At 72.6% G+C, this 57,671-nt stretch carries 44 protein-coding genes and 2 pseudogenes (1 of these 46 running past the window's edge); 27 read left to right on the forward strand and 19 right to left on the reverse strand.

The window, feature by feature from the left end:
• Positions 1 to 219: 219 nt before the first annotated feature.
• The gene (locus ACFV57_RS34055) at positions 220 to 891 is read right to left on the reverse strand and encodes a TetR/AcrR family transcriptional regulator (RefSeq protein ID WP_385240142.1); all 672 of its coding nucleotides are present in this window, start codon (positions 889 to 891) and stop codon (positions 220 to 222) included.
• A 110-nt stretch (positions 892 to 1,001) separates the two neighbouring features.
• On the opposite strand from ACFV57_RS34055, the gene ACFV57_RS34060 reads away from it, so the two are divergent.
• From ACFV57_RS34060 to ACFV57_RS34075, 4 genes are all read left to right on the forward strand, one after another.
• Positions 1,002 to 1,736 (forward strand): SDR family NAD(P)-dependent oxidoreductase, encoded by a 735-nt coding sequence (locus ACFV57_RS34060; protein ID WP_385240144.1) that lies wholly within the window; start codon positions 1,002 to 1,004, stop codon positions 1,734 to 1,736.
• A 134-nt stretch (positions 1,737 to 1,870) separates the two neighbouring features.
• Positions 1,871 to 2,719: an oxidoreductase gene (locus tag ACFV57_RS34065; RefSeq protein ID WP_385240146.1), complete on the forward strand. Its 849-nt coding sequence runs from the start codon at positions 1,871 to 1,873 to the stop codon at positions 2,717 to 2,719.
• Positions 2,719 to 3,333, forward strand: coding sequence for a TetR/AcrR family transcriptional regulator (locus ACFV57_RS34070; RefSeq protein WP_385240148.1), 615 nt, complete (start codon positions 2,719 to 2,721; stop codon positions 3,331 to 3,333). Before ACFV57_RS34065 ends, ACFV57_RS34070 begins: the two co-directional genes overlap by 1 nt.
• A 478-nt stretch (positions 3,334 to 3,811) precedes the next feature.
• Positions 3,812 to 4,570 (forward strand): MerR family transcriptional regulator, encoded by a 759-nt coding sequence (locus tag ACFV57_RS34075; RefSeq protein ID WP_385240150.1) that lies wholly within the window; start codon positions 3,812 to 3,814, stop codon positions 4,568 to 4,570.
• A gap of 565 nt (positions 4,571 to 5,135) precedes the next feature.
• On the opposite strand, the gene ACFV57_RS34080 is transcribed toward ACFV57_RS34075, so the two are convergent.
• The 3 genes from ACFV57_RS34080 to ACFV57_RS34090 form a co-directional block, all read right to left on the reverse strand.
• Entirely contained in the window at positions 5,136 to 6,131 is a 996-nt protein-coding gene (locus tag ACFV57_RS34080) for an L-threonylcarbamoyladenylate synthase (RefSeq protein ID WP_385240152.1), read from the reverse strand.
• 130 nt (positions 6,132 to 6,261) lie between these two features.
• Entirely contained in the window at positions 6,262 to 6,903 is a 642-nt protein-coding gene (locus tag ACFV57_RS34085) for a carbonic anhydrase (RefSeq protein WP_385240154.1), read from the reverse strand.
• 443 nt (positions 6,904 to 7,346) lie between these two features.
• Complete coding sequence (locus tag ACFV57_RS34090) at positions 7,347 to 7,562, reverse strand: hypothetical protein (RefSeq protein ID WP_385240156.1); 216 nt, start codon at positions 7,560 to 7,562, stop codon at positions 7,347 to 7,349.
• Positions 7,563 to 7,803: 241 nt separating this feature from the next.
• Between ACFV57_RS34090 and ACFV57_RS34095 the strand changes: the two genes are divergently transcribed.
• On the forward strand, positions 7,804 to 8,172 hold the full coding sequence (locus tag ACFV57_RS34095) for an ANTAR domain-containing protein (protein ID WP_385240158.1): 369 nt from the start codon (positions 7,804 to 7,806) through the stop codon (positions 8,170 to 8,172).
• Positions 8,173 to 8,205: 33 nt separating this feature from the next.
• Here ACFV57_RS34095 and ACFV57_RS34100 read toward each other — a convergent pair whose 3' ends face one another.
• Complete coding sequence (locus tag ACFV57_RS34100) at positions 8,206 to 9,081, reverse strand: transporter substrate-binding domain-containing protein (RefSeq protein WP_385240160.1); 876 nt, start codon at positions 9,079 to 9,081, stop codon at positions 8,206 to 8,208.
• A 10-nt stretch (positions 9,082 to 9,091) separates the two neighbouring features.
• Entirely contained in the window at positions 9,092 to 9,922 is an 831-nt protein-coding gene (locus ACFV57_RS34105; RefSeq protein ID WP_385240162.1) for a hypothetical protein, read from the reverse strand.
• Positions 9,923 to 10,304: 382 nt separating this feature from the next.
• Here ACFV57_RS34105 and ACFV57_RS34110 point away from each other — a divergent pair, with 382 nt between their 5' ends.
• A complete protein-coding gene (locus ACFV57_RS34110) occupies positions 10,305 to 10,535 on the forward strand; it encodes a hypothetical protein (protein WP_385240270.1) in 231 nt (76 codons plus the stop codon).
• On the opposite strand, the pseudogene ACFV57_RS34115 reads toward ACFV57_RS34110, so the two are convergent.
• Positions 10,424 to 11,053 (reverse strand): annotated as a pseudogene (locus ACFV57_RS34115) (IS5 family transposase); the annotation flags it as partial. The gene ACFV57_RS34110 and the pseudogene ACFV57_RS34115 sit on opposite strands and share 112 nt — an antisense overlap.
• An 894-nt stretch (positions 11,054 to 11,947) precedes the next feature.
• Here ACFV57_RS34115 and ACFV57_RS34120 point away from each other — a divergent pair.
• The 4 genes from ACFV57_RS34120 to ACFV57_RS34135 all read left to right on the forward strand — a co-directional run bounded on the left by ACFV57_RS34120 (position 11,948) and on the right by ACFV57_RS34135 (position 21,296).
• Positions 11,948 to 12,151, forward strand: a complete 204-nt coding sequence (locus ACFV57_RS34120; RefSeq protein ID WP_385240164.1) for a DUF5988 family protein — start codon at positions 11,948 to 11,950, stop codon at positions 12,149 to 12,151.
• Between the two features lie 33 nt (positions 12,152 to 12,184).
• Positions 12,185 to 18,943 carry a beta-ketoacyl synthase N-terminal-like domain-containing protein gene (locus ACFV57_RS34125; protein WP_385240166.1) on the forward strand — a complete coding sequence of 2,253 codons (6,759 nt, stop codon included), beginning with the start codon at positions 12,185 to 12,187 and terminating at the stop codon, positions 18,941 to 18,943.
• 8 nt (positions 18,944 to 18,951) lie between these two features.
• The gene (locus ACFV57_RS34130; RefSeq protein WP_385240168.1) at positions 18,952 to 20,109 is read left to right on the forward strand and encodes an SDR family oxidoreductase; all 1,158 of its coding nucleotides are present in this window, start codon (positions 18,952 to 18,954) and stop codon (positions 20,107 to 20,109) included.
• A gap of 341 nt (positions 20,110 to 20,450) precedes the next feature.
• Positions 20,451 to 21,296, forward strand: coding sequence for an alpha/beta fold hydrolase (locus ACFV57_RS34135; RefSeq protein ID WP_385240170.1), 846 nt, complete (start codon positions 20,451 to 20,453; stop codon positions 21,294 to 21,296).
• A 29-nt stretch (positions 21,297 to 21,325) separates the two neighbouring features.
• Here ACFV57_RS34135 and ACFV57_RS34140 read toward each other — a convergent pair.
• Positions 21,326 to 21,475: pseudogene (locus tag ACFV57_RS34140) on the reverse strand (transcriptional regulator); the annotation flags it as partial.
• A gap of 535 nt (positions 21,476 to 22,010) precedes the next feature.
• Between ACFV57_RS34140 and ACFV57_RS34145 the strand changes: the two are divergent.
• The gene (locus ACFV57_RS34145) at positions 22,011 to 22,694 is read left to right on the forward strand and encodes a TetR/AcrR family transcriptional regulator (protein WP_385240172.1); all 684 of its coding nucleotides are present in this window, start codon (positions 22,011 to 22,013) and stop codon (positions 22,692 to 22,694) included.
• Between the two features lie 238 nt (positions 22,695 to 22,932).
• Entirely contained in the window at positions 22,933 to 24,321 is a 1,389-nt protein-coding gene (locus tag ACFV57_RS34150; protein WP_385240174.1) for an FAD-dependent oxidoreductase, read from the forward strand.
• 38 nt (positions 24,322 to 24,359) lie between these two features.
• On the opposite strand, the gene ACFV57_RS34155 is transcribed toward ACFV57_RS34150, so the two are convergent.
• Entirely contained in the window at positions 24,360 to 24,731 is a 372-nt protein-coding gene (locus tag ACFV57_RS34155; protein WP_385240176.1) for an ArsR/SmtB family transcription factor, read from the reverse strand.
• A gap of 443 nt (positions 24,732 to 25,174) precedes the next feature.
• On the opposite strand from ACFV57_RS34155, the gene ACFV57_RS34160 reads away from it, so the two are divergent.
• On the forward strand, positions 25,175 to 26,017 hold the full coding sequence (locus ACFV57_RS34160) for a hypothetical protein (protein ID WP_385240178.1): 843 nt from the start codon (positions 25,175 to 25,177) through the stop codon (positions 26,015 to 26,017).
• A 10-nt stretch (positions 26,018 to 26,027) separates the two neighbouring features.
• Positions 26,028 to 26,357: a DUF6233 domain-containing protein gene (locus tag ACFV57_RS34165; protein ID WP_385240180.1), complete on the forward strand. Its 330-nt coding sequence runs from the start codon at positions 26,028 to 26,030 to the stop codon at positions 26,355 to 26,357.
• A gap of 84 nt (positions 26,358 to 26,441) precedes the next feature.
• Here the strand turns inward: ACFV57_RS34165 and ACFV57_RS34170 are convergent, their stop codons facing one another.
• Together ACFV57_RS34170 and ACFV57_RS34175 are read right to left on the reverse strand one after the other, a co-directional pair.
• Positions 26,442 to 27,860: a cytochrome P450 gene (locus ACFV57_RS34170; protein WP_385240182.1), complete on the reverse strand. Its 1,419-nt coding sequence runs from the start codon at positions 27,858 to 27,860 to the stop codon at positions 26,442 to 26,444.
• A 257-nt stretch (positions 27,861 to 28,117) separates the two neighbouring features.
• Positions 28,118 to 28,942 carry an SDR family oxidoreductase gene (locus tag ACFV57_RS34175; RefSeq protein ID WP_385240184.1) on the reverse strand — a complete coding sequence of 275 codons (825 nt, stop codon included), beginning with the start codon at positions 28,940 to 28,942 and terminating at the stop codon, positions 28,118 to 28,120.
• A 99-nt stretch (positions 28,943 to 29,041) separates the two neighbouring features.
• Here ACFV57_RS34175 and ACFV57_RS34180 point away from each other — a divergent pair, with 99 nt between their 5' ends.
• Together ACFV57_RS34180 and ACFV57_RS34185 are read left to right on the forward strand one after the other, a co-directional pair.
• Positions 29,042 to 29,404, forward strand: coding sequence for a hypothetical protein (locus ACFV57_RS34180; protein ID WP_385240186.1), 363 nt, complete (start codon positions 29,042 to 29,044; stop codon positions 29,402 to 29,404).
• 71 nt (positions 29,405 to 29,475) lie between these two features.
• A complete protein-coding gene (locus ACFV57_RS34185) occupies positions 29,476 to 29,838 on the forward strand; it encodes a hypothetical protein (RefSeq protein ID WP_385240188.1) in 363 nt (120 codons plus the stop codon).
• A gap of 40 nt (positions 29,839 to 29,878) precedes the next feature.
• On the opposite strand, the gene ACFV57_RS34190 is transcribed toward ACFV57_RS34185, so the two are convergent.
• Both ACFV57_RS34190 and ACFV57_RS34195 read right to left on the reverse strand, forming a co-directional pair.
• On the reverse strand, positions 29,879 to 30,139 hold the full coding sequence (locus tag ACFV57_RS34190) for a DUF6479 family protein (RefSeq protein WP_385240190.1): 261 nt from the start codon (positions 30,137 to 30,139) through the stop codon (positions 29,879 to 29,881).
• Between the two features lie 245 nt (positions 30,140 to 30,384).
• Positions 30,385 to 30,864, reverse strand: a complete 480-nt coding sequence (locus ACFV57_RS34195; RefSeq protein WP_385240192.1) for a VOC family protein — start codon at positions 30,862 to 30,864, stop codon at positions 30,385 to 30,387.
• A gap of 125 nt (positions 30,865 to 30,989) precedes the next feature.
• Here ACFV57_RS34195 and ACFV57_RS34200 point away from each other — a divergent pair, with 125 nt between their 5' ends.
• On the forward strand, positions 30,990 to 33,419 hold the full coding sequence (locus tag ACFV57_RS34200; RefSeq protein WP_385240194.1) for a GMC oxidoreductase: 2,430 nt from the start codon (positions 30,990 to 30,992) through the stop codon (positions 33,417 to 33,419).
• 18 nt (positions 33,420 to 33,437) lie between these two features.
• Here ACFV57_RS34200 and ACFV57_RS34205 read toward each other — a convergent pair whose 3' ends face one another.
• The gene (locus ACFV57_RS34205; protein WP_385240196.1) at positions 33,438 to 34,550 is read right to left on the reverse strand and encodes an alpha/beta hydrolase; all 1,113 of its coding nucleotides are present in this window, start codon (positions 34,548 to 34,550) and stop codon (positions 33,438 to 33,440) included.
• Positions 34,551 to 34,715: 165 nt separating this feature from the next.
• Here ACFV57_RS34205 and ACFV57_RS34210 point away from each other — a divergent pair, with 165 nt between their 5' ends.
• The 8 genes from ACFV57_RS34210 to ACFV57_RS34245 all read left to right on the forward strand — a co-directional run bounded on the left by ACFV57_RS34210 (position 34,716) and on the right by ACFV57_RS34245 (position 48,947).
• Positions 34,716 to 37,688 (forward strand): AAA family ATPase, encoded by a 2,973-nt coding sequence (locus tag ACFV57_RS34210; protein ID WP_385240198.1) that lies wholly within the window; start codon positions 34,716 to 34,718, stop codon positions 37,686 to 37,688.
• Positions 37,689 to 37,920: 232 nt separating this feature from the next.
• Positions 37,921 to 39,891, forward strand: coding sequence for a multicopper oxidase family protein (locus ACFV57_RS34215; protein WP_385240200.1), 1,971 nt, complete (start codon positions 37,921 to 37,923; stop codon positions 39,889 to 39,891).
• 59 nt (positions 39,892 to 39,950) lie between these two features.
• Positions 39,951 to 41,135, forward strand: coding sequence for a 3-deoxy-7-phosphoheptulonate synthase (locus tag ACFV57_RS34220; RefSeq protein ID WP_385240202.1), 1,185 nt, complete (start codon positions 39,951 to 39,953; stop codon positions 41,133 to 41,135).
• A 3-nt stretch (positions 41,136 to 41,138) separates the two neighbouring features.
• Positions 41,139 to 42,602 (forward strand): 3-deoxy-7-phosphoheptulonate synthase, encoded by a 1,464-nt coding sequence (locus ACFV57_RS34225; RefSeq protein ID WP_385240204.1) that lies wholly within the window; start codon positions 41,139 to 41,141, stop codon positions 42,600 to 42,602.
• 86 nt (positions 42,603 to 42,688) lie between these two features.
• Entirely contained in the window at positions 42,689 to 44,032 is a 1,344-nt protein-coding gene (locus tag ACFV57_RS34230; protein ID WP_385240206.1) for a class I adenylate-forming enzyme family protein, read from the forward strand.
• A gap of 9 nt (positions 44,033 to 44,041) precedes the next feature.
• On the forward strand, positions 44,042 to 45,229 hold the full coding sequence (locus ACFV57_RS34235; protein ID WP_385240208.1) for an FAD-dependent monooxygenase: 1,188 nt from the start codon (positions 44,042 to 44,044) through the stop codon (positions 45,227 to 45,229).
• Between the two features lie 165 nt (positions 45,230 to 45,394).
• On the forward strand, positions 45,395 to 47,428 hold the full coding sequence (locus ACFV57_RS34240) for a hypothetical protein (RefSeq protein ID WP_385240210.1): 2,034 nt from the start codon (positions 45,395 to 45,397) through the stop codon (positions 47,426 to 47,428).
• A gap of 7 nt (positions 47,429 to 47,435) precedes the next feature.
• Complete coding sequence (locus tag ACFV57_RS34245; protein ID WP_385240212.1) at positions 47,436 to 48,947, forward strand: ABC transporter substrate-binding protein; 1,512 nt, start codon at positions 47,436 to 47,438, stop codon at positions 48,945 to 48,947.
• 12 nt (positions 48,948 to 48,959) lie between these two features.
• On the opposite strand, the gene ACFV57_RS34250 is transcribed toward ACFV57_RS34245, so the two are convergent.
• The 5 genes from ACFV57_RS34250 to ACFV57_RS34270 all read right to left on the reverse strand — a co-directional run bounded on the left by ACFV57_RS34250 (position 48,960) and on the right by ACFV57_RS34270 (position 54,898).
• Complete coding sequence (locus ACFV57_RS34250; RefSeq protein ID WP_385240214.1) at positions 48,960 to 50,357, reverse strand: MATE family efflux transporter; 1,398 nt, start codon at positions 50,355 to 50,357, stop codon at positions 48,960 to 48,962.
• Positions 50,358 to 50,365: 8 nt separating this feature from the next.
• A complete protein-coding gene (locus ACFV57_RS34255) occupies positions 50,366 to 51,394 on the reverse strand; it encodes a cysteine synthase family protein (RefSeq protein ID WP_385240216.1) in 1,029 nt (342 codons plus the stop codon).
• Positions 51,395 to 51,474: 80 nt separating this feature from the next.
• A complete protein-coding gene (locus ACFV57_RS34260; RefSeq protein ID WP_385240218.1) occupies positions 51,475 to 52,857 on the reverse strand; it encodes a Y4yA family PLP-dependent enzyme in 1,383 nt (460 codons plus the stop codon).
• The gene (locus tag ACFV57_RS34265; RefSeq protein WP_385240219.1) at positions 52,848 to 53,873 is read right to left on the reverse strand and encodes an ornithine cyclodeaminase family protein; all 1,026 of its coding nucleotides are present in this window, start codon (positions 53,871 to 53,873) and stop codon (positions 52,848 to 52,850) included. The genes ACFV57_RS34260 and ACFV57_RS34265 overlap by 10 nt, the downstream gene beginning before the upstream one ends.
• A gap of 26 nt (positions 53,874 to 53,899) precedes the next feature.
• Positions 53,900 to 54,898, reverse strand: a complete 999-nt coding sequence (locus ACFV57_RS34270) for a TauD/TfdA family dioxygenase (protein WP_385240221.1) — start codon at positions 54,896 to 54,898, stop codon at positions 53,900 to 53,902.
• 330 nt (positions 54,899 to 55,228) lie between these two features.
• Between ACFV57_RS34270 and ACFV57_RS34275 the strand changes: the two genes are divergently transcribed.
• The gene (locus ACFV57_RS34275; RefSeq protein ID WP_385240264.1) at positions 55,229 to 56,770 is read left to right on the forward strand and encodes an ABC transporter substrate-binding protein; all 1,542 of its coding nucleotides are present in this window, start codon (positions 55,229 to 55,231) and stop codon (positions 56,768 to 56,770) included.
• Positions 56,767 to 57,671, forward strand: partial view of an ABC transporter permease gene (locus ACFV57_RS34280; protein ID WP_385240223.1) — the 5' portion only. The gene runs 106 nt beyond the window's last position; only the first 905 of its 1,011 coding nucleotides appear in the window; its start codon is at positions 56,767 to 56,769; the stop codon falls past the right edge of the window. The genes ACFV57_RS34275 and ACFV57_RS34280 overlap by 4 nt, the downstream gene beginning before the upstream one ends.

The following is a 57,671-nucleotide window of genomic DNA, read 5'->3' on the forward strand; positions in this document are numbered from 1 at the left end:
GTCTCGGAGACGGTTCCACGAACGGCAGCGTCCTCTTCCTGATTGTGGAGGACTCCCGGGAGGTCCGGACCAGGAAGAACATCGGGCTCGTAGAACCACCACCGCACAACCCGCTACGACGTCGGGAAAACGAGCGGACGACCGGAGAGCATCACCGAGCGCGACAGCCTCGGTGGATGGAGTGAGACGCCCTTCCGCTCCCTGAGGCGTCCGACCCGGCTACGACGTACCGGCGAGCCTGCCCATCACTTCGTACGTCTGCTGCGGGGTCGGTGGGGCGACGGAAAGCGGTCCTTGCGCTGCTTGCGTGCTCAGTCCGTCGAGCAGGAAGGCGACTTGGCGCCGCCAGGCGTCGGGCACAGCGTCCGCGGCTGCGCGAGCGAGCAGGGCGCTGGTGCCGAAGAAGAGCAGGAGGTCCTCGCCGGTGAAGTCCGGGCGGATGGCACCGGCCAGCCGGGCCCGCTCGATGATCCGCACGGCGGCGTCCTGCGCCTGACCGCAGATGGTCATCAGGCACTCGGCGGCCGGAAAGCGTCCGCTGACGACGTCGGCGACCGCGGGGTCGGTGGCCTGCAGTTCACAGACCTTCTCGACGTAGTACGCGAACCCCGCCCAGGCCTCCTCGAAGGACAGGGCACGCTCGGCGGCTTCGCCGAGCCGGTCCGCGGCAAGGCCGACCACCACTTCGTCGATGAGCGCCTCGCGCGTACCGAAGAGGTTGTAGAGAGTGCCATGGCTGACACCGGCCCGGCGGGCGATTTCTTTGAGGGGCACCTTGAGGCCGCGCTCCTGGAACAGCTCGGCGGCGGCTACCCGCAGTTTCTCCGCGTTGCGTTGCGCGTCGGCCCGCATCAGCTCGTTCCTCCCGGCTCCGGCATTGCGTGCCTCCATGATCGCATTCCCCACGGAACTAACTTGACCCCATGGTCAACTCACATGCTACCGTCGGCGAACAAGTTGACCCCTGGGTCAAGAACGTTGTCGTGGCAAGGAGCAGTCCCATGTCCAAGGTGATCGCTGTTTTCGGTGCCGGTACCGGTCTGGGCGTGTCCGTGGCCCGTCGCTTCGGGCGCGAAGGTTTCCGGGTCGCACTGGTGGCCCGCCGCAAGGACCGGCTGGACGCCCTCGTCGAGGTGCTCGCCGGTGAAGGCATCGAGGCGGTCGCGTTCCCCGCCGACCTTTCCAAGCCCGCCGAGGTGCCCGCTCTCGTCGAGACGATCCGTGACCGCTTCGGCCGGATCGATGTGGTCGAGTACGGGCCGATCAGCGGCGACCAGGGCTTCACCCCGGCCGCCGAGCTGGACGCGGCCACCCTGGAGGGCCTGACCCCGCTGCTGCTGTTCACCCCGGTCGAGGTGGTCCGGGCCATGCTGCCGGAGTGGACCGAGCGCGGGGATGGCGCCTTCCTGCTGGCTCAGGGCTACTCGGCGGCGCAGCCGATGCCCCACCTCAGCGGCCTGGGCCCGGTGATGTCCGCCACCCGTAACTATCTGTACTCCCTCAACGCCGAACTGGCCGACACGGGCATCTACGTCGGCGCCCTGACCATCGCGTCCCTGATCGCGCGCAGTGAAGTGTCCGCCGCGGCCCAGTCCGCCTTCGAGTCGGCCGACGGTCCGCACTTCCCGGTCGCCGACCCGGACGACCTCGCACAGGACTACTGGAACATGTACACCAGGCGCGACCGCGTCGAGCAGTTCCACCCCGAGTCGATGACCCCGCAGGCCACTGCGTAGCGCCTGCGACGCGGAACAGGACACCCAAGGGCAGGCACTCCCGGAATCAACACGTCGAAGATAAAAATCGACAGTGTGTAGACTTTCTGGGCGGGGAGCGGCTCCGCTCCCCGCGACACCTTCCTGGAGGGGCAATGCAGCAGCAGAACTGGCTCATCACCGGCGTCAGCACGGGTCTGGGACGTGCCTTCGCGCAGGCCGCCCTGGCTGCCGGTCACACCGTCGTCGGCACGGTCCGCTCCGAGGAGGACCTGCGGGCCTTCGAGGGGCGCCAGCCCGGTTACGCGCACGGCCGCATCCTGGACGTGACCGACGACCGCGCCGTCTCGGAGGTGATCACGGAGGTGGAGCGAGGCGTCGGTCCCTTGGACGTCGTCATCGCCAACGCCGGCTACGGCCTGGAGGGCACCTTCGAGGAAACCCCGCTGGCCGACGTGCGGCGGCAGTTCGAGGTCAACGTCTTCGGGGCAGTGGCCACCCTGCAGGCGGCGCTGCCCCACATGCGCCGGCGCCGCCGCGGACACCTGATGGCCGTCACCTCCATGGGCGGGCTCATGGCCGTGCCCGGCATGTCCGCCTACTGCGGCAGCAAGTTCGCCCTGGAAGGCATCCTCGAAGCACTGGGCAAGGAGGTCGCACAGTTCGGGATACACGTGACGGCGATCGAGCCCGGCTCCTTCCGCACCGACTGGGCCGGACGGTCCATGACACGCGCCGCGCGGACCGTCGACGACTACGACGAGCTGTTCACCCCCATCCGCGAAGCGCGGCAGAAGGCCAGCGGGAACCAGCTCGGCAACCCGGCCAAGGCCGGGGACGCCGTCGTGCACATCGCCTCGGTCGACCAGCCGCCGGCCCACCTCGTCCTGGGCTCGGACGCGCTGCGCCTGGTCACCGCCGCGCGTACGGCCGTGGACGAGGACATCCGCGCATGGGAGACGCTCTCCCGTACGACCGACTTCGACGAGGGTGCTCAGCTCTGATGCCCGGCCACCACCCCGCGCGAAGCCGACGCTCCACCGAACGCAAGGGCGACGTCCGGGAGCGGGCCATCCTGGACACCTGCGAAGCCCTGCTGGCGCAGAAGGGCTACGACGCCATGACCGTCGGCGACATCGCCCAGGGCGCCGGCATCACCCGCGGCGCCCTGTACTTCTACTTCGGCTCCAAGCAGGAAGTGGTCACGGCGCTCGTGGCGCGGACCGTCGAGCATCTGTGGGAGCGGTCCCGGGCCACCGCGCAGGCCGACGAGCCGCGCCAGGCCATCGCAGAGGCCATGCGGCGCACGGTCGAGCTGTGGAACGAGCACGGCCTGGTCATGCGTACGGCGATCGACCTGTCGTTGACCGTGCCGGAGATCGGCGAGCTGTGGAGCCATACGGCGGACTTGTTCATCACGGCCATCGCCGCCGTCCTGGAACGGTCCGGCATCCAGGCCGGCACCGAACCGGACCAAGCCTCGGCGATGGCACGCGCCCTGTGCTGGATGATCGAGCGGACCTTCTACCACGCCTCGCAAGAGTCCCGCGAGACGCTGCAAGGGGCATCCGCGACCTGCGAACACATCTGGCTGACCAGCGCCGCTCTGACCACCTGACGATCAGGGAGCGGCCGGCACCGCACAGGCCTGATCCGGGCGATCCCCCGCATTGCCCGTTACAGTGGCAAAGCAGCAGGTCAGAACAGTCTCCGGTCAACAGGTCAGCAAAATGCCAGCATCAGTCCGGAGGCAGTCAGCCCGCCCCTGTCGCCGCTGACCGGGACGACACCGTACGGACCGACTTATCTGGGCAGCGTCCGCGAGGCGGCCAGCCGGCTGGAGGGCCCGTTGGCTCCGTTCACGAGCGACGGCAGCGTTTCCAGGAGGTTTTGGGAGGCGCCGGGGTTCTGAGCAGGTCCGCATGTTCACGAGTTCCGGCAGCGGGCGAAGCCCGTTCCGCTTGGGTTGCAGACCGTGCCTGTTCGACTGAGAGGAACATGGGCGCCGGGGTTGAAGTTGCCGCTGCGGCAGCTTCTACCGTCCTGGACAGGGCCGGAGAGACCGGCCCGGCGACACATGTGCGTGGGAGACGGTAATGGACTGGCCGATCGCGGAGGTCGCACGGATGTCCGGCGTGACGGCCCGAACACTGCGGCACTACGACGAGATCGGCCTGCTCCCGCCTGCCCGAATCGGAACCAACGGCCACCGCTACTACGAGGAGCTCCAGCTGCTGCGGCTGCAGCAGATCCTCGTCCTTCGGGCCCTGGGCCTGGGGCTGCCCGAGATCGGCCGCGTCCTGGCCGAGCAGGTCGACGAGGTGGAAGCGCTGCGCGGCCACCACCGGCGACTGCTCACCGAACGCGACCGCCTCGACGCCCTGGCCGGCACCGTCTCGCGCACCATCGCCGAACTGGAAGAGTCCAGGAAGGACGGCAGATCCATGACCATCAACCGCCCGGAGAACCTGTTCGAGGGCGTCACGCCCGCCCAGTACCAGCAGTCCCTGCGCGACTTCCCCGAGCACGCCGAAGCGGTAGCCCGCCGGGTCGCCGAGATGAGCCCGCATGACGTCGAGGCCGGGCAGCGCGAGCGCACGGCACAGATGGTCCGGCTGGCCGAGCTCATGACCTCCGGGCACCGTGTCGACACCGATCCGGTGCAGTCCGAGATCGACGCACAGTACCGGGCCCTGACCGCGCTGCGCACCGTGACCGTCGACGAGTACCGGGCCCTGGGCCGCTCCTGCGTGGACAACGACGCCTGGCGCGCCGCGTACGAAGCGATCACCCCGGGGCTGGCTGCGTACCAGCGCGACGCCATCGAGGCCTACGCCACCAGCCGGCTGGACTGAGCACAGGGCAACCGCCATCCCAGGACAGACCCGCGATGGCGGTTGCACCGTGTCACGGCGGCCGACGATGTTCGATCCCGAGGGCCGGCTACGGCCCCCTCAACAGGGCGCTGCTCGTTCCCGTGAACAACGATTCCGCTCACGAAAGACCGCCTCCCGACGAGCTGGACAATCACTGTCGGAAGCCGTGAACAAAGCCGGCCCGTGGACTGTCTGCGGCAGTTTCCACACGACCGGTACGACGAGGGCAGACAGCTTGCGCGCGCAGCAGGTGAGCGCGATGGAAGCCTTCGTCCCCGACACGGTGCACATCGACGCCGAGGCTCGGAGCGAACCGTGCCCTGCGAACCTCGAAATACGTCGCGAGTATGGAGTGCGCACAACATCGGCGTCACATCGCTCGGGATAGCCCGGCTCGTGTCCTCGCCGCGGTCGAAGGCCATCGCGGTGTGCTGCGACAGCGAGGAATGCCCATCCTCTGGCCTGCTGGTCCACGAACAGCTCCGCCCCTCGACTTCATCAACGGTGGCCACGCTGCCCGGGTCGTCCCCGATCCGGCGTGCGTTCACCTACTGCTGATTTCGCAGGGCCGGGGTCCTGCGGCGCGGCGGAGCCGGTTGGCGATCGCGAGTCCCAGCCCCTCCTCGACCGGCAGGGACGCGACGATGAGGTCACACCCTTGCTGGTCGAGCTCGCGGAGGAACCCGTACAGCCCGCGCGCGTAAGCGCCCACCGAAGCGGGGACCGACACCACGGCGTGGGCCTTCACCGGGGCATCAGCGAGGGCAGGGGGCAAGAAGACGCCCACCGTGTCGCCGAGCTCCTGCGCGCGCTCGGCTTCGGCGATGACCTTCTCAGGCTCGACGAGGACGACCCGGGCACGCGGCGCGTAGTGGGAGGGATGCTGGCCCGGTACCCGGACGCGGCTCGTCGAAGGGACCACGACCGGGTGCCTCAGTACCGATTCGAGGTCCTCGCGTGTCACCCCGCCCGGCCGCAGGATGCTTACGGCTTCGCCCGTGACGTCGACGATGGTCGACTCGACGCCGACCTGGCAGGGGCCGCCGTCCAGCACGAAGTTGACCGCGTCACCGAGCTCCGCACGGACATGGTCCGCCGTGGTGGGGCTGACGGAGCCGAAGCGGTTGGCGGAGGGGGCCGCGACACCGCCGCCAAAGGTCCTGAGCAGTGCGAGCGCGATGGGGTGGTCGGGGACGCGCAACGCCACCGTCTGAAGGCCCCCCGTCGCCTCCAGGGGGACCCGGCGCCCGCGCCGCAGGACCAGCGTGAGGGGCCCAGGCCAGAAGCGCTCGGCCAGCAGACGCGCCGCTGCGGGCACGTCGTCGGCCCAGTCGCCGAGGTGCTCCGCGCCGCCGATGTGGACGATGAGCGGATGAGTGGGCGGGCGCCCCTTGACCTGAAAGACGCGCGCCACGGCGGCGGCGTCCTCGGCGTTGGCGCCCAGGCCGTAGACGGTCTCGGTCGGGAGGGCCACCAGGCCCCCGGCGCGCAACACGCCAGCAGCCTTCTCGATGTCGATGTCACTGATTCGTGCGGTCACCCTCGCGATCCTCTCACTGTTCCCCTCGCCTCATTCCCTGGGCGGGGGAGGCCGTCGGCGCCTACGACGACCCGAGGCCGGCAGCCCCGCGCGGGCCCGCCCGTACGACAGTCGGGCGGGCCGCCGGGTACTACCGTGCGGAGGCGGCATTCTTGCTCAGGCCATGGGAGGCGACCAGCTGCGCACTGCCATCGGCCAGCCGGTAGGACAGACCCACCACGGCCAGGCGGCCGGCGGCCACCTTCTCGGCCAGGACACGGGAGCGGTCCAGCAGCAGGTCGACGGTGTGCCGGATGTGCTCGTCAAGGATCTCCTCGTCCTGGCCGCGTCCGGCGGCTCGGGCCGCCAGCACGCTCGGGGTCACCCGCTCGACGACGTCACGGACGAAGCCGGCGGGCGCCCTGCCGCCGTCGGCGGCCTCCTTGGCGGCCGCGATCGCGCCGCACGAGTCGTGGCCCAGGACCACGACCAGCGGGCAGTCCAGCACGCTCGCCCCGTACTCGATGCTGCCCAACACCTCCGAACCCACCACATGCCCGGCCGTGCGGACCACGAACAGATCGCCCAGCCCCCGGTCGAAGATGATCTCGGCGGCCAGCCGGGAATCGGAGCACCCGAACAGCACCGCGAAGGGGCTTTGCCCCGGTGCTGTCTCGGTGCGGCGGGCCGCGTCCTGGTTGGGGTGCTCCGGTGAGCCGGTGACGAACCGCTGGTTGCCGGCCAGCAGCATCTCGAAGGCGTCATCAGGAGTCGGCATCGGTGTCTCAGTCATGACCGCAGGCTATGTGACGTCGCAAGCAGCGGGACGAGGCAGGCGGTCTGAGAGACCGGCGAAACGCAAGCCCGCATCGGCCCTGAGGCACGCGTTCCCATGAATAGCTGCCGTTCCCCGGTCAGTGAGTGTGTCTGATCCGTGAAGGGATGGCTCAAGGAAGCGTTTGTGCCGTCGCTGTCAGCGGTCAGCGCGGGTGGCCTGTCAGCCGAGGGAGGGCGGTGCGCCCGGGAGCGCGGAGCGCCACAAGCAGAGTCGCCACGGAGGCGTGGAGGCGTACCGTAAGGTCGCCCGGGCCGGGTGGAGCCGGCCGGCGTGACGGGCCATGGGCAGGCCGGCCAAGAACGCGAGGCGAACAGCGAAGTCCCTGTCGGCGGGCATGACATGGCTCCTGAGGGGCCGACACTCTCCCGCCGCCTCACGCAGCCCTGCCCCCGCCGCCGTCAGAGAGCGGAAGCCAGCCGATGGGCAGGCGCCCGGTGTCCACCACCGACCGTGAAAACCGCATCGCCCGTGCCGCCCTCGACCTCACCCACCGCCGTGCGGACTTCGACCCGCTGGAGCTGCTGCACGATCTGACCGCCCAGGCGGCCGCCCTGCTGCCGGCACGGTGCGCCGGCAGCACCGTCCTCGATCACGAAGCCAGCGGTGCCGTCCACGTCACCGCCTCCGACGACCTGTGCATGGTCCTGGAAGAGGACCAGAGCGAATTGAACGAGGGCCCTTGCCTCGACAGTGCCCGCGCCCAGCAGCCGCTGCCGGTGACCTCGCTGAGCGGCCCGCCGGGCACCGTCCGCTGGCCGCGCTTTGCGCCCTGCGCCCGCCGGGCCGGGATCACGGCGGGCGCCGCGGTGCCCCTGCGTCTGTCGCAGCTGGGCCCTGGGCGCCCTCAATCTGCTGATGTCCGACCCTCCGTACCCCAGCAGCCGGGACCTACGACCGGCCCAGACGCCGGCCGACGCCACCGCAAGCTCCCTGGCCGCCCGCCGGCAACTGACCGAGAAGGACCAGGTGCTCGGCCAGCTGCAGACCGCACTGGACAGCCGCCTGATCATCGAACAGGCCAAAGGGGGCCTCTCCGCCCGCCTCGGCATCAGCCTGGACGAGGCGTTCCAGCGCCTGCGCGCCCACGCCCGCGCCCGCGCGCCCGGCAGCGCGGCGGGCGGTGGCCAGAGGGCGACGAGGCGGAGGCGCAGCGTGGCGGTATGGGCGTCGGCTGCGTGCTCACGGGCCAAAGGTGCAGGGCGCGGCGCACGCTGCGGACCTTGATCGAGTTGCCCTCGGGCCGGACTCCCGGCCCGCCTACGAGGATTCCCCGTCCCTGCACGACCGGTTTTCGCTTTCCCCTTCAGTGGGTCGAAAGTTTTTGGGCCAGGCTTTCGGACCCAGTTTTTCGATACCCGGAAGTTCCACTGCGAAGTCCTTTTGCCAGTCAGTGCTCTTCACGTACTCCTGGACGACACCCTTCAGTCGCTCGCAATCCTCACGGTGCCCTTTACGCATCCCGATTCCATAGTACTGGGCGACCCCGATCTCCAGGTTGGGAACCACCTTGTATCCCTCGTCTTCGTGGCGGTGCGCCAGGCCATACAAGATCATCTGATCGGTGGAGATTCCCTCGACCTCCCCTTCCTCCAGGAGATCGACGCATTCCTGCAATGTGCTTTTCGGCCTGGGCTTCACTCCTCTCATTCTCCGGTCCTGGGTATCCTTCAAGGTTTTCTCGCTATTAGTGCCTGCCAGGGTGCAGATTTCCATCCCCCGGTAATCGGAGACCTCTCCCCGAACCAAGAGCCCCTGGAACGTCTTCGCATAGATACCGGCAAAGTCGACATCCTTCATCCGGTCCGGCGTGACCGAGAAGGTGGCGATGACCAGATCAACCTCGTTCCTCTTCAGGAAGCCCACCCGGTCTCCGGCAGCAATGTCGACCGGGGCTCCATTCGCGATGTTCAGCTCCTTCAGGACGTGATTACCGACCTTGACGTCGAAGCCCGTGAAGTCCGTGGTGTTCTCCCGGAACGATGTGCCCGGCTGGTCTCCCTTGTACGCGATGGTGATGCGATCCCTATCGGCGAACATCGGCTTCGATTCCCCGCATGAGACGGTCGCCGCCAGCAGGACCACCGATCCGAGCATGGCGACTGCACGCCTGCTGTTGAGGCGCCAGGTACGCACAGACAACTCCTCAGTCGTGCAAGGCGGCTTTCGCCACTCGGACATCCACTTCGCACCCAGGCGCCGTGTGGACCATCAGCTGTACCTTGACCTTGGTTCGCTTCTCCCCAAGGGCGAGTTCCACTGGTTTCCCGCTCCTGAGATTCTCGTGTTGCTCACCCGACTGCGGCCCGACAAGCCACAGGTCTAAAGTTGTGTCGGACTTGCACGATGTATAGGGTTTCGACGATTCAACCGTCATGTTCAGCAGCAGGTACCGGCGCGGATCCTTTGGATTGACCGTGAGAAGGGCCGCTTCTTTGTCCTTGAGCCGATGCCCGCCGGAAATAGCGACACTGTTGGTGACGTCCAGCTCACCGTGATCTCTCAGATACGCCATCCGTAACAGCGCGAGCAAAGCTACGGCCAGGCACAGGAACGATATGACCAGTCGCACCTGCCCCGGAAGGGTGCTGGAACGATTCAGCCATAACCAATTCCGCCGCTCCTGGCCGTTCCAAGCCCACGCGTCAAGGGCAAGGAATAAGCATACGAAGTGAGCAGCGATCAAAAGCACGTAGGGCAGTACGAACTGTTCCCAGGGGCCTTCCGGCTGCATTACCAGCACTACTACGCTGATCAGCGCGAGGATCAGATAAAGGCCCCAGCCCGCCGCCATCTTTTCTTTGCGGGAGAACAGTGAGTACCAGTTGTTGCTCTGATGGCCGATCGTCGTACTGCTGATGGTGCTGCCGACAACGGTCCCGCTGACCGCCGTCCCACCGGTGTCCGCCTTGGCCTTCCCCGTTCTGGACGCCGACGCAGTACTGTCCGGCCCCTCGCTCCCGGCCCGTCGGCTCATGCGTCATCCACACCTGAGTTGGCGTTTCCCCCGCCCTCGGCGGACGCGTCCCCAGTCCTTTCGGCCCGCGCCGACGACGTCGATCCGGCGGCGCGTCCTAGCCGAACCCCGGTATTGGCAGAGCCGCCGCCGCTCGCCACGGCCTTCCCCGTTTCGACGGCCTCGACACCGCCCCTGTGGGAATCCGGCCGCCAGAGCATCGGCACCAGCAACGCCGCTACGCCGATCGCTGCTTGCACCGACGCCCCGACCATCTCCCCAGCCCCTGGGCTACCCAGCAGCCAGACCAGCGGTGTCGTCACAACACCCGCAACTCCAAGCGCGACAAGCGTGATCCTCTGCTTCCGAGTCACACCGCCTCCCTTCCCCCTCTGGAAGCTGGATGTTGAAGGATCAGATGCTACCGCGCGGCACGCTCAACGCGAGTCCGCATGTTGCCAATTACTTCCTGGGGCGGGTCGTCGGCGGTCCGGGTGAAATGCGTGTGGAGCGTCGCCACTACATCGTCCTTTCGATCACCCACCTGCGACGCCCCAATCGTTCGCTGGATTCGATGCCCCTGCGGGCGATGCGGACGCCGATGTGTTTGTCTCAGATCCATCGTCGCAGGTGAGGGATGTCGTATGCCTTGTCCGCATGGAGGCGTTGGGGTGTGAAGTAGCGGCCGCGATGCGGGGCGTGCTACTGCGTTTGGAGTCCTGCCACCATCGGCTTCAGTCCTTCGCTGTCGTGGACGTTCGCCGCAGAGATCCCGACGACCAGGGCAATCCGTTCGCGTCCAACAGGACGTGCATCTCGGTACCCGGCATGCGCCGGTCCACAGGGCTCGGACCTGTGTGTTCACCCCCTTTCAGCGCGGACGTGGACGGTGTCGGGCACGACGCGGTGACGTCGATGGGGCAGGCTTCATCGAGTTGGTGGAGCACGGCCTCGTGCAGCCGGCCCCAGACGCCGGCTCTGGACCAGATCAGGAATCGTCGACGGACAGCCGACTTCGAGATCCCGAAGCAGGACGGCAGATGCCGCCAGGCGCATCCGCTGACCAGCACCTAGATGATGGCCGCAAACAGCGTCTCATCAGGTGTATCCGGCGTTTGTATCCGGCGTTCCGCCGCCCTGCGGCCGCAGGCTGGGCGGGTCGGGTGTAGAGGCGGCCGCTTCGATCCGGATCGGCAACTGGTTGCCTTGAAGGTGAGCGACCATGCGGCCGAATGACCGCACGTGCTCGGAGAGTGCCGTCAGTTCGGGGCGGTTGGCCAGGACTGCTTTGAGCTGGAGCCGGTCGCCTTCGGGTAGGGCATCGGGGTGGATGAGGAGCCGGCGTGTTACGGCGCGGACCGATGGCGGGCGGCGGGCGACCGAGCGTCGAGCCTGGTCGCACGGTTTTGCCACTGCCCGGTGAGCATCTCCTCCGGGGTCGTGGCGCGGGAGAAACGCGAGACCGTGTTGAGGGTCATGCCAAGCTGCCGGGCGGCAGATCGCTTGCTGTGGCCGGCGGCGAGGAGAGCGTGGGTGGTGGCGTGCTTGGCGCACGGATGCGCTCGGCGAGCCGGCACCCTTTTGCACGCCCGAGGCTGCCGGAGGATACTGGACATAACGGAAAAGCTCCGAGAGTGATGCCGCACTGCCCCCATCGGCAGGTATGCGGCCAAGGGTTCCCACCGGATGGGTCGACAGCCGGAAGGGCCCTGGGATGCGCCGAATATGCCGCCCCGTCTTCAGGAGATGATCGAGCAGCGGGTGGTTGTGGCGTGGTTTCTCTCGTTTGCGGCCCTATTTGTCGCGCGAGCGCCCTGGCCTTGTGCAGGCAGAGCACAGATGCCGCAATTTGCGAACAGAGAACCGGCAGCACTCGGCCGTTCCCATGTCGTGACGCACGATCGCGCCACGTGGTGCCCATTGCGAGCCTGTCTGTCTGTCAGACAGCGGGCGGCCGGACGAGTCGTATGGTCCGGCTCCCCCGGCCGGCCTCATGCGGCGAGCGAACATTCCTACGGAGGTGCTGAGCGCGTGCAGAGAGTACATGTGAAACTCATCGGCGGGCCGCCTGAAATCACTGCCGCAGAGCGTCAGCTCACCATCGCGCGTGCGGATGCGGCAGATCAGGTCCGCATCCCTTACCTGGCGGGCTATGAACATTTCCGCTACGCGGCCGAGGAAGGCGTGGACAGCCACGGGTTCCCCTTGTACCGGTACGAGTGGTCGTACCGGACCGAGATTGCGGAGTGACACCCGCTGACGTGCACGTTGGAAGGCTCCCGCATGTCCACTTCCACGACCGCCCGCGCACCCGCCCAAGAGCCGATCGCCATCATCGGCATGAGCGGCCGTTTCCCCGGAGCCCCGTCCACGGATGATTTCTGGCGGCTGCTGGAGGACCGGCGCGAAGCCGTCGGCACGGCTCCGGCCGACCGGCCGTGGATGCACGATCTCTACGATCCGCAGCCACGCACCCCAGGTCGCATTCCCACCGACCGTGGGGGATTCCTTGCGGACATCGACCGGTTCGACGCCTCTTTCTTCGACATTCCGCCGCGCGAAGCGGCGCACGCCGACCCGCAGTTGCGTCTCCTGTTGGAGACCGCTTACGAAACCATCGAGAACGCGGGCATTCCCGGCGATCGGATTATACGGCGACCGGTGGGTGTGTTCGTCGGCAGTTGCTACAGCGACTACTGGCTGCGTCACATCGCCGCGCCCGACGAACTCGATATCTATACCGAGCTCGGCGCGGGCACCCGCTCCGCGCACTCCGGTCGGCTCGCCTATGTCCTCGGCCTGCGCGGGCCCGCCGTCTCGGTGGACACCGCCTGTTCCTCCTCGCTGACGGCCGTGCACCTGGCGTGCCAGAGCCTGCGTACGGGCGAGTGCGACACGGCTCTCGCGGGCGGCGTCAATGTCATCCTCACCCCGTACACGACCCTCACCTTCTCCTGGGCCGGCGGCATCTCGCCGGACGGCAGCTGCAAGTTCGCCGATGCGTCGGCGGACGGCTTCGTGCGCAGCGAGGCGGTGGCGACGGTGCTGCTCAAACCGTTGCGGCGGGCGCTCGCCGACGGCGACCGTATCCGCGCGGTGATCCGGGGCAGTGCGGTCAACAACAACGGGTTCAGCGGTTTGGGCGTCGCGGCTCCGGAGCGGGAGGGGCAGCGCGACGCCCTGCGCCGTGCCTATGAGGGTGCCCGGGTGGAACCGGGCGACGTCGACTTCGTCGAGGCCCACGGCACCGGCACCCCGCTCGGCGACAGCACCGAACTGAACGCGCTCGCGGAGGAAATGGGCGACCGTCGCAGCGGCGAGCCGTTTCTGGTCGCGTCGGGCAAGGCCAACATCGGGCACACCGAGAGCACGGCCGGAATCGCCGGGCTGATCAAGGCGGTACTCTCCCTGGAACACCGCCAAGTGCCCGGAAACCCGCACCTGGTCACCCCCAACCCCGCCGTGGACTGGGCGGCGGCACCCTTCCGTGTCCCCCGGGATCTCGCCCGGCTGCCCGCCACGGGGGAACTGCTGGCCGGTGTCAACAGCCTGGGCGCCTCCGGCACCAACGTCCATGTCGTGCTCTCCTCCGCGCCGCACGGCCCCCAACCGCTCGCCGAAGGGCCGGGACCCCATCTGCTGCCACTGTCGGCCCGTGCCCCTGGGGCGCTGCGGGAGCTGGCCGCCGCCCACCGTGAACTGCTGACGGCCGACGCTTCTCTACCGCTCGCCGAGCAGTGCGCGGCAGCGGCCCGACAGCGTACGCATCACCAGTGGCGAGCGGCCGCGACGGGTGACAGCCGTGCGGAGATGGCCAGGGCGCTCGACGACATCGCGCGGCGGGACTACGGCGCCGAGCCCGAGGAGAACCCTCACGTCGTCTTCGTCTTCCCCGGCCAGGGGACACAGTGGCAGGGCATGGGAGGTGAGCTGCTGGAGCGCGGCGGGGCATTCCGTACGACGCTGGAGCGGTGCGCGCGTGTCATCGAGACGGAGACCGGCTGGTCGCTGCTGGACGCACTGCGGGGCGAGGACGCGTCCTGGCAGGAGCGCACGGCGTACGTCCAGCCCGCGCTGTGGGCCATGGGCGTCGCGCTGGCCGAGCACTGGCGCTCCTGGGGCATCGCGCCGGACGCCGTACTGGGCCAGAGCCAGGGCGAGATCGCCGCCGCGCACTGCGCGGGCGCCCTCACCCTGGAGCAGGCCGGGCACCTGAGCTGTCTGCGGGCACGCCTGATCGACGAGCTGGCGCCGCCCGGCGCGATGGCCTGGCTCGCCCTGCCGCACACCGACGTGACGGATCTGCTGACCGAGACGGGCATCGACGCGCAGGTCGCCGTCGCCGAGAGCCCCGCCTCCACCGTGCTGTCCGGGACGGTCGAGGAGATCGACCGGCTGGTGGCCGCCTGCGCGGACCGCGACCTGGAATGCCGCCCGATCCCGGTGGCCTACGCCGCGCACAGCGCCCAGATCGCCCCCGTCCGCGAGCCGCTGCTGGACGCAATCGCGGGACTGCGCCCGGCGGACGGGGACGTGCCTTTTCTGTCCACCGTCGCCGGCGGCGAACTCCCCGGCGCCTCGCTGGACGCGGACTACTGGTGGCGCAATCTGCGGGAGACGGTCCTGCTGGAACCCGTCGTCGCGGCCCAGCATGACCCGCATCCGCCGGTCTTCCTCCAGGTCTCGCCGCACCCCGTACTGACCGGGGCGATCCGCAGCAGTTCCCCGGAGGAGACCGTAGTCCTGGAATCCCTGCGGCGCGGGGATCCCGAGGCGCGCACCCTGCTCGACTCGCTCGCCCGGCTCTACGAGGCGGGGGCCGACGTCGACTGGGACGCGCTGTATCCGGAGGGCGGGCGCGCGCTGATACTCCCGGCCTATCCGTGGCAGCGGGAACGCCACTGGTACCAGGCCGACGACTATCCCTACCCGCCGATCGGCGGGGAGCCGCCGGAGGGGCCGGTGATCGACCTGGAGCGGGACCGCTTCCTGCTCGACCACCAGGTCGGCGGCGTCCCCGTGATGCCCGGGGCCGGCTTTCTCGGCATCCTGGCGGACGCGGCGGGACCGGCCGGTGAACTCGCCGAGGCCGCTTTCCATGAACTGCTCGTACTCGACGCGTCCGATCCGCCGGAGATCCGCGTGCGTACCGAGGACGGCGACACGACGGCGGACGGCGGCGACGAGGACAACGGGGAAGCGAGCGAGGTGGAGAACAACGCACACCGGCTGGTGGTCGAGAGCCGCACCGGCACGGGGTGGACCCGTCACGCCACCGCGCGCGCCGCCCCCCGAACGCCTGCCCGGACCGACGCCGCCATGGCTGAACAGCGCGCCGAGTGCCCCGAGGATGTACGACATCGCTGCCCCGCCCGCCTGACCGGCGAAGACTTCTACCGTACGTACTCCGGCGACCGCAACGCCTGGAACGGGCTCTTCCGCTCCATCGAAGAACTGTGGCACGGCCCCGGCGAAGTGCTCGCCCGGGTCACCGCGCACCCTGCCGACGGCCACCGCCTCCCGCTGCATCCGGCCGTGCTCGATTCCTGCCTCCAGCCCCTCGCCGTGCTGCTGGACGCCGATCCCGGCCACGGCTTCGTCCTGGCCTCGGCGGACCGGCTCCGGATGCCGCACGAGACATTCGACGGCGACGAGGTGTGGGCCCACGCACGTGTCACCGACTCCGGACCGGACGGAATGAGCGCCGACATCACCGTGAGCGACGCCGAAGGGCACCCCATCGTGGACATCACCGGCCTCAGGGCCCTATCACTGCAAAGCGCCGCGCCCCGGAACGCCTCTGCCACGCAAACCCCGGAAGAAGAACAGCGGCGCGAGCCGGACAGCCAGGCTGACGTCCCCCACGCGAAATGGGCGCACGCCCTGCGCTGGGAGCCCGCCCGGGTGCCCGAGCCCACCGCCCGGTCTGCGCGTTACCTGCTGCTGGGCGACGGCGGGCAGTTGGTCCGACGGCTGACCCGCACTCTGACGGCGGCCGGGCACACGGTCACCGTCGCCCCCCTCACAGCGAATCCGTCCGAGGTACTCGCCGAGGCAGCCGAAGACGGACCACTCGACGGCGTGGTCTGCCTGTACGACGGGGAGGCGCAAGAGGACGTTCAGGGCAAGGATGTGCAGGCCGAGGCGGTCCGGCTGTGCACCTCCGTAACCACGACGCTTCGGGCCCTGCTGAACTCCCCCTGCAGATTGCTGCTCGTCACCCGTGGCACGCAGCGAGTCCGTGCCACGGACAGCTGCCCGGCCCCCTGGCAGGCGGCCGTATGGGGCCTCGGCCTGGTCACCGGCCAGGAACACCCGGACCTCGCGCCGCTGCTGGTCGATCTGGACGAGCACGGCGCGGCACGCGACGACGCCGACAGGCTGACCGAGCTGCTCCCGTCCGCCACACAGGAGAACCAGCTGGCCCTGCGCGACGGCGAGTTCTACGCGCCCCGGCTGTCCGCTGCCGTCCCGGACGACCGTTCCGTGCGGCCGCTCGCGCTCGTCACCGAGGGCGGTCTCGACGGCCTGGACCTCGTCCCCCTCACCCGTACGGAGCCGGGGCCCGGCGAGATCGAGATCGTCGTCACCCACGCCGGCCTGAACTTTCACGATGTCCTGGCCGCGGCCGGAGCTGACGGTGACGCCACGGAGGGCCCTCCGGCCCTGGGCTGTGAAAGCGCCGGAACCGTCGCCCGTATCGGAGACGGCGTTGGCGCCTTCGCCGTCGGCGACTCGGTGATCGCCTTCTCCTACCCGTCGCTGCGCACCCACCTCACCGTCCCCACCCATCTCGTGGCCCACACCCCGGCCGGGCTCAGCCCTGCTGAAGCGGCGGCCCTGCCCGCCGCGCATGCCACCGCCTACCACGCCTTGGTGGAACGGGCCCGGCTCGCTCCCGGCGAACGCGTTCTGATTCACTCCGCGACCGGTGGTGTCGGCCAGGCCGCAATCTCCATCGCCCGTATGCGCGGCGCGACCGTCTACGCCACGGCGGGAACCCCCGCCAAGCGGGAGCTCCTGGAGCGGCTCGGCGCGGAGAAGATCGCCGACTCCCGCTCCACGGCTTTCGCCGACGAGTTCAGCGACGGTGTGGACGTCGTCCTGGGCACCCTCGTCGGCGAGGGCACGGACGCGGGCTTCGGCGTCCTCAGACCGTTCGGCCGCTACGTTGATCTGGCCGTCAACGACATCGCCGCCGGCCGGCCGCTGCCCATGAGCGTGTTCGCGGACTGCCGCAGTTACCTGCCGGTCAATGTGCTCGATCTGTACCGGTACCGTCCGGAGCACCTGGGCGACCTGGTCCGTACCGTCGCGGACCTCGTCGGCGACGGCACCTTGGAGGCGCCCACGGTCCGGGTCTTCCCTGCCGACCAGGCCGCCGACGCCTGCGATCTGATGGCCAAAGCCGGCCACATCGGCAAGGTCGTCCTGGCCATGCCCCGAAAGAGCGAAGAGCCGGTGGAGATCCGGCCCGACGCGAGCTATCTCGTCACCGGCGGGCTCAGCGGTGTCGGCGGACTGCTCGCCGCCTGGCTCGTCGACCAAGGCGCCACACACCTGCTGCTCACCGGCCGCTCCGACCTCGCGCAGCTGCCGTCCGACGACCGAAGGGCCGCCCTGCTGGAGGAGTTGCGGGCCGGCGGCACCGAGGTCGAGTACGCGGCCGTCGACGCCGCCGACCAAGAGGCCATGAGCGAGCTGCTGAACCAGCGCGACCGTGAGGGACTGCCGCCGATGGCCGGGGTAGCCCACGCCGCGGCCGTCCTCACCCCGGGCCCGACGGCCGACCTCGATGCCGATGCCCTCGATGCGACGCTTCGCCCCAAGGTCGCCGGAGGCTGGGCCCTGCACCGGCTCTTCGCCGACCGGCCGCTCGACTTCTTCGTGCTCTTCTCCTCCGCGGTCTCGGTACTGGGCGGCCTGACCATCGGCCAACAGCTCGGCGCATACGCCGCGGCCAACGCCTTCATCGACGCACTGGCCGCGCACCGGCTGGCGGCCGGTCTGCCCGCGACGGTCGTCAACTGGGGCTACTGGGCCGAGGTCGGCATCGCCGCCCGCCTCAGCGAAGCCAACGGCCACGAGGTCCGGCCAGAAGGCATGGACCCCATCCGCCCCGAGGACGCCCCGGCGCTCTTCCCTCGGATGTTGCGGACCACAGGGCGATGGCTGCTCTTCCCGCCAGTCGACTGGGACCGCTACCTGGCCGCCTATCCGCCGGACGTGGACAACCCCCTGCTGTACGTATCGGAGTCCGGCCCCGACGGCACGCCTGCGGGCACCGAATCGGACCGCGCCCCGGCTCCGCCTCCGGAGCCCCGTCGTGCACGGGGTACGGGCCTACGCACCGGCACGGCCGCCCGCCAGGACGCACCGCAGACAACACCGGACATGCCCCCGGCCCCCAAGGCATCCGGCAGCCCCCGCAGTCCCCACGGCGCGACGGAAACACAGCCGCCCCCTGACGGCGGAGAGACGTACCGCGCACCGAAGGGACCGCACGAACAGCGCACGGCCTCCCGCGCCACGCGAGCGGCGGCCGAGAAGGACGACACCGCCGGCGGCCCGGACCGCCGCCCGGCGACGGCTTCCCGCTCCCACCCCGACGTCCCAGGATCGTCCCAGAAGCCCGGGACGCGGGCCCCGGCGCGCGACCGCGACAGGCCGCCGGCGGCACGTACGCAGGAGCAACCGTCCGCGCAGCGTCCCGGCCGGGCTCACGACGAACGTGACGCTTCCCCCACCGCAGCGGATTCCGAGGACACCTCGAACGCCGAGGGAACCGCCGCCCCGGGCAGCGACACCGCCGACGTCGAGGAGCAACTCGTCACCCACCTCGCCGCCGTCCTCGGAACGCCCGCTTCGCGGATCGACCGTGCCCGGCCGATGAACCGCCTCGGCATGGACTCGCTCATGGCCACCGATCTGCGCACCCGCATGCGCCGTGACCACGGCCTCGACATTCCGGTGGCACGACTGCTCGGCACCCGCAGCCTGCACGCCCTCGCGGTCGAACTGACCGGCGGAGAAGAACGGTGATGGCCGGCATGAAGCCCGCACCCGGCCCCCGTGCCGTGCTCCTGACCGGGGTCACCGGGAGTCTCGGCGGGTACTTGTGCGCCGAGTTGCTGGCCCGCACCCGTGCCACCGCGTACTGCCTCGCACGGGGCTCCGCACAACGCGCCGAGGAACGGCTGGCCGCTCTCGGCGTCACGCCCGCGGAACGCCTCGTACATGTCCCCGGCGACATCACACGGACACGCCTGGGACTGGCCCCCGCCGCCTATGACGCGCTCGCCGAGTCCGTTGACGAAGTGCTGCACTGCGCGGCCCAGGTCGACTTCGCCGCCGAGTACGACCTCCTGGCCCCCGTCAACGTCGGCGGGACCCGTCACATCATCGCCTTCGCCGAACACGCCGCCCGCCTCACCGGCCGTGCAGTCCCCATCCGATACATCTCGACTCTGGGCACACTCTGCGCCGCCCGTGCCGCCGGACTGACCGAGGTCGACGAGAACACGCCCGCCACCCCCACAACGGCGGGGCAACTCGGCTACACGCGTACCAAGGCCACGGCAGAACGGGACCTGCACGCCGCCGAAGACCGCGGAGTCCCGTTGACCCTCTTCCGGCCGGGAGTGGTGACGGGACACAGCACGACCGGCCGGACCGGCACCTCCGACCTCCTGGTGCCCATCCTGAGCGCGTCGGCCGCTCTCGGCCGCGTGCCGGAGGGCGTCGGCGTGATCCCCATGGACGCGGTGGACGTGGTCGCCCGCTCCCTGATCCAACTGTGCCGCCTGCCGGACGCGGCGGGGCAGACGTACCACCTGATCCACCCGGAACCGGTGCCACTGACCGACGTGTTCGAGGCGATGCGCCGGGCCGGCTACCGCCTGGAGACCACCGAGGCCGACGCATGGTGGTCCCATGTCGACGACCATGCCACCGACCCATGGGTACGCTCCCAGGCCGTCCTGCGCGACCTCACCCGCTACTGCATGATCACCGGCCCTGAATACCTGGTCCCCCGGACCCTCGCGGACCGCACCTGGAAGACCCTCACCGAGGCAGCCGTTCCGAGACCGCCGCTGGACGCCGCCTACCTCGACCGACTCGTCCACTCCCTCACCGTGACCGAGGCTCTCCCGCCCCCATCAGCGGACATCTCTGCAGGCTCCTCCACAGAGCTGCCGAGCGCATGATGTGCGGCGGGCGTTACGGGCGACATCCCGACGCTGAAATGACGCTCATGCGACATTCGTCCTGATGGGAAGTCAGGCTCCCTGCGACGGCGGCCAAGAGCCTTGTTCCGAGCCAACAGAGCCGCCGACCATGAGGTCGGGGGGGCGGGCAGGCCCCCGGTGCACTGGAGCAGCCGCCTCACACTCCGGAGCGGACACCACTGTCCGGAGCAGCACCGCTCCCCACGATGACGCCTGCGGAGGGGTGCCACCGACCCGGCCGAGGAAATCCGGGCTGCCGAGGCATCGGAGCACGCTTCGCGTGGAAGGCGGTGCTCTCAAGGCGGGAGAGGAGAGAAGCGGTGGACTGGACACTGAACGAGGGGTTCGAGACACCCGGAGGGGTGATGCGGTGGGGGAGCTTGGGCAACGGAGAACCACTCGTACTGGTGCACGGTACGCCGTACTCTTCCTTCCTGTGGCGGGACATCGCTCCCGCGCTCGCCCGTACCCGCGAGGTCTTCTTCTTCGACCATCTCGGCTTCGGCCAGTCGGAGCAGCGCGAGGGCCAGGACCTGAGCCTGGCGGCTCACTCGGAGAACTTCGCCCAGCTCCTCGATCACTGGGGGCTGTCACACCCCAGCGTTGTGGCTCACGACATCGGCGGGGCGGTGGCGCTACGGACCCTGCTGCTGGAGCAGAAGAGCTACCGGGACCTGACCCTCTTCGACGCGGTGAGCGGCGGCGAGTGGGAGCGAGGACTCTTCCAGCTCTTCCTGGAGCACACGGAGGTCTTCCGCAAACTTCCGGGCTACGCGCACGAAGCGCTGGTCGCCGCCCACCTGCGGCACGCCACGCACACCGGCTTCCGGCCAGGGGTTCTCGACGCCTTCCTCGCGCCGTGGCGGGGGGAGGAAGGCCAGGCGGCGTTCTACCGTCAGTACAGCCAGATCAGGCAGGCGGACACGGCCGCCTACGAGCATTTGCTGGGCGGTATCCCGATTCCGGTACGGATCGTCTGGGGCCGCGAGGACCGCATCCTCCCTCCGGAGTACGCCGAGTGGCTGCACAAGCACGTTCCGCAGGCAGAGCTGCACTGGATCGAGGGCGCCGGTCACCTCCTCCAGGAGGACGCCCCCGGCCGGCTGCTGGCCTGGCTGACAGCTGAATTCGCGTCGGCCCGGGCTGCGGGGCCGGTGAGCGGGTGATCCGGCCCGTGGACCCGCGAGGACAGTGCGCTCTCTCCAGGGACGAAGGGGCCGTGCAGCGCGTCGGCCAGGGCGTCGGCGGCCAGGAGGTCAAGGGTGCGGCTCATCACGAACGCCGGGGTGTGCGGATAACCGTCCATCAATTGGCGCAGCGCTGGACTGACGTGCTCTGCGGCATGACAGTCGCACCCCGTATTCGGCGCGGGACGCGACGAACTCACCATCCCCCGGGCCTGGCTGGACCGATGGCTGGAAGAGCACGAAATGGCCGGGGAACGGAGAATTCGCACGGGTCGGAAGCGCGGATGGGCACGGATGGGCACGGATGGGCACGCCATCGCAGGTCGGCCCGGTCCAGCAGACGACTTCGTGACATACGCACCGTGATCGTCGACCTCGGCAATTCCCGGAAGCGGCCCTCATCCGTGCTGAGCCCGCGACATAGCGGTTCCTCAGCCGAACTTGTGCCCGCTTGCCGACGGGTGAAAATCGGCATCGGCATCGGCATCGAGTCATCATCGGCACGCCCGAAGACGGCCAGAGGTGATCGAACCTGCACACCCACCCCGACCCCTCACACCCCGCCTGAGTCGGGCGATCCCCCGCGTCGCCCGACTCAGGCAGCTCAGCCGGAGTCCTGGCCGCGTCGGGGCGGACATCCGGAGACCTGCTGAGTATATTGGCTCCCAGCCAGTCAACGCAGGAGTTAACAGCATGTCCCCCCGCAGCCCCTCGGTCAATGAAGAGTTGCGGCGGCGTTCCCGCGAGCGTTTGTTGCAGGCGACCGTCGAGCTGGTGGACGAGCGTGGGTACGAGGCGACGACGCTCGGGGACATCGCCTGCCGTGCCGGGTCGGCGCGTGGGCTGATTTCGTACTACTTCCCGGGCAAGCGGCAGTTGCTCCAGTCGGCCGTGCACCGGCTGATGCACCACTCGTTGCAGGCGGCGCTCGAACGCGAGCCGGTACCGGCGGGCGAAGACGCAGGCCGGGAGCGGCTGGCGCGGGCCATCGACGCGATTTTGGGGCTGGCGCAGGAGCGTCCGCTGCTGATGCGTACGCATATGGCCGGAATCCTGACGGCGGAAGGTTTCATCCAGTGCCCCGAGCAGCAGCGGCTGGCGTTCTTGCTGCGTGACACGGTGGAGCGGTACGGCACCGAGGACGCAGACACGGACTACCGGCTGTTGCGGGCATTGCTGATGGGGTCGGTGGTGGCGGTGTTGTTGCCGGGGGCGCCGATGCCGGCCGCGCGGCTGCGGGCCGAGCTGTTCCAGCGGTACGGGCTGGACTGGGAGCTGGGCGCGCCGCCGAGCGAAGGGCCCGAACCCCCGCTGGAGGGGCCGCCGCCGTTGCAGGACCCACCGCCGGGCCTGGAAGACGCCGCCGCGGAAGGGTAGGCGCCGGGCCCCCGGGGACGGCCTCGGGGCGGGGAGAGATTCACGCCGAAGGGTGAATGCCCGTGCGCGTACAAGGTTCACCCCTGCGGGTCTGCCGCGCGACGGGCTCGCCGGGCGGCCGTCCCGCCGTATGGCCGCCCTGTCGCATGGCCGGACCGCCGGGCATCCCCGGCAGCACACCTCCCGCACAGCCCACGCCAGTGCGATTCTGGTAGCACTCCGCGGAAAGGGGCCTTCCGTGCTTCGTGTCGCAGTGATCGGTTCGGGACCCAGTGGCGTCTACACCGCTCAGGCGCTGGTCGGGCAGGAGATCGTGCCGGATGTCGAGGTGTATGTGCTCGACCGGCTGCCCTGCCCGTACGGCCTGGTGCGGTACGGGGTAGCGCCCGACCACGAGAAGATCAAGTCGTTGCAGCACAACCTCCGTGCGGTGCTGGAGCATCCACGCGTGCACTTCCTCGGCAACGTCGACGTGGGGGCCGGCGGCCTGGGCCCGCGGGAACTGCGGCGCGTGTTCCACGCGGTGGTGTACTGCGTGGGGGCCGCCACCGACCGCCACCTGGGCATTCCCGGCGAGGAGCTGCCCGGCAGCCATTCCGCCACCGCCTTCGTCTCCTGGTACAGCGCGCACCCCGACGCGGCGGACGGCCGCTTCCCACTGGCCGCGCGGTCGGCGGTGGTGATCGGCGTGGGCAATGTGGCGGTGGACGTGGCGCGGATTCTCGCCCGCGGGGCGGACGAGCTGGCGCGTACGGACGTGCCGCAGGCCGCGCTCGGCGCGCTCGCGGAGAGCCGGGTGGAGAACGTGTGGATGGTGGGGCGGCGGGGGCCTTCGCAGGCGAAGTTCACCACCAAGGAGCTGCGCGAGCTGGGTGCGCTGCCGGGCGCCGACGTGGTCGTACGGCCCGAGGAGCTGGCGCTCGATCCGGCGTTCGGCGATTCCGCCGGGCTGCCCGCGGTGAACCGGCGCAACGTGGAGGTGCTGCGCGGCTGGGCCGAGGGGGCGGCGAGAACGGGAGGGGCGAAAGGGGCGCCGGACGCGGTGATCGGCGGGCGGCGCCGGCTGCATCTGCGGTTCTATCTGCGGCCGGTCGAGGTGCTCGGTGACGTGGAGTCGGGGGTGCGGGGGGTGCGGTTCGAGCGGACGGTGCCGGACGGGGCGGGCGGGGTCACGGGCACCGGGCAGTACGAGGACGTCGCGGCGCAGCTGGTGCTGCGCTCGGTCGGGTACAAGGGGACGCCGCAGCCGGGTCTGCCGTTCGACGCGGCGACCGGAACGGTGCCGCACGTGGAGGGCCGGGTGCTGCGGGACGGTGTCCCCTCGCCCGGCGAGTACGTGGCGGGGTGGATCAAGCGGGGGCCGACCGGTGTGATCGGCACCAACCGGCCCTGCGCCAAACAGACCGCGGCCGCGCTGCTGGCGGACGCCGACGAGCTGGCGCGCGAGCCGCTTCCGGACGATCCGGTGGCCGCGCTGCGGCGGGCCGGGCAGCGGCCGGTCCGCTGGCCGGGCTGGCTGGGCATCGAGGCGGCGGAGGCCGCGCTCGGCCGGGAGCTGGGGCGGACGACCGTGAAGATCGCCGACTGGGCCGGGCTGCTGGTGGCCGCCGGGGGCGGAGGCCGTTGAGGGGCGGGGAAGGGAGCGGGGGCCGCGCGGGGTGACGGTCAGGCGTCCGGGCGGGTGTCCTGGAGTTCCGCCGCCTCCAGGACCCGTTCGAGCAGGCCGGGGAACAGTTCGTCCAGGTCCGCGCGGCGCAGCCCGTTCATCTTGGCCGTACCGCGGTAGATCTGGCAGATGACGCCGTGCTCGCGCAGTACCCGGAAGTGGTGCGTACAGGTCGACTTGCTGACGGGCAGCTCGATGACCGCGCAGGACAGTTCGCCCTGGGCTGCCGCGAGACGCCGGACGATCTGCAGCCGCACGGGGTCGGCGAGCGCGTGCAGCACGTCTTCGAGACGGATCGCCGCACGGTCCGGGTGGTCCAGGACCCGGGTACCGGGCCGGTCGGTCGCTGTCGTCGTGATGGGGGTCGTCATGGCGGCTCCTGGCAGTCGGCTCCGGGCGGTCGGTTCCAGCCGGGGATCATCATTGTACGAGGAACGTCGTATTTTGACATCTTCGCAGGACGGAGGCGGGGTGGCCAGGCCCCGGACCGCCGCTCACCGGGGACCGGCTGCCTGACGCCCCCTCAGCCGCCGTCCGGTCGCCGACATGCACTCGGCCCGGTGGGGCACACGTGGCGAAGGGGTGAACCGGCGGAGGCCGTCGAGCCGCGGGAGCCGTTCGGGGAGCCGGTGAGGTACTTGTGGGGTACTCGCGGGGTGCTCGTGGGGTACGTGCGCGGGAGATGTGTGAGGTGCGTGCGCGGTATGCGTGAGGTGCCGGTGGCGTACACGTAAGGGACGACTGATCACGATCGCCGGACCACGACGCAGTCGCCGGGTCCCGTCGGAGGCTCGATGAAGAACAGGACCGGACCGTGACCGGCGCATGGCGGCCCCTTCCGCGGCGGGAGCGGGGCCTGCCCGGCGCGGACCGGACCGCCGCCGCCTCCGTGCCCCCGGCGGGGGCGGCGCCCCCGGCAAGCCCGACGGTCGCGGTGGATCGCCCCCCGACCCTGGCCGCGCGCACCGGCCGGGCCCTCCTGGCGCAGTGGTACCGCGTCGCCGGACCGGCCTGGGCCGCCCTGTGCCGTCGCCGTCTGGCCGCGGTGCCGCTGACGGCGGCCTCCGTGGTCCTCGTGATCACCTTTCACGCCCTCGCGCCGACGGACGCCGGTGCGCGGCTGGTCTGGTCGCTCGGCGGGGTACGGGCCGATGTGCCGGTCCGGCTGGTGCTGCTGCGGCTGCCGCTGTCGCTGTTCGCGCCGGCGCCGGGGCTGCCGTGGTGGGGTGCCCTCGCGCAGGTGGTCGTGATCTTCGGGGCGGCCGAGTGCGTCCTCGGGACGGCGCGGATGGCGACGGTGTCCCTGGCCGTCACGGCCGCCGCGACGTTCTTCGCCCGTTTCCTGCTCACCCTCGGCCCGGGGCACCCACTGGCGGTCTCCCCCGCCGAGGCGACGCTGGCCGACACCGGGCCGTCCGCGGCGGTGGTGGGGCTGCTGATCTGCGTCGGCTGGGCCTGCCGGGCCCCCGTACTGATCGTGGGTACGGCGCTGACCTTCTCCCTGGAGTGCGTCCTGACCGCCACCCTCTCCAGCCGCGCCCACCTGGGCGGCATCGCGGCCGCGCTGCTGTGCGCCGCGGTGGTCCGCCGGGTCCCGGCCCGTGCCGCTCCCCCGTTCGCCGAGGCCGCGGTCACCGGGCGGGACGCGGCGGGCTAGACTCGAACATGTGAGCGAACTACCCCCGGACCTGCCGCGTCTGCGCACGCTGGAGACCTGGCTCCGTCTGCAGCTCACCGCCGTCCGGGCCCGTATCCAGCACCTCGAACAGCAGGAGCGGGACCGCCCCGTACCGGTCCGGCCGCCCCGGCCCGACTGGCTGCTGGAGACCGAACGGCTCGGCGGCCGGGCCGGCCGGCCCGTGCGCGTGCACGTCGGCGGCTGCCGCCAGGCCCGCGGGCGGGCCATCAGCCGCGAGCAGGCCGTCGACGCGCTCGGCCGGGGTGTGGAGGCGTGCTACGGCTGCCGCCCGGACACCGAGCTGGGGATTCTCGGCTGAGCGGCTCAGCTCCGTACGGCGGTGTCTGCCCGCCCTCCGCCCGGTACGGGCGGTGTCTGCCCGCCCTCCGCCCGGTACGGCCTGTCACCCCTGCGGACGGGCGCGCAGCGTGGCGATGAGCGGCACGGCCGGCTGGATGAACAGGCCGACCTTGTGGGGCACTTCCCGGGGTGTGACGTCCAGGTGGAAGCGCTGCGCCAGCGTGGCCAGCAGCAGTGCCGCCTCCACCTGGGCGAACCGGGCGCCGATACAGCCACGGGGCCCGCCGCCGAACGGGAACCAGGCGTGGTCGGGGATGGCGTCCGGCGCGTCGGCGTCCCAGCGTTCGGGGCGAAACGCCGTGGGGTCGGGGAACCAGCGCGGGTCCCGGTGTACCGTCCACTGGCTGCACCACACCGTCGTGCCGGCCGGAACGGCCCTGCCGCCCAGGACCGCGCCCTCCCGGGCCACGGCGGGGATCACCCAGGCCGGCGGATAGATCCGCAGGGCCTCCTTGACGATCTGCCGGGTCCAGACGAGCCGTTCGTAGTCGTCGACGGCCGGCGACCGGCCGCCCAGGACGCGGTCCAGTTCGTCGTCCAGCCGCGCCCGCGCCCGCGGCGACCGGGACAGCAGGTACCAGATCCATGTCAGGGCGGTGGAGGTGGTCTCGTGGCCGGCCGCCCACAGGGTCACCGCCTCGTCGCGGACCTCCTTGGCGGACAGCGGCCGTCCGTCCTCGTCGGCGGCTTCGAGGAGCCGGTCCAGCAGGTCTCCGCCCCCCGCGGCCGCGGTACGGACATCGGCTCGCCGTTTCGAGGGGCCGCTGCCGCCGTCACCGCTGTCGTCGCCGCCCGGCCTGTTCCGCCGTGCGCCGATCAGCCGGTGCACCTCGGCGTCGACGGTGGCGACGGCGTCGAGCAGGCGGCGCCGGGAGGGGGTGCGCACCCAGTCCGGCAGGAAGAGACGGAGGCCGTGCAGTTCGGTGGAGATCATGTGCTCGGCCACCGCCATCGCCTCGACGAGGGCGCGGGTCCGGTCGCCGAGGTCGTTGCCGAACAGGGTGCGGAGTACGACGCGCTGGGTGATGAGCGTCATCTCCCGCTGTACGTCGAGGCGTTCGCCGTCGCGCCAGCCGCCGGCCGCGTCGAGTGCGCTGTCGACCATCGTCCGGCCGAAGTGGCGTACCTGGCGCGGGCGGACGGCCGGCTGGACCAGGCCGCGCTTGCGGCGCCAGTCGGCGCCCGTGCTGCGGACGACGCTCTCGCCGACGATCCGCTGGAAGGCCCAGCCGACCTCCAGGAGGCCGTAGGCGTGCTCCCGGGACCCGAGGAACTCGGCGATGTGCTGCGGGTGGGAGAGGAACAGGCTGCGCCGCGGGCCGAGGGACCACGTCACGGCGTCCCCGTACTCGTCCCGCATCCGGGCCATGAAGGCGAGGGGGTCCTTGCCGAAGGCGGGCAGGTTCCCGAGACACGGGAGGCCGCGCGGGCCGCGTACGGGGCGGAGGGGGACGGTCTGCACGGGCACGGCTCCTCCAGGCGTGGTCGGGCGGGGGCGGCGGGGCCGGTCGGGAACCCGCGGACGACCGTCCGGGGCGGCACCCCCGCGGCGGACCGGCCGCCGCTTGGTCCCTTCCCCCGCGCGGGCGCCGCCAGACACTCCGGGACCGGCGGCCCGCCCCGTCCGGATGACGGCGCCGTCCCTGCCGGAAATCCCGGATCACCGCCGGGGTTCCCGGACCGGTGCCGAAGCCCCGGATCACCGCCACAGGCCCCCGATCACTGCCGGAGTTCCCAGATCGCCGCCTGCTGCCGCTTCACCTCTTCGACCCGGTCCGCCGGCAGGAAGTTGCGGTAGCGGCCGGTCTCGCCCTCGGCCACCTTCACGAAGAGCTGGATGATCTCCTCGGGGTCCTTCTGGCTCTCCCCGGTCATCGCGCCGTAGTCGTCGCCGAGCCGGACCTCGACGCCGAGGTCCGTGGTGAAGTGCTCGGCGCTGAACGATTTCTCCGGGTCGAACCAGACGCGCAGCGCATCGCCCATCCGGTCGTTGAACCCCGTCCGGTACGGGCCCGGGTTGATGGTGCACACCTGGACGCCCAGCGGTTTGAGTTCGTCGTGCATCGCCTGGGCGATCGCCTCGACGGCGTACTTGGAAGCGCAGTACGGACCGAGATACGGATTGGTCGTCAGGCCCGCGATGGACGACAGCCAGACGATGCGGCCGCTGCCGCGTTCCACCATCTGCCGGGCGAATCCCTGCGCCAGCGCGAGGTGGCCGAACACATTCACCTCGAAGACCTGCCGGACCAGGGCCAGGGGGATCTCGCACAGCGGGCCCATCTCCCCGATGGCGGCGTTGTTGAACAGCACGTCCACGTCCCAGGTGTGCGCCTGGCGGCGGTGCAGCGCGTTGGTGACGTCCAGGTTCTCGACCCTGAGGTCGATACCGCGCCGGTCCGCCTCGTCGATCAGCGCGGTCATCTGGGGGCGGTTCTCGGCCGCCGCGATGACGTGGTGTCCGCGTTCGGCGAGTCGCAGAGCGGCGTCACGGCCGAAGCCGGAACCCGCGCCGGTGATGAGAATGCGTCGGCCGCCTGTCATGGCACATCCTTTCCGCGGGCGATGGCCGGCTTTCGCGGCGTTCAATCTCACCCGTTCGACGACATGCGCAGACAGTAGTCGAATAGCTACGCTTTGTGCATGAACCGAGGGGGCTGCCAGGTCCGCCGGTCCGTGGCACGGACCGGCGTCCTGGTGCTGATCGCCCTGCTGATCGCCCTGTGCGGCTCGGCGCCCGCGGCCCTCGAAGCGGCCATGGGGCAGACCGAGGCCGCCGCCATGTCGGCCGAACCGGCGGCCGACGACAGCCCGCCCCAGGCGAACGGGCTCCGCGTTCCCCGCCCGGCCCGCACCGACCACTCCCCCACGACGCAGGCGCGTACGCCGCGGCTGCCGTGCCGCGGCGGGCGCGTCGCCCGCCTCCTCGCCCGCTGGACCGATCCGCGGCCCGCCGTACGCAACGCCGCCGACGACCGCGCGCGCCACACCGTCCTGCGCTGCTGACCGGGACCGCGCTCCCGCCCCGGCGGGGCGCGTCCGCGCCACGCAGCAGCGACCAGCAGGAGAGGTGCGTCATGCCCATCGATCCCCAACGCGCGCTGGAAGGCTATCTGCGCGCCCTGAGCTATTCCTCGCACGAGCCCGGACCGGAAGCGGACTCCCATCGCGAAGCGGGGCCGAAAGCCGACTCCCGCCCAGGACGCGGCCCGGAATCCGGCTCCCGGCCCGAACCCGGCCCGCAGACCGGCTCCCGCCCAGGACCGGTTCCCGGGCCCGCTTCCGGGCCCGCGCGGGAGAACGGGCGCGTCCCGGCTCCCGCGGCGGAGCCCGTACCGGCGCCGGCCGCCGCCACGGGCAGTCCCGGCGTCCTCGGCCGGCTGCGGCTGCGGTCCCTGCGCCGTGGCGCGGCGACCGCGGAGGAGACACACCGGGCCTGAGCCGCGGCGAGCACCGCGCAGCCGAGCCGCGGCAGGTGCCTCACCCGCCGCCACGGAACCGCCCCGCGCCGGGTGTCCCCCGGCGCGGGGCCCTGGGCCGCGCAGGGACACCCGGCGGGCGGTCCCCGTTGCGCGCGCGGCGCCGGTTGCCGTACGCCACGACGCCGATCAGCAGGAGCACGATGACGGCGCCCGCGATGAGGGGGCCGATGCCGATGGCCAGCTGGGAGGCGGCCGTCGGCGCTTCGACCGGCAGGGGCGCGGCCGTCGGGGGCGCGTCGGGATACATGTCGACAGACATGGGGGCTGATTACCCGTCGGCCCTGGTTCGCCATCAAAGGCGCCTCCGATCGGGTGGAGGCACCGGCGGGCGGCGCGCCCTGGTCCGGGCGGATGGGACGGCCCGGACCCGGCGGGCGGGGCGGCCCGGACCCGGCGGGCGGGGCGGCCCGGTCCCGGCGGGCGGGGTGCCGCGTTCCCCGCGGGCGGCGCGGTGGCCGGCGGGGCATGGGCGGGCCGCCCTGAACCGCCCATGCCCGCGCCCGGCTACTCGCCGGCGTGCGCCTTGCGGAGGGCGGCGAGGTCCATCTTCTTCATGCGGAGCATCGCCTCGGTGGTCCGCTTCGCCGCCTGCGGGTCCGCGTCGCCGACCATGTCGAGGAGTTCGGCGGGGAACACCTGCCAGGACACGCCGTACTTGTCCTTCAGCCAGCCGCAGGGCCCTTCTTCACCGCCGTCGGTGAGCCGGTCCCAGTAGTAGTCGACTTCTTCCTGGTCCTCGCAGCGGATCTGGAACGACACGGCTTCGCTGAACTTGAACTGGGGGCCGCCGTTCAGCCCCACGAACTTCTGGCCGTTGAGGACGAACTCGACGACCATCACGTCTCCCGGCGTCCCCGGCCCGGCCTCGGTGTACCGGCCGACCTTGCCCAGCTGGGAGTTCTTGAAGATGGAGAGGTAGTGGTGTGCCGCTTCCTCGGCCTGACCGTCGAACCACAGACAGGTCGTGAAACCGTCGATCGACATGATGTGCCTCCCGTCGTGTGGACCCGTGTATACCCGTACGGCCGGTGCCGCGCCATAACCAAACCCTTGTTCGAACCGGATTTCACGGTGTTCTACGGCCGTACGCCCACGTCCCGTACACCATCGTGCCTACGGTCGGGCCGGGCCGCAGCCCGTCCGGTCCGCGCCGCGCCGCGCCGCGCTCCGGATGTGCGCCCGGCGGACCGTTGCTCTACTGGGAGGGCCGGCCGCCGCGGGTCCGCGCGGTGGCCGTCGCCGAGCTGGGAGGACGGGCCGTGGCCGAGGCGTCGCCGGGGAGCGGGGCGGGGTGCCCCGAGCGGGTCGGCGCGCTGGTCGTCGGGTCCGGTTTCGGCGGCTCGGTGGCGGCGTACCGGCTGGCGGCAGCGGGCCTGTCCGTCGTCGTCCTGGAGCGCGGCCGGGCGTACGCGCCGGGGAGCTTCCCCCGTACCCCGGCGGAGCTGGGGCGGGCCCTGTGGGACCCGAGCGAGGGGCTGTACGGGCTGTTCGACGTCTGGCGGTTCCGGGGCTGCGACTCCCTCGTCTCCAGCGGGCTGGGCGGCGGCTCGCTGATCTACGCCAATGTGCTGCTCCGCAAGGAGGCGCAGTGGTTCGTGGCGCGGGAGGAACTGCCCGGTGGCGGCCACGAGTCGTGGCCGCTGACGCGCGCCGACCTCGATCCGCACTACGACGCGGTGGAGGCGGTGCTGCGCCCGGTCCCGTACCCGGTGGACACCGAGCCCTACGCCCGAACGCCGAAGACCCGGGCGCTGCGGGAGGCGGCCGGGCGGGCGGGCCTGCCGTGGGCCCCGGCGCCGCTCGCGGTGAGCTTCGCCCCCGGCCCCGGGGCGCCGCCCGGCCCCGGCCTGCCGCTCGCGGACGAGCCGTACGGCAATCTGCACGGTGTGCCGCGCGGCACCTGCCGGCTCACCGGCGAATGCGACCTCGGCTGCAACAACGGCGCGAAGAACACCCTCGACCACACCTACCTGTCCGCCGCGCGGCACCACGGCGCCGACCTGCGGACCGGGCACCAGGCGGTGACGGTGGAGCCGCTGGACAGCGGCTACCGCGTCGGTTACGTCGTGCACGACACGGACGGCGCGGGGCGCCCGGCGCGCACCGCCGACCTGCCGCGGCGCCACATCGACTGCGACCGCCTGGTGCTGGCGGCGGGCACGTACGGCACGGTCCACCTGCTGCTGGCCAACCGGGCGCGGCTGCCCCACCTGGGCCCTGCGCTGGGCACCCGGTTCTGCGGCAACGGTGATCTGCTGACGTTCCTGTACGGACGTGGCGGCACGCCTGCGCCGCGGCCCGACGAGGGGCCGGTGATCACCGGTGTGGTCGGCGTGCCGGACGGCGGCGGGCGGGGGCAGCACATCGTCCAGGACGGCGGCTATCCCGGCTTCCTGAACTGGTTCGCGGAGGGCGTACGGCTCGCCGGGGGCGCGGGACGGCTGGCCACGCTGGCCGCCGGGCTCGCCGTGGAGCGTGCCCTCGGTTCGCGGGACAGCAACCTCTCCGGCGAGATCGCCGCGCTGCTCGGGCCGGGCAAGGGCTTCCCCGGGGTGCTGCCGCTGCTGGGCGTGGGCCGGGACGTACCGGACGGGGTGATGGGGCTGCGGGACGGCCGGCTGGACGTCCGCTGGACCACCGCCACGAGCCGGGCGTACTACGAGGGCGTCCGCACCACGATGCGGCAGCTCGCCGACGCGATGGGGACGGGGTATCTGGACAATCCGATCTGGTGGTGGCGGCGGGTCGTCACCGTCCACCCGGTGGGCGGCGCACCCGTCGGCAACCGCCCGGAGGCGGCCGTCTGCGACCCGTACGGCGAGGTGTTCGGGCACCCGCGCCTGTATGTGGCGGACGCGGCGGCGCTGCCGGGTCCGGTCGGGGTCAATCCGTCGCTGACGATCGCGGCGCTGGCGGACCGGATGTGCACCCGGCTGCTGGAGAACCGGCCGCCCCGGCGGGCACACCGCCCGGCTCCGGCGCCCGCCACGGCCCTGACGTTCGACGAGGTCATGCGCGGCGCCCTGGCCGACGGGCCGGGCCTGACCCTGCGTCTGACCGTCACCGTCGACGATGTGGACGCCTTCGTCGACTCGCCGGATCACCGGGCGGCCGTGCGCGGCACGGTGGACTGCGAGCCGCTGGGCGGCCGGCTGCCCGTACGGGAAGGGTGGTTCAACCTGTTCGTGCCGAGCGGGCTGCCGGGGCGCCGGCGGATGCTCTACCACCTTCAGCTGGACGGGCCGCGGGGCCGCCCGCTGACGCTCACCGGCCGCAAGGAGATGGGCGACGACCCGGGCGCCGACCTGTGGGCGGACACCACCACCCTGGCGGTCGAGATCCGTCGCGGCCGGCACGGGCCGGGCGAGGAGCCCGCTTCGGCGCCGCTGTGTTCCGGTGTGGTGCGCGTGGGGCGGCTGGGCTTCGTGCGGCAGCTGGCCTCGATGCGCGCGACGGGCGCCGCGCCGCTCGCCGCGCTGGCCCGGTTCGGGCGGTTCTTCGCCGGGGAGCTGTGGGGCGTGTACGGGCCGGGGCGGTAGCGCCGGTCCCAGGGGCGCTCAGTCCGTGTGGGTGTCCAGGAAGGCGGTCAGGTGCGGGAAGACGTCCCGGGCGCTGTCCTTGCCCATGAAGACGTCCTGGTGGCCGTAGCCGGGGAAAAGGTGCAGGCGGGAGATGCCGGGCGCGCGGGCCGCGAGTTCGCGCTGACAGGCGGGGTTGGAGTCGGCCATGACGTGGTTGCGGTCGCCGGTGGTCAGCAGGAGCGGGGTGGTCAGCCCCGCCGCCGCCTCCAGGTAGTCGTCGGGCAGTTCGCGGTACGCCGGGTCGCCGGGCCGGTACTTGACGACCCGGCCGGCCCGGACGATCGCCCGGATGTGCCGGTAGTAGTGCACTCCGGTCGCGCCGAACAGGTCCGCGACGCGGTCGTGGGTGACCGGTGACAGATGCGCGTGGTCGTACAGCGCGGGCCGCCCGGAGCCCCACATGGCGCTCACCATGTGGCAGGACGGGACGCGGCATTCGGGGTGGAAGAGCGACACCAGGCGGGCGATCAAGCGGCCGCGGGTGAACGAGGCGTCCTGCGGCCAGGCGGGGTTGAGGTAGGGCAGGCCGAGCACGTACTCGGTCAGGCCGGGGACGACGTAGAGCTTGCAGCGGGACCAGCGGGGCGGCCGCAGGACGAGGGCGGAGCTGTTGATGACCGCGCTGGTGATGCCGGTGACGACGCCGGCGGCCAGGCTCATGGCGAAGGCCACCCCGCCCAGGCAGTGCGCGATCACGTGCAGCCGGGGCGCCGGGCCGATGTGCGACCGGACCTCGGCGAGCGCGGCCGGGAAGTCGTGCAGGGCGACGTCGTCGAGGGTGAAGCGGTGGCAGGCCATGTCGTACGGGAAGCGGTTGCTCATCCGGTTGTCGAGGGCCCAGACGTCGGGGTAGCCGTGGTCGAGCAGGTAGGTGGTGAGGTCGTCGTGCTCGGGCATGACGAACATGTCGCTCGACGTGGTCAGGCCGTGTACGAGCAGCACCGCGTCGGTCCGCGCGTCGGCGTCGGCCGGGGCACGGCGGTAGCGGGTCAGGGTCAGGCCCAGCCCGTCGGCGGTCGCGAACGGGTGCACGGTGACCTCGGCGTCACGGACGCCTTCGCTGGTGAACAGGGGGATGCGGCGCTGCATACGGCACTGGCCCTCCATCAGCCCCCGCCGACCCGAGAACGTCCGGAGACCATTTAGCGAATATTTTTGTGAATTGCCCGTAAAGTCTCCTTGGACCAAAATATTGCATGGGGGCGCCGTTCGCCGTTCCTCCGTCCGCCCACCCGACCGAAACCGGCCCGCCCGATGCCCGACAGCTTCGTACCGCTCCACGGCAACCGCGCGCTCGTCGGCCGTACGGAGGTCGTACGGCTCCTCGGTACGGAGGCGGAGCGGGCCGCCGGGGGCGAGTTCCGGCTCGTCGAACTGACCGGGGACCCGGGCGCCGGAAAGACCAGGCTGCTCGGCGAGACCGCCGCGGCGGCCCTGCGGCACGGGCTGACCGTGCTGCGCGGCCGGGGCACCGAGTACGAGAACGACGTGCCCCTCTCGCTGGCCGTGGACGCCCTGGACGACCAGGTGGAGAGCCGGGCCGAGCAGGTCCGCGCGGCCCTGGACCAGGAGAGCGCTCGGCTGCTCGCCGACGTCTTCCCCGCCCTGTCGGCGGACCGCCCGGGGCCGGACCCCGGGGCGGCCCCGAGCACCGGCCTCAACCGCTACCGCGTGCACCGCGCCGTACGCCTCCTGCTGGAGGCCCTCGCGGACCCCGGCGGCCTCGCCGTCCTGCTGGACGACGTGCACTGGGCCGACGAGGGCTCGGTGGAGCTCCTCTCCCACCTCGCCCGGCACCCGCCGCGCGGCCCGCTGCTGCTCGCCGTCACCTACCGCACCCGCCAGGCGGGCCCCCGGCTCACCGCCGCGCTCGCCGACGCCGCGCCCGGCCTGCGTACCCGTATCGAGGTCGCGCCGCTCACCCTCCGGGAGGCCGGGGAGTTCCTCGGCCCGTCCGTCGGCGCCCGGCGCCGCCGCGCGCTGTACGAGGCCAGCGGCGGCAACCCGCTCTATCTGGAGGCGCTGGCCCGCTCCGCACCGGCCGCCGCACCGGCGGGACACCCCGCCGAGAGCGCCGCCCCGGCCGACGGCGACGACGGACTGCTGCCGGGCCCGGTGCGCGAAGCGCTGGCCGCGGAGCTGGCCGCGCTGCCCGAAGGCGCCCGGCTGGCCGCCCAGGCCGCCGCCACGCTCGGCGACGAGTTCGAACCGGGCATGGTGGCCGTGGCCGCGCCGATGACCGAGAGCGAAGCACTCGCGGCCCTCGACGAACTGGCCGTACGCGACGTGGTGCGCTGCGCCCCGGCCCCGGGCCGCTTCCGCTTCCGCCACCCCGTCGTCCGGCACCTCGCGTACGCGTCCTCCGGCGCGGGCTGGCGGGTCGCCGCGCACGCGCGCGTGGCCGCCGCCCTGGACGAGCGCGACGCGCCCACCGTCACCCGCGCCCGCCACATCGCCCGCTCGGCGCGCTTCGGCGACCTGCTGGCCGTCGGCGTGCTCGTCGAGGCGGCCCGCGCGACCGCGTACCAGTCCCCCGCGACCGCCGCCCAGTGGCTGCGGACCGCCCTGGACCTGCTTCCCGGGACACCCGGCGGCACGGCGGCCGGCCCCGTGCCCGACCGGCTCGCCCTGCTCGTCGAACTGACCCGGCTCCAGGGCGTCGGCGGACGGCTCGTCCAGGGCCGCGACACCGCGCTGGAGGTGCTGCGGCTGCTGCCGCCGGACGCCTGGGCGCAGCGGGCTCGCGCCGCCCGGTTCTGCGCCATCCTGGAGCGGCTGCTCAACCGCCAGGCCGAAGGCCGCGCCCTGCTGCGCGCCGAGCTGAGCCGGGTGCCGCCGGAGCACGCGGCGGACGCGGTCCCGCTCCACCTCCAGCTGATCGGCGACAGCCTCATCCGCGCCGACTTCCCGGCCGCGGCGCGGCAGCTCGACCGGCTGACCGCCGTGCTGAAGCAGACCGGGGACCGCGCCGAGGGGGCGGGCGCCGCGCCCGAGGACCCCGACGACTGGGTGCCGCTGGTGACGCTCCGGCTGGGCCAGGCCTACGGCGCCGGTGACCTGGACACCGCCCGCGGCCTCGCCGGCCGGGCCGAGCGGCTGACGGAGGAGGCCACCGACGCCGAGCTGGCCCCGTGGCTGGAGTCGCTGTCCTTCCTGTGCTGGATCGACGCGATGATGGGCCGGCTGCCGCAGGCCGCCCGGATGGTCGAACGGAGCCTGGCCATCGCCAACGCCACCGGGCAGAGCTATCTGTCGCCCTGGATTCTGGCCGCGCAGGCGTTCACGTACGGGCGGACGGGACGGATCGCGGAGGCCGTGGACCGGGCCGAGGACGCGCTGGACGCCGCGCGGCTGCTCGGCTCCGACGAGTGCGTGGCCCTGGCGCTGGCCGTCAAGTCGCTCATGGTCCGCTGGACGGGCGAGCACGCTGACGCGCTGGCGCTGGCCGACGAGGCGATCCGGCACGCCGGGGGCCGCCGTGAGTGGTGGGCGCGGCTGGGCGTCGTCGGCCGCGGCCTGGCCCTGGTCGGGCTGGACGACGTGGACGCGGGCGGGGCCGAGGTGCTGGCCGCGTGCGACGCGTTCGTGTCGCCGCTGCTGGAGCGCAGCTGCCTGCTGGTGTGCTGCGAGGCGATGGCCGACGCGGAGGCCGAGCGCGGGCGGCCCTCGGCGGCCGCGGGCTGGGCGGACCGGGCCGAGGCGGTTCCGGGCGGCGGTGCGGGGTCGGGGCACGCGGCGCTGGCGCGGGCCCACGCCGACCAGGAGGGCGACCCGGCCGCTGCGGCGCACGGCGCGGTCCGGGCGGCGGAGCTGTTCGAGGGGACGGGCGAGCGGCTGTCCGCGGCGCGGGCGTGGCTGCGGGCCGGGACCGCGCACGGCCGCTGCGGGCAGAAGGCCGTGGCGCGTACGGAGCTGGCGCGGGCGGCGGAGGTGTTCGGCGCGTGCGGGGCGCCGGGGCTGCACGCCCGGACCGTACGCGAGCAGCGGCGACTGGGGGTACGGACCAGGCGGGCGGCGGCGCAGCCGGACGGGCGGCTGTCGCGCCGGGAGGCGGAGGTGGCCGAGCTGGTCCGGCAGGGGTTCAGCAACCAGCGGATCGCGGAGCGGCTGTTCCTGAGCCCGCGGACGGTGGAGACACATGTGGCGCACGTCTTCGCGAAGCTGGGGGTGTCGTCGCGGGCGGCGGTGGCGGGGAAGCTGGCGGGCGTCCGGGGGCCGGAGGCCTGAGGCCGGCGGGCGTCCGAGGCCCGGAGGCCTGAGGCCGGCGGGCGTACGGAGCCGGAGGCCTGAGGCTGTGGGGGCCGGGGCCGAGGCCTGAGGCCGGCGGACTCAGTAGTGCGGCCTTTCCGGTCCGTACCGGTTCAGTAGTGGGGCCCGTGTTTTCCCCGATGTGGGGAGGGTCTGCCGGGGCGCACGGTGAGGGAGTCAACCTTCCCATCGCCCGGAATCGAGTCCCGAGATGCCTGAGCTGATCGAAACCCCCACCCCCACGGCCGCCCCCACGGCCACCGCCACCGAGCCGGCCGTCCTGACCGCACCGGCACCCGCCGCCTCGCCGGCCCCGGTGCCCCCGGAGGTCCCGCAGACCCCGGCCGCCCCCGCGCCCCCGGCCCTGGAACCGTTCCTGGACCCGTTGCGGATTCCGCCGCTCCTGCGGCCGGAGCCCGATCCGGAGACCGGCCGCGCCGAGCTGACCGTACGGACCGAACCCGTCCGCGTCTCGTTGCACTCGCAACTTCCCCCGTCGCTGATGTGGGCGTACGAGGGCCAGGTCCCCGGACCGACGATCGAGGTGCGGCGCGGCACCCGGCTGCGGGTGTCCTGGGCCAACGGGCTGAGCGGCCCGTACCCGCTGATCAAGGTGGAGACGCGGGTGCCGGCGAACACCATGCGCCCCGGCTACGGCCCGGCGGACACCTTCGACCGCAAAGTGGCCGCGCTGCCGCCCTGGACGGTGGTGCACCTGCACGGTGCGCGCACCGGCGGCGTCAACGACGGCTGGACCGACAACGCCGTGCCGCCGGGCGAGACCCAGCTCTCCGAGTACGTCAACGACCAGGCGTCCTGCACCCTCTGGTACCACGACCACGCCATGAACATCACCGCGCTGAACGTGATGACGGGCCTGGCCGGCATGTACTGGATACGGGACGAGGAGGAGGCGGCGCTCGGCCTGCCGGACGGCGCCCGCGAGATCCCGCTCGTCCTGTGCGACCGCAACGTCGACACGGACTGGGAGGGCCGTCCGACCGGTGTGCTGATGCACAAGGTCCTGCGGGACGACCAGGACGTGCCGCGGCCGTTCTTCGGCCCGTACAACGTCGTCAACGGCGTCGTGCAGCCGCACCTGGACGTGGACGCGCGCTGGTACCGCTTCCGGATGGTCAACGGCTCCAACGCGCGGTTCTACACACTGCGCCTGTGCCACGAGGACGGCACGCCGGTGGACCCGGAGCTGGTCGCCCGTGCCTTCCACCAGATCGGTACGGACAGCGGGCTGCTGCCCGAGCCGGAGCCGCTGCCGGAGCAGGGCCTGACCCTGGCACCCGGCGAACGCGCCGACGTACTGGCCGACTTCTCCGTACTGCGCGGGATGCGCGTGCACTGGGCCGACGCCGCCACCAACCCGCCCGGCCCGGCGCCCTCGCCCGAGGTGCTGCAGTTCCGGGTCGCGGACGAGGCGGCGGACGACCCGTTCACGCTGTCCGGCCGGCTGAGCCCGTCCTACGTACGGCTGAGCCATGCCACCGCGCCCGACCACGAGCACCGGTGGATCGTGCTGACCCCGCCCGCCGCGACCGGGATGCCGATGATGTGGGAGATGGAGACCGTCGAGGACGCCTCGGCGGTGGAGATCCCCAGTGACGGCATCGTGCAGGTGCAGCGGCCGGGACAGCCCCTGCTGACGCTGCGCCGGGTCGCGGAGATGTTCAACGACGCCACGACGATCATGGCCCGCGAAGGCGGCTGGGAGCAGTGGAACGTCCTGAACCTGGGCGGGCCCGTGCACCCCTTCCACATCCACCTGATCCGCTTCCAGGAGACCCGGCGGCAGAACTACGACGCCCGCGGTTTCCAGCGGCTGTTCCACGGCGACGGCACGGTACGCGGCCACGGCACCGTCACCCCCGTGACCTTCACCGGCGAGCTGCCCGCCACCGGCGCCGGCATCGGCTGGAAGGACACCGTGCGGGTCGGCGACACCACGCCCGCGCCCGCCGGGTCCGGCCAGCTGGTGTCCGTACTGGGGCAGTTCGACGGCGGCTCGGGCCGCTACATGTACCACTGCCACATCCTCGAACACGAGGACGAGGCGATGATGCGGCCGTTCACGGTCATGCCCGGTCCGGTGATGGACATGCACCCCGGGATGCACGGCGGCGGCCACGGCACCGGGGGCGGCGGGGGCCACGGAGGTCACACGTCATGACGCGCCGGAACCCGCCCCCCGAGAACACCGCCCGCCCCGCACCGAAGGAGCGAACCACCATGACCACCCCGACCGACACCCCGTCCACCGCCCGCATCCGCCACCGCGACGGACGCCGGGTCCGCCCCACCGGCGGCCAGACCCGCGTCCTCCCCGCACCGAGCCCGGCGCAGCTGTGCGAACAGCTGCCGCTGACCTACCACGCGGCGCACACCGTCATGACCGCCCGGCACGACATCGTGCGGGTCCTCGACGGCCGGGACGACCGGCTGCTCGCCATCGTCGGGCCGTGCTCCGTGCACGACCGGACGGCCGCCCTCGACTACGCGTCCCGGCTGCGGGACGCGGCGGCCGGGCTGGCGGACGACCTGCTCGTCGTGATGCGGGTCTACGTCGAGAAGCCGCGCTCCTGCCTCGGCTGGCCCGGCCTGGTCGGCGACCCCGGCCTGGACGGCGGCGCCGACCTCGGCCGCGGCCTCGCCGAGGCCCGGTCCCTGATGCTCGACATCGCCGAGTCCGGCCTGCCGGTGGCCTGCGAATGGGTCAACCCGGCCACCCCGGCGTACCTGTCCGACGTCGTCGCGTGGGGCTCCGTCGGAGCCCGTACGGCGGCGAGCCAGGTGCACCGGGACCTGGCCAGCGGCCTGCCGATGCCGGTCGGCGTCAAGAACGGCACGGACGGCTCGGTCCAGGTCGCGGTCGACGCCGTACGGGCCGCCGCCGCGCCGCACACCTTCCTCGGCGCGTCCGGCGCCGGAGCGGTGTCCGTGCTGCGCACCAGCGGCAACCCGGACTGCCACGTCGTCCTGCGCGGCGGCGCGGACGGCCCCAACTACGGCGCGGCGCACGTCCGCCGGGCCGCGGAGCTGCTCTCCGGTGCCGGGCTGCCGGCCCGCGTCCTCGTGGACGCCAGCCACGGCAACAGCGGCAAGCAGCACGAGCGGCAGCGGGTGGTCGCCGACGACCTCGCGGTACGGGTCGCCGACGGCGACACCACCGTGCGCGGTGTGCTCCTGGAGAGCTTCCTCGTGCCCGGCCGCCAGGACCCCGGCAGCCGTCCGCTGGTCCACGGGCAGAGCGTCACCGACGCGTGCGTCGGCTGGAGCGGCACCGCCCAGCTGCTGCGCGAGCTGGCCGGCGCGGCACGCGCCCGCCGCCACGCCCGCTGTCCCCGGCCCCGCCTGGACGCGGTGGACCCCGATTCCGTCGCGCTCGGCGCCGTGCCTCTCATGGAAAGGACCTGAACCGTGTTCACCCCTCTGCGCTATCCCAGCACCGACCGCCACCTGCCGGACGGCGGCGCGGGCGTCGGCGGCCGGTCCCCGGACCGGCCTGCCCCGCGGCCCTTCGACCTCGGTGACGTCGCCCGGTTCGCCAGCCCGCTGACCCGGATGCTGCTCGCCAGCGACGGCCTGACCACCACGCTGCTGGAGTCCGCGCTCGCCACGCCCCTGCGGCTGCGCGTGCTGCACCAGGGCACCGCGCCCGCCACCGCGCAGGACGCGCTGACCCGCCGCTGTCTGAGCCTGGGCCGGGACGAACAGGTCCTGGTGCGCCGCTCCGCGCTGGCCGACGCCGCGCTGACGCCCGTCTCGCTCAACACCGTCGTCGGGCTCGTCCCGGACGACCCGGCGCTGGCCGCGTGCCTCACCAGCCCCCGTACGCCGATCGGTTACGGCCTGCGGGCGAGCGGCGCCATGCGCACCCGACGGCTGGTGGAGGTGGGCGTGGCCGGGTGGGAGCAGGACGGCCGCAGCCGGCCCGCCGTGTTCAAGTCGTACGTCGTGCTCGACGGCGACCGGCCCTGGCTGTTCATCCGGGAACTGTTCAACCCGCGCCTGGTGCCCGCCGGGCAGGAGGGCGACGGGCGCGACGCACCGGCGCCGGGCGGTGGCCCGGCCGCGGTCCGGCCGCAGCCGGTCGTCGTCCCGGCGCCGGCGCCGCGGCAGCGCCTGCTGGGCCGTCCGCGCCCGCTCACCGAGGAGATCGGGCGCGCCGGACCCGCCGGACCCGGACCGCACCCGGCGCTGGCCCCGACGGCGGACGGCGAGGCGTTCCTCCTGCACCTGGGCCGCCATGCGACCGGAGCGCTGACGACGGTGGCCGCCGGGCTGGTCCACTACACGGCCGGGGTGCCCGTCACCGTCGTCACCGGCGGGCACCCCCCGCCGGGCGTACTGCCCCGGGAGGCCCGGTGGATCGCCGAGGAGTACCGGGCCGCGGCCCGCTCCCCCGCGTGGCTGGACGACTTCCCGCAGCTGATGACGTTCCTCGACCCCTGTCCGCCGTCCGTCGTCGGCCAGGTCCGGTGGACGTCCGACGGCGACCGCGTGCCGCGGCCCGGCGCCGTGGCCGGGCTGCGCCCGCCGCCCGGCTGCCATCCCCGTGAGGTCGCCGCGCGGTGTGTGTCGCTCAATCCCGGCCGGGTGCCCGGACGGCTCGTACTGGCCGTACGGCTCGGCCCGGAGCGGACGGTGGCCGAACTGCCCGCGCTGATCGAGGCCGTGGCCTCCACCGGCACTCCGGTGACGTGGGTGTGCGCGCCCCGGCCGGGGGCCACGGAGGCGGCCGAGGTCGACACGTTCTTCGACACCCACTACTCGGTGGGCAGCCGTCCCGGCGGCCTGCTGCTCGACGGGAACGGCCGGACCTCGGCCGAGGTGCTGCGGACGGTCCACGCCGCGGCGACCGCCTGGCGGCCCGCCGCCTGAGCCGTACGTCCCGTCCCGTGCTTCCCGTCCCGTACCTCGCGTCCGACGCGACGCCACGAAACGGCCTCCTAGAAAGCGAGCTTGTCATGTCCTGCCATCACCACACCGACCTCGCCCTGATCGACGAACAGGGCTCCCTCACCCGCCGCGCGCTGCGCGCCGCGGTCACCCGCCGGGCCGCCGAGCTGGCCGCGGCGGGGCTGCGCCCCGGCGACCGGGCGGTGCTCTGCCGCCCCAACGGACGCCGGTGGGTCGTCGACCACCTCGCGCTGGCGGCACTGGGCGCCGTGGGCGTCCCGCTGAACGCCGCCTCCGCGCCGGACGAGATCCGCCATGCGGCCCGCGACAGCGGCGCCGCGCTCGTCCTCACCGCGGAAGGACCCGGCCCGCCGCCACCGGGCCCCCCGGACCCGCCCCGCTCCCCCGCCACCGACCTCGCCGGCATCGCGACCATCGCCTACACCTCCGGCACCACGGGGCGCCCCAAAGGAGCACTCCAGTCCCGGCACGCGGTGCGCCTCGGCGGCGAGAACATCGCCCGGCGTCTCGCGCTGGGGCCCGCCGATACGGTGCTCAGCCCGCTGCCGCTGGCCCACACGTACGGCACCAACGTCCTGAACGCCGCCCTGTCCGCCGGAGCCGCCCTCGTCCTCCTCACCCGCTTCACCGAGGAGGCGGTCGCCGAGGCGCTGCGCCGCCACCGCCCCACCGTGCTGGCCGGGGTGCCGACGATGTACCGCAGGCTGCTGGTCCACGCCGGGCTGCCGCTGGAGTCGGTGCGCTGTTCGCTCTCCGCCGGCCAGCCCGCCGGGGAGCAGCTCGCCCGCGACTGGCAGGAGCGGTCCGGCGCCGTCTTCGCCGAGGGCTGGGGCATGACCGAACTGGCCGGCCTGGCCTCGCTCACGCCCGCCGACGACCCCCGCCACCCGGGCACCGCGGGGCCGCCCGTGCCGGACGCCGCGGTCCGTACGGGCGAGGACGGTGAACTGCTGGTACGCGGCCCCTTCGTGACCCCCGGCTACCTCGGCGCGCCCGAGGCCACCGCGCGGGTCCTGATGCCCGGCGGCGAACTGCGCACCGGGGACGTCGGACGGGTGGCGGAGGACGGCGGAGTGACCGTCCTGGACCGTCTCAAGGACGTGATCCTGTGCGGCGGTTACTCGGTCTATCCGGCCGAGGTGGAGCGGGTGATCGCCACCCATCCGTCCGTGGCCGCGGTGGCCGTCACCGCCATGCCGGACCCGGTGCGCGGCGAGTCTCCCCAGGCCTGGATCGCGGCCGTCGCCGAAGGGGCCGCCGACGAGGCCGCGGTCCTCGCCCACTGCCGGGCGCACCTGGCCCCGTACAAGATCCCCCGCCGTACGACGTTCCTGCCCGAACTCCCCACCACCGCGGGTGGCAAGATCGCCCGCGGCCGGCTGCCCCATTAGGAGGCCGTCATGCACACCAAGGCTGTCACGCACACCGAATCGACGCACGTCGTCGTCGTGGGCGCCGGTCCGGTCGGACTGGCCACGGCACTGCTGCTGCGGGCCCGCGGAGCGGCCGTCACCGTCCTGGAAGCGGCGGCGGAGCAAGCGCCGCGGCTCGGCAGCCGGGCGATCTTCCTGCACCGGCAGTCGCTGGCCACCCTCGCCGCCGCCGACCCGGTGCTCGGCGCGGAGCTGGTCGGCAACGGGCTGGTCTGGGGCGCGAGATGCACCTCCTTCGCGGGCCGGGAGGTCCACCGCCGTACGTACGTCCCGCCCCCGGCGGACCGCGCGCCCTTCTCCAGCCTTCCGCAGCCGGTCATGGAGAGGCTGCTGCGCGCGGCCTGCCGCCGGGCCGGAGCGGACATCCGCTGGGACACCCCGGTCATCGGCGTCACCTCCGGGCCCGACGGCGTACTGGTGCGCACGCCGGGGGCCGTGCACCGGGCCGCGTACGCCGTCGGCTGCGACGGGGCCCGGTCGGCGGTGCGCCGGGCCGTCGGCGTACGGCTGCGCGGCCCCCGCTCCCCGCACGCGTTCCTCGTGCTCGACGTCGCCGACGACCCCGCGCTCCCGCTGCCGCGCGAACGGGCCTTCCACTATCTCGACCCGCGGATGGGCGGGCGCAACGTCCTGACCGTGCCGTTCCGCGGCGGGCTGCGCGTGGACGTGCAGTGCCGGCCGGACGACGACCCGGACGCGCTCGGCGGGGGCGCGGCGGACTGGCTGCCCGCGCTGCTGCCGGACGGGCACGCCTGCTCCGTCACCTGGTCCTCGCACTACCGCTTCCAGCAGGTGGTCGCCGACGCCCTCACCGACGCGCACGGCCGGGTGCTGCTCGCCGGGGAGGCGGGACACCTGTTCGCCCCCTTCGGTGCGCGCGGCCTGAACTCCGGCATCGCCGACGCCGCGGCGGCCGCCGACGCCCTGACCAACGGCGACGTGGCCGGCTTCGCGGCCGCGCGCCACCGGGCCGCGCTGCTCAACCGCCGGGCGGCGGGGCAGGCCCTCACCCACCTCACCGCGCCCGCTCCCCGGCACCGCGCCGCCCAGCGGCTGGCCGCCGCCGCGGCGCCCCGCTCGCGCCGGGCCGGGCGCTGGCTGGACTCCGCCCCGTACGGACCGCGTGACGCCGGCATTCCCAGGAGTCGCTACTGAGTACTGGCACCGCACGTTCCTCGCACGTGTGACGCGAGCGGCCGGCCCTGCCGCACCCCACTGGCATCATGCTGCACACCGGTTACATCTGCTGCCGAACCACCTTGCACAGGCCGCCGTTTGCTGCATCCTTATCACTCACGACGGTGGCCACGAGGGGGCACGGTGCAGTCCCGACGTGATCTGGAGATCCGGGAGTTCGTCGGGCAGCGGCTCGTCCGTGCCCACGGCGAGCACGCCCGGCACCCGGTCCTGCTGCTCCTCGGGCCCCGCGGCAGCGGCAAGACCGAGCTGACGGGCCGGCTGGAGAACTGGGGCCGCCCGGCACCGCTGGCCGCCCTGGACCTCGCGGCGCTCGACGACGGGGTGCACCATCCCGTAGACGTCCTGGCCCGCATCGCCTTCCAGCTCAACGCCCGCCGTCCGGGCTTTCCTCCGCTGGCCCTGCCGTCCTTCGCCGTCCTGCTGATGGCGCTGTCCGCCGAGGCCGACCCGGAGAGCCGGGACGCCGCGCTGGGCCAGATGCGCGAGGCCCTGCGGACGGGCCGCGCGGAGGACCACTCGCTGGCGGTGCTGCGGGAGCTGGTGACCTCGGTCGGCGTGCCCATGGGGCTGCCCGGCTGGTCGGCGGCGGTCGTGCCGCTGATACAGGGCTGGCAGCGGGCCCGGGTGTGGTGGGGCGTGCACCGGCGGCTGGGCCGCGTACCGCGTGGCGGCTCCCGCCCCCAGGTGCCGGCGGACGCCCTCGTCGAACTGAACCAGCACTTCCGGCACGGCACCGCCGCCCAGCGCGAGCGGGCCGAGTCGGTGCTGCTCCAGGCGTTCCTCGCCGACCTCCAGGGCGCGTACACGAAACACGGCGGCGACCGCACCCGCACGCTGCGCTGCCTGGTGCTGCTGGACAACGCCGACAGCGAGCTGGGCGACGCGTTCCTCCAGGCCCTGGTCGAGGCGCGGGCCGCCGGGCCGGGGCACCCGGACCCGCTGGTGGTCGTGGCGTGCGCGCGCCGCGCACCGGAGGTGCTGCGGCAGCTGGAGCGGGGACCGCGGCAGCTCGGCGGCTATCTGTCGTGCTGGCAGCCGCCGGAGCGGGAGGACGGGCCCGAGCTGTTCGTGCCGCGGGTGGTGACCCGGCCCGGCGGCGGAGCCCGGCTGGAGGTGGCGCAGCTGCGTCCGCTGGACCGGGTCGAGGTGCAGGAGCAGGTCCGCCCGTACGTGAAGCGGATGCCGCAGTCGGCGCTGGCGGGCATCACGCATCCGGTGGCCTGGCTGGGCCGTACGGTCCATGAGCTGACGCGCGGCCACCCGGCCGCGACCCGGGCGGTACTGGAGGCGCTGGAGGACTTCGCGCCGGAGGTGCCCTGCGGGCGGCGGCTGCGGATGGTGATGGCTCCCGAAGGGCCGCACTCCGTCGCGGACGGCCTGCTGGACCTGCTGTTCCAGGATCTGCCGCAGGAACTGGCCGACTGGGCCCTGCCGCGCGCCGCGGCGGCCGTCACCCTCGGGCAGGCGGCGAGCGCCACCGACCTGTGGCGGCAGGCCGACGCCCCGCCGCGGCTCCTGCGCGGGCTGGCCCATGACGACCGGCACGCCGAGCGGATCACCTTCGACGGGCAGCAGCACAGCGCTCTCCCGGATGTCGTCCGCAGGCTGCTGCTGGGCAGGCTGTCGCAGTCCGCGGCGCCCGCCGGGGCCACCCCGCCGTGGGAGCTGGTGCACGAACTCCTCGGCGCCGGCGCGGAGTCGGGGCGGGTCGGCGCCTATCACCGGCTGGCGGGCGGTGACGTCCAGGGCACCGCGTCCTACCTGCACGACCGCTTCCTCGGTGTGTGCCGGGGCGACGGGTCGGCGCGGGCGTGGTGCGAGGAGCTGTCCTGGATTCAGCGCGCGCCGCGCCGCTGGGAGGCGGACGCGCTGGGGCGTTCGGCGGGCGCGGAGTTCCAGCACCGGATCGACCGGGCGCAGAGCCCGCCCGACCAGCTGATGATCACCCGGCTGCTGGTCGCCGGGTGGATCACCACCCACCCGGCGTCCGACCCGTACGCGTCGCTGTGGTGCGACCCGTTGGGCGATCCGGTGGCCGAGCTGTATCCGAAGATCGTCGATGCACTGCAGAATCTGAGCGGCCGGCTGAGCGACGAGACGGACCACGACGTGCTGTGGCAGCGGGCGGCCGCCTACGAGAGGAAGCCGTGGTGACCGCCGGATGAGTGACGACGAACAGATCACGGTCCCGCGGCCGCGGCCCCGCGTCCGGCTGCGGGTCGCCGTCGCGGTGGTCACCGCGGCCGCCCTGGGCGTGGGCGGTTGCTGGCTCTACGACAGGGTGTTCGTCCGGTGCGCCGACGGTGTGCGCAAGGAGGGGCCGAGCGGCGAGTGCGTGGGCGTCACCGACGGCTCGTACGTCTTCGACGCGGCGCTGCGGGACATCTCGCGGCAGATCCTCGCGGAGAACGACCGGGTGGCGAAGTCCGGCAAACCCTGGGTCTCGGTGGCCTACCTCCAGCCGATGCGGCCGGGCGCCGACGACCGGGGGCGCTACAGCATACGGCGGGAGCTGGAGGGGGCCTACCTGGCCCAGCGGGAGCTGAACGACCCGCGGCGCGGCGGGCGCGGCGACTCGCCGCAGATCAAGCTGCTGCTGGCGAACAGCGGCACCGGGTCGCAGCAGTGGCAGCCGCTGGTGGAGCAGCTCAAGGAGATGAAGGACGGGGACCGGCACCTGGTCGCCGTGGCGGGTCTGGGGCAGAGCCGCCGGACCACCCAGCAGGCGATCGACGCCCTGCGGGAGGCCGGGATTCCCATGATGGGCTCCACCGTGACGGCCGACGGCATCAACAGGGCGGATCAGACCGGCTTCTGGCGGGTCGCGGCGACCAACTCCGACCAGGCGTCGGCCGCGGTGCGCTACCTGCGGAACCTGCAGAACCGCCCGGGGCAGCAGCGTCCGTACCGCGTGACGACCATCAAGGACCGCAGCGAGCAGGACACCTTCAGCACCTCCCTGTACCGGAGCTTCACCGCGGCCACCGCGCGCCACGGCCTGAAGGTCACCGACTCCGGGCTGGCCTACAGTTCGGCCGACCCCGCCACCGCCAACGCCTTCTCCTCCCTCGCCGACCGGGTGTGCGCCGACCCGCCGGACGCCCTGTACTTCGCGGGGCGGGGGCGCGCGCTGCGCGTCTTCATCGAGGCGATGGCGGCGGCCGGCCGGCGCTGCCCGACCACGGTGGTCACCGCGGACGACGTGGTGGGCGTCTTCGACGTGCCGGAGAGCTACGAGGCGCGGCAGGCGTTCCGGAAGGTGTGGGAGCGCAGCCGCCTCACCGTGTACAGCACCGTACTGGCCCACCCCGACCAGTGGACGAACGCCTACCCCGGCGCCGACAACCCGCTGCCGCAGTTCCGCGACGCCTACCGGCAGGACATCCGCCGCACGGACACCGAGCTGGCCGACGGTCAGGCCATGATGGGCCACGACGCCCTGCTGACCCTGGGCGTCGCCATTCGCGAGGGCGCCGGCCGGCAGGGCAACAGCCCGGTCACCACCGGCAGCATCCGCCAGATGCTGTTGCAGATCAGCGGGAGCAAGCCGGTGTACGGGGTGAGCGGGCCGATCCGCTTCGACGACCACGGTGATCCGGAGGGCAAGCCGCTCGCGCTGGTGGAGCTGCGGCCGGACGGCTCGTACGCCTTCCGGAAAGTGGTGTGGCCGTAGGGGCGGGCGTCGTCACGCCGTCCGTACGGTCCGCGGGGCGGCCGTCCGGGCGCGCAGTGCGGCACTGTAGCGGCGCAGGAGCAGGACAGCGGTGGTGGCGAGGCCGGTGAGGAGGCCGAGCCAGATGCCGAGGGTGTGGAGTCCGGCGGCGTAGCCCAGGAGCCAGGCGGCGGGCAGGCCCACGGCCCAGTAGCCGACGAGGGTGATGCGAAAGCCGCTCCTGGTGTCGTCGAGTCCGCGCAGGAGGCCAACGCCGATGTTCTGGGCGCAGTCGAAGAACTGCAGGACCATGACGACCAGCAGCAGGTGGGTGGCGATGGAGACGGCTTCGGCGTCCCGGGTCCCGCCGGTGTCGAAGAACGGGCCGAGGACGAGGCCGGGCAGCGTGGCGTAGACGACGGCGACGACTGTCATGACGGCGCCGGCGCAGGCCAGTGCGGTGTTCTTGATGCGCAGCGCGGTGTCGGTACGGCCGAGGGCGAGTTCGCGGCTGACGTTGATGGACGCGGCGTGGGAGAGGCCGACGGCGACCTGGAAGACGATGTAGACGAGCTGGTTGACGGCGGTGTGCGCGGCCAGCGCGGCGCTGCCGAACGAGCCGGCCATCAGGGCCGTGACGGAGAAGAACCCGGCCTCGGAACCGTAGGTCGCGGCGATGGGCACGCCGAGCCGGACGAGGCGGACGACAGCGGCGCGGTCGGCCTTGGCGATGTTCAGGCCGAGGTGGGGGCCGAGGACGGCGTCCCGCTTGGCGCAGGCGTACAGCGCCAGGAAGGAGAGGAAGTACACGAGTGTGGTGGCGACGCCCACGCCGGGCAGGCCCAGCTCGGGCAGCCCCCAGATGCCGTGGATCAGGCCCCAGTTGAGGGCGGCGTTGACGGCCACGGAGACCACCGTGATGCGCAGCAGGGCCTGGGGCCGCCGCATGCCCACGGTGAACTGGCGGACGGCCTGGAACCACAGGCACGGCAGCAGGCCCGGCGCGAGGGCGAGCAGCATGGTGCGCGCGCGGTCGACGACGTCCGCCTCCTGCCCGAGCCAGGTGAGCGCCTGGCCGATGAGCAGCATGAGGACGGCGCCCGTCAGCCCGGCGAGGGTGGCGACGGCCAGGCCTGCGCGGACGATCGCGCGGAGCTCGTCGCCGTCCTTCCGCCCGCGCGTCGTCTCCGCCCGCGCGGCCGCCGCGGCGATGCCGTTGCCGACGGAGGTGACGAGGCCGACGCCCATGGTGCGCAGCTGGTTGAAGATGACGATGGCCAGGCCGCCGGCGGCGAGGTCGGTGGTGCCGAGCGTGCCCATCATGACGGTGTCGGTGGTCGTCAGGGCGACCTGGGCGAGCTGGGTCAGGACGAGGGGGACGGCGAGGGCGGCCAGGGCGCGGCTGTCGCGGAGGAGTGTGGTGGGCTGCATGGCGGGGCTCATATCCTGCGGAGTTTGGTGAGCGCTTCGTCGACTTCGCGTTCCAGGCCGCGGTCGAGGAGGGCGCGGGCGTGCATCCAGTCGTCGTTGAAGACGGTGTCCAGGTACTTCTCGCCGCCGTCGTTGACCAGAGCGACCATGGTGGCACCTGGCGGGGCGGTGGGGAGCCGGGCCAGTGCCTCGTGGACGACGCCGCCGGCGGAGCCGCCGATGAGCAGTCCGGTGGCGCGGGCGACGGCGCGGGCGGTGGCGAAGGCTTCGACGTCGCCGACCTTCACGCCCTCGTCGATCAGGTCGAAGTCGACGAGCGCGCCGATCTCGGCGCCTTCGGGCGTGCCGGTGCCGGACTGGTAGTAGTCGTGGGCCGGGCCGCCGAAGGCGATGGAGCCCTTGGGTTCGACGCCGACGGTCCGGCAGCCGGGTACGAGCGTGCGCAGTTCGCGGGCGGTGCCGCAGAGGGCGCCGCCGGTGCCCACCGCGCCGATCAGGGTGTCGATCCGCCCGTCGAGGGCCTGGTGGAGTTCGTGCGCGACGGGGTGGTAGCCGACGCCGTTGCTGGGGTTGTTGTGCTGTTCGGTGAAGACGGTGTTGGCCTGTCCGCGGGCCAGCTCGGCGGCCAGTTCCTCGCGGGCGGCGGTGGCGAGCTCTTCGGTGCCGTCGTCGGCGACGTAGACGAGTTCGGTGCCCAGGGCCTTCATGGCGCGCAGTTTGTCGGTGCAGGCGTGGTGGTCGACGACGGCGGTGAAGGTGTAGCCGCGTTCGGCGGCGATGACCGCCAGGCCCAGGCCGGTGTTGCCGGAGGTGGATTCGACGATGCGCCCGCCGGGCCGCAGGGCGCCGCGCTCCTCGGCGTCCAGGATCATCCGGCGGGCCATCCGGATCTTGGCGGTGCCGGTCGGGTTGAACATCTCCAGCTTGAGCAGCAGCCGGCTGCCCGTCTCGGTGCGGCACAGCTCGAACAGCGGGGTGCAGCCGATGAGATCGGACAGGCGCGAAACTACGGCGGGCCGCGCGAGGGCCTGGTTCACGGGCGTACTCCTGAGCAGAGTAGGGCTGGTCACAGGGGTCGTACGGCGGCGGGGCGACGGGGCGTGGCCGGTCGCGGGCCTCAGCGGGCGGGGTGCCGGTCCAGGCGCCAGCGCGGCCGGGTGCCCAGGCGGTCCACGACGACCTTGGGCGGCAGCGGCAGGTCGTGGAACGGGGACTCGTTGGAGTCCATCTGGTATCCGGCGGTGTTCGGGTAGACCAGCAGGTCGCCGGCCCGGGGCCGGGCGGGGAACGGGATCTTGCGCCAGGTCAGCAGGTCCGACTCCAGGCAGGTCGCGCCGCCGACGCACGCGGGGTGCACCGCGTCGCCGCGGGCCGGCCCGTCCGGGGTGACCAGGTACGGGTCGGGCAGGTACTCGCTGTTGAACCACTGCTCGGACAGGCTGAGGCTGGTGCCGTCGACCGTCAGGACGCGGTAGCCGTCGCGTTCCTTGACGCCCTGGACGCGGAAGACGGACGCGCCTGCGCCGTCCAGCAGGGCTCGGCCGGGCTCCAGCATCAAGAGCGTGCCGGTCTCCTTGAGCCGCCCGGCGAGGCTGGTGCGCCCGCCTTCGGGGACGGTGTCCAGGACGGCGCGCAGGGCGTCGGCTCCGGCGACGGGTGAGTGGTACGGGTAGAAGCCGTCGGCCTCGAACGTCTTGTGCGCGTGGTAGTGCTCGGGGCGCTGCGTGGCGAGGAACGCGTGCCAGTCGCGCGCGCTGCTGTAGTCGACGGCGAAGCCGCCGCCGATGCTGATCCGGTCGGCCCGCAGGCCCGTTTCCCGCGCCCGCAGGCAGTGTTCGACGAGTTCCCCGGCGAGGTCGGCGCGCGGCCGGGTGGCATACCCGGACAGGTGGAAGCTGAAGCCCTCCAGCTGTACGGCGCCCCCGGCGCGTACGCACCGGTCGAGCGCCACGTCCGTCTCGGCGGCCGTCATCCCGAAGCGGCTGTGCGGCTGGGTGGGCGGCAGGCGGCGCAGCAGGAGGCGGGCCGGGCGGGCGGTGCCGGTCAGGGCGAGCGTGATGAGCAGGTCGAGTTCGTCGAGGGCGTCGACGGCGACCAGACAGCCCTGGAGGGCGGCCAGGCGCAGCAGTCCGTCGCTCTTGGCCGGTCCGGTGACGACGATGTGCTCGCCGCGTACGCCGTGTCCGAGGGCTTCGCGCAGTTCCGGGACGCTCGCCACGTCCACGCCCGCTCCGTGGGCGGCGCAGCGTTCCGCCCAGACCGCGGCCTTGTTGGCCTTCTTCGCGTAGTACACGCGCCCTGCCACCCCGGTGTCGTCGAGTGCGGTGCGAAAGGCGGTGAGGTTGGCGTCGAAGCGGTGCGGCACCAGGAAGTGGAAGGGGCCGTCGAAGGCGTAGGACAGTTCGTGCAGCAGGCCGCTGTCCATGATCTGTTCGGTGTCGGGGTCGGTGTGGGCGGGCAGCGTCGGTACGTCCGTGGGGCGCAGGCCGGTCAGCGCCACAGTGCCACCCGCGTTCCCAGGCCCTGGCCGAGGGCGAGTTGGGCGAGGCGGTGGCCGAGGGCGATGTCGGTGACGACCAGGCCGCTGTTGTACGCGAAGATGCGTTCCTGCGCCGCGCCGCGGCCGGGGGCGGTCCCGGCGAGGACGGCCGGGAACTCGGCGTCCACGGCGGGGAAGCGCCCGGCCGCGTCGGCCATGTCGGTGCCGGTGACCTTCATCTGCGCCTCGCTGGTGGCCACGACGCGGTCGGCGCGGTGCAGGGTGGACGGCGCCAGGCCGTGCCCGACGAGGACGGACAGCGCGCCGGGCTTGAGCCAGTCGGCCTCGACGGCCGCCGGGGTGTGGCCGCCCGCGGTCGCCACGAGGACGTCGGCGTCGGCAGCGGCGGCCCGCAGGTCGGTGACGATGTCCAGGTCCCGGTCGGGGAAGTGCGTACGCAACTCCGCGCGGACCGCCGCGATGCCTTCGGGGTGGGTGCCGGACAGCATCAGGCGCTCCAGGTCCGGCAGCGTCGTCAGCAGGAACGGCAGGGCCAGGCGGCCCTGGGTGCCGGTGCCGATGACCAGGGCGCTGCGGGCACCGGGCGGTGCGCACTCGCGGGCCAGCAGGGCGGAGACGGCCGGGGTGCGCAGCGCGCCGACACGGCCGCAGTCCATCATCGCGACGGGCAGGCCGGTGACGTCGTCGTAGAGCGTCAGTGTCGTGTAGTAGTGCTGGTTTCCGCGGTCCTCGCCGAGGCCGTGCTTGTACGAGGTCTTGACGGCGACGACGTCGCGGGAGCCGTCCCGGCCGAGCATCGCGTAGGCGACGGAGTGCCCGTCGCCGGGTTTGACGGTGAGTTTGCGGGGGTTGTCCGAGCCGCCGGCCGCCAGGGTGCGGTAGGCGCCTTCGACGGTGGCCACGACATCGGCGAGGGCGATGTCCAGGCCGGCCAGGTCGCTGGTGGACAGGATGCGCAGGGTCCGGTCGTCGGCGGGTATGGATCGGGTGTCGTCGGCCACGGTGCTGTCGGTCATGTCCGTCCTCGGGGAGCTGCGAACTGTCATCCGGCGTGCGCTTCGATGGCGGCCTGACCGTAACCGTGCTCCGATTCCTCGGCCAGGGAGCGTGTACGGCGCGCGGGGACACGGACCGAGGCACGCTTGAGCCAGCGGTCGGTGCCGTCGTAGCGGGCACTGAAGGGGACCCGGCCGTGTACGACGAGGTCGTTGTCGACGACGAGCACCTCGCCGGGTTCCAGGCGCACGGCGCCCGAGACACGGGCGAGTTCGTCCGTCAGGCGCCGGTAGGCGGCCCGGTGGGCGGGCGGGGCGTCGTCGAGGGGCGTGTAGGCGGGGTCGAAGCGCAGCGTCAGGCCGTCCTCGGAGCGGAAGAGGGTGGCGACGGCGGGCGGCGGGCCGCCGTCGAAGTGCCGCGCCTCGGCGTACGCGGCGTCGGGCAGGATCGGCAGCAGCGGTCGGCTCAGCAGCTCGATGTCGGCGTCGTCGAGCCGTACACGGCGGATGCCGGCCGCCGTGGTGGCGATGCGGTCGGGGTTGCGCATGCAGCTGAGCATCAGCAGGTGGGCGCGGCCGGGGTGGAAGGCGTCCTCGGTGTGCGGGCTGAGCAGCACGGCGCTGCTGGCGCCGGTCTGCCGGGTCTCGTGGCCGGGGGCCGGGACGATGTTGTGCACGAAGCGGCCGTCCTGCTGGCCTTCCCAGGCGATGGGGTTGCCCATGGCGGTGGCGAGCAGCAGCAGGACGACGTCGTGCACGGCGCCGCTGTCGGCGGCGGTGGCCCAGCCCGCGGGGGTGGGGCCGAGTTCGGCGTCGTCGACGTGCAGGCCGCGCAGGACGAACAGGCCGTCGTCGGTGTCGACCGGGCGCAGCTGGTGGCGGGCCGCCGGGGGCAGTGCGGCGGCTGACTCCGCCACGCGGGCGAGGAGTTGTGGTGAGGCGATGGTGGTGCTGCCGGCCGCGGCGAGGATCTTCTCGGCGGTCCGGCGCAGTTCCGTGGCATCGGCGGGGTCGAGCTGGCGGACGGGTGCGGCTCCCGTGGTCATGTCGAGGTAGTCCGTCTCGTTGAGGGTGGGAATCGGGTCCGGTGCGACGCGGTGTGGACCGGCGCGGCGCGCTCGACAGTCCGGACGCGGTGCGGTCCTGGCTGCCGCTCCGTGTCCGGGGTCCGGCGGACAGTAACGACGCTACCCACCCAACTTAGGTAAGGCAAACCTCACTTCTTATGTCGCGCCTGCCCGCCTTCGGGCAACTCCCGCCCGTTAAGGCCCAGTTGACGAGGGGCAATAGGCGCACTCGACGGCGAGCGCCCTTGCGGGGATGGTTGTCATTAGGGTAGGCAACCCTAAGTGACCGACCGACCAAAGCGAGGCAGCGTGGACTTCAAAAGGCGTCAACTGCTGTGGGCCGGAGGGGGCTTGGGAGCGGCGGCGCTGCTCGGGGCGTGCGGCGACGGCAACGGAACGGCACCCGCCGCCGGCGGCTCCCCGCGGCAGGGCGGCACCCTGCGCATCGGCGCCCTGGGCCGCACCTCGGCGATCACCCGCGACCCGCACGGCACCCAGGGAAACGAGAGCGACTACCTCGTCATCGCCCTCGTCCACGACACGCTGACCGCGCCGGGCGGCAAGGAGAACACCGTCGGCCGCCTCGCCTCCGCCTTCACCCCCTCGAAGGACCTCAGGACCTGGCGCTTCACCATCGCCGAGCACGCCGCCTTCCACGACGGGACGCCCGTCACCGCCGAGGACGTGGTCTGGTCGCTGCGCCGCCTGCGCGGCACCCCGTCCGGAGCCGCCCGTCTCCCCGGCGTGACGGCCGGTCACATCACCGCCGACGGCAGGCGCACCGTCGTCCTCGTCTCCGACTACCCCAACGCCGAACTCCCGCTGCTCACCCGGCTGTCGACATTCGTCCTCAAGAAGGACACCCCGGACAAGGAGATACCCAAGGCGCCCGGGACCGGTCCGTTCAAGCTGGACTGGTACCGCGGCGGCAACGCCCGGCTGCTGCGCAACCCGCACTGGCACGGCGGCGCGGTCCACCTCGACGCCGTCGAGGTCACCATGTTCCAGAGCCCGCAGGCGATGGCGAACGCGATGCTCTCCGGTCAGATCGACGTGGCCTCCAACGTCGGCGCGGTCGCCGCCCGAACCGCCAGGGCCCGCAAGGACATCCAGGTCGTGCGGCGTCCCGACGACATGGCCATGCCCATCGTGATGCGCGCCTCCGGCGGCCCGTTCGCCGACCCGAAGGTCCGCGAGGCGATGAAGCGGCTGGTGGACCGCGAGGCGATGGTCGAACAGGTGCTGTCCGGGTACGGGACGGTCGCCAACGACATCCTCGGCACCGGCGACCCCGCCTACGCCGAGGACATCCCGCAGCGCAAACGCGACCTGGCCGGGGCGAAGCGGCTGCTGACCGAAGCGGGGTTCGACTTCTCCCGTACGTACCAGCTCGTCACCACCGAGGACATCGCCGGGCTCGCCGAGTCCGCCACCCTCTTCGCCTCGCAGGCCCGCGAGGCGGGCGTCAAGATCGAGGTGGTCAAGCAGGAGTCCGGCGCCTTCTACCAGAAGACCTGGCTCAAGGGCGACTTCTACACCAACTACTGGGGCACCAACGACTCGGTGGTCTTCTTCGCCTCCAAGACCCTGACCACCGGGGCCGGGCAGAACGAGGCCGGCTGGTCCGACAAGGCCTTCGACGCCGCGTACCGCAAGGTGATGGGCACCGCCGACCGTACGGCCCGCACCGCCGCCCTGCACGGCCTCCAGCGCATCGAACACGACCGGTCCGGCTACCTGCTGTGGGGCATGGCGGACGGCATCGACCTGGCCGCGCCGAAGGTGCACGGCCTGCCCAGGCTGCCCGGCTACGGGCGCGTCCAGCTCGAAAACGTCTGGCTCGCCCCGTGACGGAGACCGGCACCCGGACCGCCGAGGCGGCCACCCGGCCCGTGCGGGAACCGGCCGCGCGCCGCGCCGCAGCCCTCGCCGCGCGGGCGGCGGCCGTCCTGGCGAAACGCGCGCTCGTGCTGGTCGTGCTGCTCGCGCTCGTCTTCGCCGCGATCGAACTGCTGCCGGGCGACGCGGCCACGGCCACGTCCGAGCGCGGCGAGGGCGCCGCCGGTGTCGCCGCGCGCCGCCACCTGCTCGGCCTGGACCGGCCGGTGTGGGAGCGCTTCTGGGACTGGATCACCGCGCTGCCCACCGGCGACCTCGGCACCTCGGCCCGCGGCGAACGCGTCGCCGACCTGCTCGCCGCGCCGCTGCCCAACACCGTCCTGCTGGGCGGCACCGCCTTCGTGCTGACCGTGCTCGCCGCGCTCGCCCTGGGCAGCTGGGCCGCCGCGCGCCCGAAGGGCCTCCTGGACCGGATCGTGGACCTCACCTCCACCGCCGCCTTCGCGCTGCCCGAATTCGTGGTCGCCGTCGCCCTGTTGCTGGTGCTGTCGCTGTGGACGGGCTGGCTTCCCGCCGCCACCGTCACCGGCGCCGACGGCTCCCCCGCCGGCTGGACCATGCTGGTCATGCCGGTACTGGCCCTGACCGTTCCGCAGACCGGCTGGAACACCCGGATCGTCCGCGCCGCGCTCGCCGACCAGGCCGCGACGCCACACGTGGAAGCGGCCCGCCTGGACGGCCTGCCGACCCGGCAGGTGCTGCTCCGGCACGCGCTGCCGGGCGCCTGGCCCGCCATCGCCACCGGCGTCGCCACCTCCACCGGCATGCTGCTCGGCGGCACCGTCGTCGTCGAGACCCTCTTCAACTACCCCGGTATCGGAACCGTGCTGGCCGGAGCGGTCGCCGACCGCGA

The sequence above is a fragment of the Streptomyces sp. NPDC059788 genome (assembly GCF_042732265.1).
Classification (GTDB): domain Bacteria; phylum Actinomycetota; class Actinomycetes; order Streptomycetales; family Streptomycetaceae; genus Streptomyces.

Bases quoted from the DNA above. Each gene is read 5' to 3' on its own strand.
- ACFV57_RS34055 (WP_385240142.1), bottom strand. From the start codon at position 891: ATGGAGGCACGCAATGCCGGAGCCGGGAGGAACGAGCTGATGCGGGCC.
- ACFV57_RS34060 (WP_385240144.1), top strand. From the start codon at position 1,002: ATGTCCAAGGTGATCGCTGTTTTCGGTGCCGGTACCGGTCTGGGCGTG.
- ACFV57_RS34065 (WP_385240146.1), top strand. From the start codon at position 1,871: ATGCAGCAGCAGAACTGGCTCATCACCGGCGTCAGCACGGGTCTGGGA.
- ACFV57_RS34070 (WP_385240148.1), top strand. From the start codon at position 2,719: ATGCCCGGCCACCACCCCGCGCGAAGCCGACGCTCCACCGAACGCAAG.
- ACFV57_RS34075 (WP_385240150.1), top strand. From the start codon at position 3,812: ATGGACTGGCCGATCGCGGAGGTCGCACGGATGTCCGGCGTGACGGCC.
- ACFV57_RS34085 (WP_385240154.1), bottom strand. From the start codon at position 6,903: ATGACTGAGACACCGATGCCGACTCCTGATGACGCCTTCGAGATGCTG.
- ACFV57_RS34095 (WP_385240158.1), top strand. From the start codon at position 7,804: ATGTCCGACCCTCCGTACCCCAGCAGCCGGGACCTACGACCGGCCCAG.
- ACFV57_RS34105 (WP_385240162.1), bottom strand. From the start codon at position 9,922: ATGAGCCGACGGGCCGGGAGCGAGGGGCCGGACAGTACTGCGTCGGCG.
- ACFV57_RS34110 (WP_385240270.1), top strand. From the start codon at position 10,305: ATGTTGAAGGATCAGATGCTACCGCGCGGCACGCTCAACGCGAGTCCG.
- ACFV57_RS34125 (WP_385240166.1), top strand. From the start codon at position 12,185: ATGTCCACTTCCACGACCGCCCGCGCACCCGCCCAAGAGCCGATCGCC.
- ACFV57_RS34130 (WP_385240168.1), top strand. From the start codon at position 18,952: ATGAAGCCCGCACCCGGCCCCCGTGCCGTGCTCCTGACCGGGGTCACC.
- ACFV57_RS34145 (WP_385240172.1), top strand. From the start codon at position 22,011: ATGTCCCCCCGCAGCCCCTCGGTCAATGAAGAGTTGCGGCGGCGTTCC.
- ACFV57_RS34155 (WP_385240176.1), bottom strand. From the start codon at position 24,731: ATGACGACCCCCATCACGACGACAGCGACCGACCGGCCCGGTACCCGG.
- ACFV57_RS34175 (WP_385240184.1), bottom strand. From the start codon at position 28,942: ATGACAGGCGGCCGACGCATTCTCATCACCGGCGCGGGTTCCGGCTTC.
- ACFV57_RS34180 (WP_385240186.1), top strand. From the start codon at position 29,042: ATGAACCGAGGGGGCTGCCAGGTCCGCCGGTCCGTGGCACGGACCGGC.
- ACFV57_RS34185 (WP_385240188.1), top strand. From the start codon at position 29,476: ATGCCCATCGATCCCCAACGCGCGCTGGAAGGCTATCTGCGCGCCCTG.
- ACFV57_RS34190 (WP_385240190.1), bottom strand. From the start codon at position 30,139: ATGTCTGTCGACATGTATCCCGACGCGCCCCCGACGGCCGCGCCCCTG.
- ACFV57_RS34195 (WP_385240192.1), bottom strand. From the start codon at position 30,864: ATGTCGATCGACGGTTTCACGACCTGTCTGTGGTTCGACGGTCAGGCC.
- ACFV57_RS34205 (WP_385240196.1), bottom strand. From the start codon at position 34,550: ATGCAGCGCCGCATCCCCCTGTTCACCAGCGAAGGCGTCCGTGACGCC.
- ACFV57_RS34210 (WP_385240198.1), top strand. From the start codon at position 34,716: ATGCCCGACAGCTTCGTACCGCTCCACGGCAACCGCGCGCTCGTCGGC.
- ACFV57_RS34215 (WP_385240200.1), top strand. From the start codon at position 37,921: ATGCCTGAGCTGATCGAAACCCCCACCCCCACGGCCGCCCCCACGGCC.
- ACFV57_RS34220 (WP_385240202.1), top strand. From the start codon at position 39,951: ATGACCACCCCGACCGACACCCCGTCCACCGCCCGCATCCGCCACCGC.
- ACFV57_RS34230 (WP_385240206.1), top strand. From the start codon at position 42,689: ATGTCCTGCCATCACCACACCGACCTCGCCCTGATCGACGAACAGGGC.
- ACFV57_RS34235 (WP_385240208.1), top strand. From the start codon at position 44,042: ATGCACACCAAGGCTGTCACGCACACCGAATCGACGCACGTCGTCGTC.
- ACFV57_RS34245 (WP_385240212.1), top strand. From the start codon at position 47,436: ATGAGTGACGACGAACAGATCACGGTCCCGCGGCCGCGGCCCCGCGTC.
- ACFV57_RS34250 (WP_385240214.1), bottom strand. From the start codon at position 50,357: ATGCAGCCCACCACACTCCTCCGCGACAGCCGCGCCCTGGCCGCCCTC.
- ACFV57_RS34265 (WP_385240219.1), bottom strand. From the start codon at position 53,873: ATGACCGACAGCACCGTGGCCGACGACACCCGATCCATACCCGCCGAC.
- ACFV57_RS34270 (WP_385240221.1), bottom strand. From the start codon at position 54,898: ATGACCACGGGAGCCGCACCCGTCCGCCAGCTCGACCCCGCCGATGCC.